Here is a 56,311-nt window from a genome sequence, read left to right as displayed (position 1 = left end):
ACCGGACAAATACCCGAACCGTGAAGGCTTTGCGCCGATCACCAGCTTTCATCACCGTCGCGATCTGGACAGCGTGCAGCGCGAATTGCGTGAATTCAAAGGGGTCTCGGTCATCATCTACGACCAGACCTGCGCCACAGAAAAGCGTCGCCGCCGCAAGCGCGGCACCATGCCCGATCTGGAGAAACGCGCGTTGATCAACTCGGCCGTGTGTGAAGGCTGCGGGGATTGCGGCGTCAAATCCGGCTGCCTGTCCGTGCTGCCCAAGGAGACTGCTCAAGGGCGCAAGCGGGAAATCGATCAGAGTGCCTGCAACAAGGATTTCAGCTGCGTCGAGGGTTTCTGCCCAAGCTTCGTCACTGTGCATGGTGGCAAATTGCGCAAGCCTGTGGTGCCGGAACAGGTCGACGCCTTCGCCCGTTTGCCAGAGCCTGTGCTTCCTTCATTGGAGCGGCCGTTCAACATTCTGCTGCCCGGTGTCGGCGGGACGGGTGTGACCACGGTCGGTGCAATGCTCGGTTATGCCGCCAATCTGGAAGGCAAAGGCTGCAGCGTGCTCGATCAGGCCGGGCTGGCGCAGAAATTCGGGCCAGTGGTCAGTCATATCCGCATCGCTGCGCGCCAGCAGGATCTGTTTGCAGTGCGCATTGCGGCCGGGGAGGCGCATCTGCTACTGGGTTGTGATTTGCTGGTGGCGGCCGGTCCGGACGCGATTGCCAAGCTCGACAGCAAGATTTCCCATGCGGTGGTCAACAGCCAGCAAACCCCCACGGCTGAATTCACCCGTAATCCGGATGCTGTGTTCCCGGCCGAAGCGATGAAACAGACCATTATTGACGCCGTGGGCGCTGACAAGACCCATTTCGTCGAAGCCACCTCACTGGCGACCCGCTTGATGGGCGACAGCATTGCCAGCAACCTGTTCATGCTGGGTTATGCCTTCCAGCTGGGACTGATCCCGCTGACCTCGGCGGCCATCGAAAAGGCTATCGAGCTCAATGGAGTCGCCGTGAACCTCAATCAACAGGCGTTTCTGTGGGGGCGTCGTGCTGCGCATGATCCTGCCGCTGTCGAAGCGTTCGTCAATCCACAGCAGCAGGTCAGCGAGCCGCAACAATCGAGTCTGGAGCAGCGCATTCACGATAACGTCATTGCCTTGCAGCGCTATCAGAACAGCGCGTATGCCGAGCGTTATCTGGGGCTGGTGCAGCGAGTGCGCGAAGCGGAATCGCAAGCGTTCCCCGGTCAGGAATTGGCGTTGACCGAAGCGGTAGCCTTCAACTACTTCAAGCTGCTGGCCTACAAGGATGAATACGAAGTCGCGCGGCTGTACAGCAATGGCGACTTTACCCGGCAACTGGAGGCGCAATTCGAAGGCGACTATCGACTGGAGTTTCACCTGGCCCCTTCGTGGCTGGCCAAGCGCGATCCGCACAACGGCCAGCCGCGCAAACGCAGCTTCGGCCCGTGGATGCTGCGTGCGTTCGATGTGCTGGCAAGATTCAAATTCCTGCGCGGCACGGCACTCGACCCTTTTGGTCGCAGCCTCGAGCGCAGGCAGGAGAGGGAGCTGATCGACCGCTACGTCAGCGATATCGAACTGATCCTGCAACATCTTCAGGCCCACAACCGCCACACAGCGTTGAGCCTGGCGCGTCTGCCGGAAAAGATCCGCGGTTATGGCTACATCAAGGAAAATGCCATGAAAGCTGCGGCCTTGCAGGCAGATATCCTGCGCAAAAGCCTGGAAAGCGGCGAAAGGGTCGCGCCGAAGCTGTATGAGGTGGCTGCTTGATGAGGTGAGCTTCCTGCTACTGGTTGATTTCGCGACAATGCTCAAGTGTTGGCATGCCGTTCTGGACGCTCCGTGGGAATGCTTTCCCGTTCCCACGCTCGTCGCTGTTCGCGAAGACATTGTTTCAGACGACGCATTTCCGACTCTCATACCGGCCCTTTCGCGAACAGGTTCGCTCCTACGGCCTACGGCCAGAATCAAAAGCGTACTTGTGTATAACGCCGAGCGGCACGAGAGTCATCTGCTATTCAGGCCTGAACAAATGCGCATGCCCGGCCCGATACAACGACGACTCACTGAAATGATCGGCAGCAAGCACGCGGCCGACCAGAATCAGCGCGGTACGCCGAAAACCTTTGGCCTGCACTTTCTCCTGAATGTCCGCCAGCGTACCGAGCGCCCAGTCCTGATCCGGCCAGCTGGCGCGGTGTACCACGGCTATCGGGCAGTCGGCACCGTAATGCGGGGTCAACTCTTCGACGATCCGCTGCAGGTTTTTCACCCCCAGATGAATCGCCATGGTCGCCTGGTGGCTGGCCAGGCTCGCCAGCGCTTCGCCACTTGGCATCGAGGTCTTGTCGGCGTAACGGGTCAGAATAACGCTCTGGGAAACATCCGGCAGCGTCAGTTCAACGCCCAGTAGCGCAGCACAGGCCGCAGTCGCGGTTACGCCGGGGATGATTTGGTAGGCAATGCCCAATTCCCGTAAATGACGAATCTGCTCGCCAATGGCGCCGTACAGGCTCGGGTCGCCGGAATGTACGCGGGCCACGTCCTGGCCCTGCGCGTCAGCCGTCTTTATCAGATCAATGATCTGCTCCAGATGCAGCTCGGCGCTGTTGGTCACCTGTACCGCCTGATTGCCTTCCAGCACCGCCAGCGGCACCAGCGAGCCCGCGTAGATAATCACCGGGCAGGTGCGAATCAAACGCTGGCCCTTGACGGTGATCAGTTCGGGATCGCCAGGGCCTGCGCCAATGAAATAGACGGTCAATGAATTCTCCGAAAATGAATACGCGAGTGCTGCAATTATCCGCCTGCAACGGGGCAGGTTGCCAAGGCAAATGTCACCTGAGTGCTTTTCTGCCGCTCGATGACCAGTCGCGCGGTGCCGTCGCCCAACTGCGCGGCCAGTGCCAGTGCCGATCCTTCGGCAACCCCATGGCAGCCGGTGGTCTGCAAGACCTGTGCAGAACGGTGCGTCAGATGCAGCTCCCACGCCACCAGCTGCGCAGCGTTGAAAAACACCAGCGGCACCGCCAGTTGCCCGGCCAGTTCCAGCAGACCGGGTTCCTGATCCTTTAGATCAATGGACGCCAGCGCCGTGACGCTGCCGATCTCCAGATCAACCGTGCGAAGGCTGCTCTCGATCAGCTCACGCAAGGTCTCCGCCGAACAGCCGCGCCGACAGCCCAGCCCGACCACCAGAGGCGTGCCGGGTTGAACGATCGGTGGATCAGGCCTGATGCCGGTCGGCATTGTTTAGTGCGCCGTGTGGCGGTGAGCATCGCTTCGGCGGAACAGCCAGGCGCTGATCAGGCCCATGGCAATCCAGAACAGCGCGTTGGTCAGCAGCGAGGCGATCATGAACTGTGATTCCAGCGCTTCAGGTGCCAGGCTTTCATGAACCAGCGGCTGCGGCGCGCCAATCACATGCGGCACGACCAGAATCGCCAGCCCCAGCGCTTTCAGCAGCCAGTTTTGACCAAACACCAGCAAGGCCAGCCCGGCGGCAGTAGACGCAGCAGTGCCGATCCACCACAACTGGCGCTGACTCAGTTCAGCGGCAGCGGTGCCCGGCAGCTCGGGTGGCAGGCCCAGTGTGGGTGCCAGGACGAACACCGCAAAACCCGCCAGCCCCCACCAGGCGCCCTGAGCCGTTCGGCCCGGTGCGCGCAGCGTATAAAGCCCGGCAAGCATCAGTGCGAAACCCACTGCGACCACCAGGTTGCCACCCGTGGTGGACAGCACGCGCTGCCAGCCGTTTTCCGGCTCCCAGGCCGCTGCTTCATGCACATGGCTGTGTTCCGCCGATGCGCCATCAGCATGCTCGTGCACCTGTTCGGCGGAGGCATTTTCGTAAGTTTCGGCCTGCTGGATCAGCGGTACGACCCAGAAACTTTGCAGCAAGGTCAGCAGCAGGGCTGCCAGCAGGCCGGTTAAGCCTGCCGTTTGCGCGATTCGCTTGAACATTGTCGAGTCCTCAATGGCAAGGGAAGGCGGCGCTGTGACGGGTGTCGTGCGCGGCGTTGTGTACCGCGGCGATGTGCGAGAACCCGGCAAAATAGACCAGGCACGCCCCCAGCAGGGCAGCGCTGATTGCAGCGGTCAGGCGTTGGGTTTGGGTTGAGCTGGTCGCAGCCGTCTGGCTGCTGCTGATGGTGGTCATGGCGATCCCTCTTGAGTGTCGGCAAGTGGGCCATGCGCACGCGAACCCACTGGCGAGCGCCAGAGGTTTCAACTGCGCCCGCCCACCGCGGGTGTGTCATCGAAAAAATATCGGGCCGGTCTCCGGGCTCGCGAGGGGCTAGAAGCGCAATGCGTTCAGACCTTCAAGGTCACCTTCCCATGCCGGGGCACAGTGGATCAGACCTTCTCTCGCTTACCGTTGCGGGGGCAGCACCGGACTTGCTCGACAGCGTGAGCGCACCGGTTTCCCGTTTCACCCCGTGAGGGGCACCCGAAACAAGGCGCACAGGAGAGCATGGGCGGCAGGGCAACGTCAATCTGAACGATTGACCTGCCTGCGGTCACTGCGTAGCCTTGCCGGCTCGAGGTTCTCCATTCGTACTGCGTGACGCAATGGAGCTAAGACGGGAATGCGGTCGATGCCGCAGCTGCCCCCGCAACTGTAAACGGTTACGTTCATTGCACAGCCACTGCTACGGCGGGAAGGCGCAATGAATGCGTGTCGCCAGGGTCTTCGATGATCAGCGACAGGCAGCCGTGAGCCAGGAGACCTGCCTCGAACCGGGCTGACTGAAAAGCCTGCGAATTCTCACTACAACCGGGCGGGGTGATCCGGTGGCGATCCGAACCTTGTGCCTGCACGCGGTTCTCGTCCTGTTTGCCCGCCGCATTGCCAAAGGGCACCTGATGAAAACACTGGCCAAGCTTCCCGTCACCATCGTCACCGGCTTTCTCGGCTCGGGCAAGACCACCCTGTTGCGACACATGCTCGACAACGCCGAAGGGCGACGCATTGCGGTAATCGTCAACGAATTCGGCGAGTTGGGCATCGACGGTGAAATCCTCAAGCAATGCACCATCGGCTGTAGCGAAGAAGAAGCCAACGGCCGCGTCTACGAGCTGGCCAACGGTTGCCTGTGCTGCACGGTGCAGGAAGAATTCTTCCCGGTGATGCGTGAACTGGTCGCCCGTCGCGGCGATCTGGACCACATCCTCATCGAGACCTCGGGGCTGGCGCTGCCCAAGCCACTGGTACAGGCCTTCCAGTGGCCGGAAATCCGCAACGCCTGCACCGTCGACGCCGTGATTACAGTAGTCGACAGCCCGGCCGTGCTGGCCGGTACGTTCGCCGCATTCCCTGATCAGGTGGATGCACAGCGCAAACTGGACCCCAATCTGGACCACGAATCGCCGTTGCACGAGCTGTTCGCCGATCAACTGGCCAGCGCCGATCTGGTGATCCTCAATAAAGCCGACATGATCGACGCCGAGGGTCTGGCCGCGGTGCGCGCTGAAGTCGCCGAAGAGCTGCCGCCAGCCGTCAAGGTGGTCGAGGCCAGCAGTGGCCGCCTGCCGATCAGCGTGCTGCTGGGCGTCGGCGCCGAATCCGAGCTGCACATCGACGGTCGCAAGACCCACCACGATCATCACGAAGGTGACGATGATGATGACCACGATCACGACGCATTCGATTCTATTTCCCTGAAACTGCCGCAGGCCGATGAAAAAGTGCTGCTCGATGCGCTGAATCAACTGGTCGTGCAACACGGTATTCTGCGCGTGAAAGGCTTCGCTGCGATCCCCGGCAAACCGATGCGCCTGCTGATCCAGGGCGTGGGCACGCGCTTCGACAAGCACTTCGACCGCGCCTGGCGCGCCGATGAAGAGCGCGCCACGCACCTGGTGCTGATCGGCCAGGAGCTTGACGCCGTCGCACTGCAAACTCAGCTCAACGCTGCGATTGCCGGCTGACCCATGCATTTACTGAGAACCCAGCCCGGCGGTTTTGTACCGAACGACAACATTGCCGATCTGGGGCAGACGCCAGCCGAGCTGGTGATTCTCTGCAGTGGCGATTCCAGCCTGGCGCTGCTGGCCGAGGCCGCCCAGCACCTGCCTGAGGATTACCCCAGCCTGCGTCTGGCCAACCCGATGCAGGTGCAGAATCACGCCTCGGTCGACCTGTATGTCGACGAGGTATTGCGCCACGCCAAGGTCATTCTGATTTCCCTGCACGGCGGCATCGGCTACTGGCGCTATGGCGTCGAGCGCCTGATGGAGCTGGCAGCGCGTGGCGTTCAGGTGATTCTGGTGCCGGGCGACGACCGCCCGGATCCTGAGCTGAGCGACCTGAGCACGGTGCCGGCCGCAGAGCGCGACCGCCTCTGGCAGTTTCTGCGTCAGGGCGGCTTGCCGAATGCGCTGGACCTTTATCGCTGCATGGCCAGTCAGTGGCTGGATCGTGATTATCCGTGGGCCGAGCCTCAGCCGTTGCCGCGCACGGCGGTTTATCATCCGAAACGGGCAACTGCCGGTTTACAGGATTGGCAGGCCGACTGGCACGCGGAACAGCCTGTAGTCGCGCTGTTGTTCTATCGCTCGCACCTGCAGGCTGCCAACACCGGCTTCATCGATGAATTCTGCACCCGCTTGCAGGCGCAAGGCATCAATCCGCTGCCCATCGCGGTCGCCAGCCTCAAGGAGCCGGGCTGCTTTGTTCAGGTGGAAAACTGGCTGGACGAAGCCGAAGTCGAGCTGATTCTCAACACCACCGGCTTTGCCCAGTCGAGCCCTGAAGCGCCGCATCTGCGCCCGTTTCGGCGCAACGTCCCGGTGATTCAGGCGATCTGTGCCCAGGACAATGAACCCGCCTGGGAGGCCAGCGAGCAGGGCCTCGGCGCCCGTGATCTGGCGATGCACATCGCCTTGCCGGAACTGGACGGACGTATTATCAGCCGGCCGATCAGCTTCAAAGACCTGGCCTGGCGCAGCGAGCGCAGCCAGTCAGATGTGGTCTGCTACCGTGCCCAGCCCGATCGCATGGACTTCGTCGCGCAACTGGCGCGGCGCTGGATCGAGCTGGCGCGCCTGCCCAATGCCGATAAACGTGTGGCGCTGATCCTCGCCAACTATCCGACCCGTGACGGGCGGATCGGCAATGGCGTGGGGCTCGACACACCTGCGGCGGCGCTGAATATCCTGCGTGCCATGCAGGCCGAGGGTTATCCAGTGGCAGCACTGCCGGAGAGCGGCACCGAGCTGATCCAGCAGCTGCTGGGTGGGGTGACCAACGATCTGGACAGCATCGATCAGCGCCCGTGCCAGCAAAGCATGGCGCTGGATGAATACCTGGCCGCGTTCAACGAACTGCCGCAGAGTAACCGTGATGCGGTCAATGCGCGCTGGGGCGCGCCGGATGCCGACCCGATGTTCCGCGCCGGGCGGATGATGATCGCCGGTCTGCGCTTGGGCCTGACCTTTGTCGGCATTCAGCCGGCGCGGGGTTATCAGGTCGATCCGAGCGCGGTCTACCACGATCCGGATCTGGTACCGCCGCACGGCTATCTGGCGTTCTACTTCTGGCTGCGCAAAGCCTATGGCGCGCATGCCGTGGTGCATGTCGGCAAGCACGGCAATCTGGAATGGCTGCCGGGCAAGGGCGTCGGGCTGTCGCGCACCTGCTGGCCGGATGCCGTGCTGGGGGCGATGCCCAATATCTATCCGTTCATCGTCAATGATCCGGGCGAGGGCGCACAGGCCAAGCGCCGCACGCAGGCGGTGATCATCGATCACCTGATGCCGCCACTGACCCGTGCCGAAACCTATGGCCCGCTGCGCAATCTGGAACTGCTGGCCGACGAGTTCTATGAGGCGCAACTGCTGGATCCGCGCCGCGCCCGCGAGCTGCAACGCGACATTCTCGAACTGGTCCGAGAGACGAATATCGATCGCGAGCTGGCGCTGGACGAGTCCACTGACAGCGATGCCGATGCGGCGGTCTGGCTGCCGCGTCTGGACACCTACCTGTGTGATTTGAAGGAATCGCAGATCCGCGACGGCCTGCACATTTTCGGCCAGTCGCCGGAAGGGCGTTTGCGCATCGACACTTTGCTGGCCCTGTTGCGTATTCCGCGCGGTGACGGGCGTGGGGCGCAATCCAGCCTGTTGCGGGCCCTGAGCAAGGCGTTCGAACTGGGCTTTGACCCGCTCGATTGCGAGCTGGCCGAGCCCTGGAGTGGCCCGCGTCCCGCTGCGTTGCTGGCCGTCAGCAGCGACCCATGGCGCAGTGCCGGTGATGCTCGCGAGCGACTGGAACTGTATGCCGCCGCCCTCATCGAACGCGTAACGCTGGGTGAAGCGCCGCACGATTTGCCGGCTCATGATGATCTGGCGCTGATTATCGACAGCTTGCGCGAAGTGGTCGCCCCTCGGCTGGATGCCTGTGGCCCTGGCGAAATGCAGGGCATGCTCGATGCCCTGAGTGGCCGCTTCGTGCCGGCCGGGCCCAGTGGTGCGCCAAGCAGGGGAAGGCTGGACGTGTTGCCGACCGGCCGCAACTTCTTCAGCGTGGACGTGCGCAACTTGCCGACCACCACGGCCTGGCGCATCGGTTTCCAGTCGGCGAACCTGCTGCTGGAGCGGCACCTTCAGGACCACGGCGACCATCTGCGTCAACTGGGCTTGTCAGTCTGGGGCACGGCGACCATGCGCACTGGCGGCGATGATATCGCGCAGGCCATGGCGTTGATGGGCGTACGTCCAGTCTGGGCGACCGGCAGCCAGCGGGTCGATGATTTCGAGATTCTGCCGGTCAGCCTGCTGGATCGTCCGCGGGTGGACGTCACCTTGCGGGTGTCCGGCTTTTTCCGCGATGCGTTCGCCAACCTGATCAAACTGTTCGACGCTGCCGTGCAGGCAGTGGCCGCGCTCGACGAGCCGGATGACCTGAACCCGCTGGCGGCCAGGGTACGCGAAGAGCGTCAGGGCTTTGTGGCTGAAGGGCTGAGCGAGGACGAAGCCGCGCGTCAGGCGGGCTGGCGAATTTTCGGTGCCAAACCCGGCGCCTACGGTGCGGGCGTGCAAGGTGCGATTGACGGCCGTCTATGGCAAAGCCGCGAGGACCTCGCTGAGGTCTATCTGAACTGGGGCGGTTACGCCTACGGTGCTGCGGATGAGGGCACGCCTGCCCGACAGCGTTTTGCCCAGCGTTTGTCCAAGGTCCAGGCAGTGTTGCAGAATCAGGACAACCGCGAGCATGACTTGCTGGACTCAAACGATTATTACCAGTTCCAGGGCGGCATGCTCGCGGCTTCGGAAAGCCTCAGCGGGCAAAAGACCGCCAGTTATCATGGCGATCACAGCCAGCCCGACCTGCCGAAAATCCGCACCCTCAAAGAAGAGCTGAACCGGGTAATACGCTCGCGTGCGGCTAACCCGAAGTGGATCGAAGGGGTCAAGCGTCATGGTTACAAAGGTGCGTTCGAAATGGCTGCGACCGTGGATTTCCTGTTCGCCTTCGACGCCACCACTGAATTGATCGACGATCATCAATACGCGCTGCTGGCCGACGCGTATCTGCTGGATCCGGCGACCCGCGACTTTATCGCGCAACACAACCCCGACGCCTTGCGCGACATGACCGAGCGCATGCTCGAAGCGCAACAGCGCGGGCTCTGGCAGGAACCTGGCGAGTATCAGCAAGCGCTGGAAGACCTGTTGTTGGACATAGAAGAGAACTGATGAACGTACTCGACTCAAGCACTCCGCATTTTCCACTGGCCGCCGTGGTCGGTGCTGATGATCTGAAACTGGCGCTGTGTCTGACGGCCATTGATCCGCGCATTGGTGGCGTGTTGATCGAGGGGCCGCGTGGCATGGCCAAGTCGACGCTGGCGCGCGGTCTGGCTGATCTGCTGGCCAGCGGTCAGTTCGTTACCTTGCCGCTGGGTGCGACCGAAGAGCGTCTGGTTGGCACACTGGACCTGGATGCTGCGCTGGCCGAGGGCCGTGCGCGTTTCTCGCCGGGTGTGCTGGCCAAGGCCGACGGTGGCGTGCTGTATGTCGATGAAGTCAACCTGCTGGCCGATCATCTGGTCGATCTGCTGCTGGATGTTGCCGCCAGCGGCGTCAATCTGGTCGAGCGCGACGGTATTTCCCATCGTCACGCTGCGCGTTTCGTACTGATTGGCACCATGAACCCGGAAGAAGGTGAGCTGCGCCCGCAGTTGCTGGATCGCTTTGGTTTGAATGTGGCACTGAGCGGTCAGACACAGCCTGTCGAGCGCAGCCAGATCATTCGTCGTCGCCTGGATTTCGATGCCGATCCTGTGGTTTTTTGCCAGCACTGGCAAGCGCAGCAGGACGCCTTGAAGCTTCGTTGTGAACAGGCGCGAGTACTGTTGCCAAGCATTGAGCTGGATGATCATTCGTTGGCCGCGATCACCGAGCGCTGTTTTGCGGCGGGCGTCGACGGCATGCGTGCCGATCTGGTCTGGCTGCGCGCTGCCCGTGCGCATGCGGCGTGGCGTGGTGGCAGCCAGATCGAAGAACAGGACATCGAGGCGGTCGCCGAGTTTGCCTTGCGCCACCGGCGTCGCGAACACACTCCGCCGTCGCAAAACCCGGAAGCACCACCGCCTGAATCGTCCCCAAAGCCCGACAAGCCCGAGAGCGGGCAGGGCAGTTGGGGCGAATTGCCCGCTCAGGCAGTGATCACCGGGTCACGCCGTGAAGTGCCGAGCTGGCCAAAAAAGCCTTAGGCATCCGCCCTCGTGCTGCACCGGGGGCGGATGCCATTCCCCGTCCCGGTCGACTGGCCTCCGGCAGGCAAGGTGCCGTTCGTGCCGGCGCTGACGGCATGGTGCAATGGCTGCCGACGCTATTGAAGGGGCGCCCGAAGAGCCGCAAGGATCTGGTACGCCAGCCACGCAGCGCTCGCCCGAGTGAACTGTTGCTGGTGATCGTCGATGCCTCGGCCTCTACACGCCGTCATCACGCCTTGAGTCAGGCCAAAGGCCTGCTGTCGCAGGTATTCGACGATGCCTATCGGCGGCGTGCGCGGCTGGCCTTGCTGACCGCGAGTGGCAATACGCCGCGCTGGCAGCATCAGGGCCTCAAGGCGTCAGCGGCATTGAATCCGTGGCTGGACGGGTTGGGCGCGGGGGGCGGTACGCCGCTCTCGGCAGCGCTCGAACAGGCCATGAGCTGGCTGGAACAACGCCAGCAACGCTACCCCTCTGAACAGCATCGGGTGTTGGTGCTGACCGATGGCAGAATCAAGCAACTGCCAGCGCTGCCGGCATTCTCTTGCGCAAGCCTGCTGATCGACATCGAAAAAGGCCCGATTCGCCTGGGGAGGGCAAAGGAACTTGCATCAAGCCTTGGCGCGGACTATCTGCATATTGATGAGCTGAAACGGGTTTGAGACGCTTACAGGCTGACGCTTTCTCGTTCCCACGCTCCGCGTGGTAATGCATTTCGTGACGCTCTGCGTCACATTGCAGCCATGGCGCAATACTCAACCTGGCTCAAGATACAGTTGGCACCAAAGCCTGAGAGTCTTTTGCGCTTGATACCGCGCCAGGCTGCAGAATTGTGACGCGGAGCGTCACCTACTGCATGCCAACGCAGAGCATTGGCACGACCCCCCCCCGATGAGCGCAGGGCGTGATCAGGCAGGCATGGTCCACGGCTCGAGGTCATACCCCTCGTTGCTGATTTCGGCGCGGGCCTGTTCAAGGACGCTGGCCAGTTGCTTCTTGTCCGAATAAGCGCTGCTCGGGATCTGCTTGCGACCGATACGGTTACTGGTGCGGTCGATGACTGTCAGGCTCAGTTCGCCATTACCGTCCTGTGGTGCCCAGGCAACACACTGGAAGGGTTCAAAAGCGTGTCCAGCGATCAGAAGTGCATCGTTGAAGCGCAGTGGGGCGTTCATGGTTGTTTCCTCAAGTGCCCATATCAATTCAGTCACGTCGGCGGGCTGACCGTCCGGCTGGTTACTTGTGTTGATGAACGACAGGGGGGCATGAGTCACACCCTTTGCCGGAAAAATCCTGAAAAATTTTTCATTCGTACGGTGTGAGAGCTGGCTCAGGGCTATTAATGGCGAAAAAATCGACGTAATGGCAGTTGGTCATGACGGTTAGACCCAAACGGTACAAGGAAGCGTCAAATAGTTGCTATTGTGATATTTGAGCCCGGCAACATGCTGTTTATAAAACAGTTTAAACATACCCATCCTGCGTCGGGCGCCAAGGAACCTACATGCATGAAACGGTCTGCGTACGACGTCTCCTGATGATTGATGCGGACAGCGATTACGATCACCTGACCCCGATCCTGCAAGCTGCCGGATGGACGGTCGAGAGATGCTCGCTGGATTCAGCACCCGTTGATGGCTGCGACGTCGGTTTGATCCACTTGAAACCTGCGTATTTCGAGCACCTCGATGCACTCGAAAAATTCGTCACCCGCGATGACGTTCACTGGATTGCTCTGCTGACAGCCAACGACCTGCGCCGCGAAAAAGTCGGTGATTTTGTCTGCCAGTGGTTTTTCGACTTTCATATCGTGCCATTTGACGTGAACCGTCTGCAGGTGACTCTTGAAAAGGCGTTGAACAGTGCGCTTTTACACAAGCAGAACAGGCGACTGGAACCACAGTCGGAACCTGAGATGCTCGGTGACAGCCGGCTGACCCGTGAATTGCGACGTCTGTTGAGCAAGCTGGCGCCTACTGAATCACCGGTACTGATACGCGGCGAACGTGGCACCGGCAAGGCGTTGATCGCTCGAATCCTACACGCCCAGTCGCGGCGTCGCGACAGGCCTTTCGTGACGGTCGATTGTGGCGCGGTTGCCAACCATCTGATCCACGCAGAACTGTTTGGTTATGAAGCGGGGGCTGTCGATGATGCGCCTGAGCGCAAGCCCGGACGAATCGAGGCCGCCAACGGCGGCACGTTACTGCTTGAAAATATTAGTGATCTGCCGCTGGAAACCCAGGCCTTTCTGTTGCGCTTTCTGGAAGACGGGCAGATTCAGCGCCTGGGCAGCAGCAAGCCGGTCAGCGTGGACGTCCGGGTATTGGCGGCCACCGAGTCAGACCTCGAAACGGCCATTCGTAAAAAGCGTTTTCGAGAGGATTTGTACTACCGGCTCAACGTGCTGCAGGTGGGCACCGCGCCACTGCGCGAACGGCATGGCGATCTGGCCATGCTGGCCAACCATTTTGCGCACCTCTACAGCCTGGATAGCGGCAGGCGCGCGCGCAGTTTCAGTCAGGGGGCACTCATCGCCCTTGGCAAGCACGACTGGCCAGGCAATGTCAGTGAACTGGCCAATCGGGTGCGGCGAGGGCTGGTGCTGTCGGAAGGCAGGCAGATCGAAGCCGCCAATCTGGGGTTGCCCGGCGACGATGACGTGATCGGCAGTATGAGCACACTGGACGAGTATAAATCCCGTGCCGAGCGTCAGGCGCTGTGTGACGTGCTGACTCGCCACAGTGACAACCTGAGCATGGCTGCCAAGGCGTTAGGCATCTCGCGACCGACGTTCTACCGCCTGCTGCACAAGCACCAGATCCGCTGACGCACCGAGCAGCGTTGTCACGGCAGCCATCGCCTGTTCGCGACGCTGCTGCCAGTCGCCGTCGAGCACCTGATAGGGTTTCTGATGCTTATTGAGCCATTTCCGGCCAGCGTCGAAGAACGCCTGGCGTTCGCCCAGATCCGGCTGGCAGCGTTGCCCATCGCTGATCCAGTCCACCCCCTTCGGTGACAGCAGCAGGTGCAGGTCGTAGGGCCTGCCCAGCAATTGCTCTTCGATCCACGCAGGGCAGTCGCCGAACAGGGTCCGGCTCCAGAGCATGTTGCTCAACAGGTGGGTATCGAGAATCAGCAACTCCGGAGCGCGGGCACGTGCAGCGTCCTCCCGGGCCAGTTGACCCTGGGCGATGGTCGGGATATCGCTGTAGAAGGTATCGCGGCCCTGCTGTTCGATGAACTCACGAACGTACTCGCCAACCATGACCCCGCCGAAACGCTTGTGTATTTCAGCCGACAGCCAGCTCTTGCCGCTGGACTCGGGGCCGGTCAGGACCAGAACCTTCATCGGGCCAGCACCAGGTCATTGCGCCATTCGCGCCAGCCCTGAACGGCCAGCAGGGTGAACAATGCGTAAAGGGCCGCCGTCAGGTACAGGTCTTTGTAGATGAACAGGCCGACAAAGATCACATCCAGAACAATCCACAGCGGCCAGCACTGCACGCGCTTTTGCGCCATCCACACCTGTGCCACCAGGCTGAAACCGGTCAGCGCGGCATCGAGCCAGGGTTGTGCGGCATCAGTGAAATGGGCCATGCCCGCGCCCAGTACCAGGCTGATCAGCACGCCGACCGCCAGCCCCATGAGTACCGAAGAACTGTTGAGCACGCTGACGGCCCTGACTGGCAGGCCATTGCCATGCCGGGTCCACTGCAGCCAGCCGTAGACCTGCAAACCGGCGTAGATCACCTGCAGCAGCATGTCCGAGTACAGCTTCACGTCGAAGAAGATCCAGATATAGATGACCACCATGACCAGCCCGATTGGCCAGCACCACGGGTTTTGCTTCACTGTCAGCCAGACTGCAAGCACACCGATGGCAGCGGCAAAAAGTTCAAGCCCGGACATGGCGGCACCTTGGTTGGAGTAGTGGTTACAGGGGCGGCGATTGTAATCGCTTCCGGGCAGGGCGGGGAGCCTCTGTTTTTACCGACAGCATGCCAGCAGGCGCTGTGCGCAAAGGTCTGCTAGCATTCCGCGCCTCGCAGGTGTGCAGGTTCAAGCTTTGTTCAGGCTGGTAACGGCATAGTGGCAACCATTTTTTACACAACAACATTAACAGCGAGCCAGAGGCATCGCTTCATGGGGGAATGATGGATCTTTGGACCGCTGCTCAGGCGTTGATATTGGGTATTGTCGAAGGGCTGACGGAGTTCTTGCCGATCTCCAGCACAGGGCATCAGATCGTTGTTGCCGATCTGATCGGCTTCGGGGGTGAGCGCGCCATGGCGTTCAACATCATTATCCAGCTGGGTGCGATTCTGGCGGTGGTCTGGGAATTTCGGCGCAAGATTCTCGACGTGGTCGTTGGCCTGCCAAAACAGCAGCAGGCTCAGCGCTTTACCCTCAACCTGCTGATCGCGTTCATGCCGGCGGTCGTGCTCGGGGTGATTTTTGCCGACATGATTCACCACTACCTGTTCAATGCCATCACTGTGGCCACAGCACTGGTCATCGGTGGCGTGATCATGCTCTGGGCCGAGCGCCGCGAGCATACGGTACGCACCGAAACCGTCGATGACATGAGATGGACCGATGCGCTTAAAGTCGGGCTGGTACAGTGTCTGGCGATGATTCCCGGTACGTCCCGTTCCGGCTCGACCATCATTGGCGGCCTGCTGTTCGGCCTGTCACGCAAGGCCGCTACCGAATTCTCGTTCTTCCTCGCCATGCCGACCATGGTGGGTGCCGCTGTGTATTCGGGCTACAAATACCGGGACATGTTCCGTCCGGACGACTTTGCGGTCTTCGCGATCGGCTTTATCACCTCGTTCATCTTCGCGATGATCGCGGTACGCGCGCTGCTCAAGTTCATTGCCACCCACAGTTACGCGGTGTTTGCCTGGTATCGCATAGCCTTCGGCCTGCTGATTCTGGCGACCTGGCAGTTTGGCTGGATCGACTGGGCGTCGGCCAAGGCATGACCAGCGCCCGACAACCTCAGCGACCGGCTGGCCGGGGCAGGGCGCCTGTCCGGCAACTGCCCCTCAAACTGGCGCTGTTTGTGCTGCTGTGCGCGTTGCCGGTGTACGGTTCGGCGTCGCTCTGGGTCCGGCAAGGGATGATGATCCCGGCGCTCGCCCTGACGGGGATGAGCCTGTTGGCGTTCGTGCTCTATCGACGCGACAAGCGCCAGGCCGGAATCGGCGGTCAGCGCACGCCCGAGAACGTGCTGCACACCCTGGAATTACTGGGCGGCTGGCCCGGAGCGCTATTGGCGCAACAGGTGTTCCGGCACAAGACCCGCAAGGTGTCTTTTCAGGTCGTGTTCTGGCTGATCGTGGCGGTGCATCAGGCGTTGTGGGTCGACTGGCTGTTTCTGGGCAAGCGCCTCTGGCAGATGGTGCCCGCGCAGGTTCATAGCCTTATAACATCAGCGCAATCTGCTGGCGTTTTGGCAGTTTGCTGACCACCAGTTGATGGGAGCGGGTCAGCAGATCCTGTATTTCCGCTCCGCTCAAGGCATTCAGTTGTGCCACGCTGATCCAGTGCGCCCTAGCCAGGTAGGGCGCAGGGCGGATGCCGGGGCGGTCGACGTAGCCCAGAAACAACTCTGCAGCAACCTTGAACGCCAGTTCCTCACCGGCCAGGTCCATGACCGCAAACATCTTCTTTTCGGCAATGGAAAACACCCGCACGCCGCCCCATTTGTAGTCTTCCCGCGCGCCCGGCAGGCTGAGACAGAATCTGGCGATGTCTTCTTTTTGCATCGGCGTTTGCGTCGGTTTTTGCATGGAGAAGCTCCTTTGTCTGATCTCGAACGGCAAGCTGTTCGATAGCCGCACGGATATTCGATCAGCGGATTGTATGCCGCCGTGACACTCATTAGTGTGCACGTTTGCCCTTTCTCTGGAGCCTCGTATGCCTGCTGTGCAACTCGCCGATGGTGAACTGAATTATTTGCTGGAGGGCCAGCCCGGCGCGCCAGTGCTGGTTTTTTCCAATTCGCTGGGCACCGACCTGCACATGTGGGACAACCAGGTGGCGGCGTTTACCCGGCATTTTCAGGTGTTGCGTTACGACACGCGCGGTCATGGAAAATCGCTGGTCAGCCAGGGCAGCTACAGCATCGAGCAGAACGGCCGCGACGTGCTGGCGTTGCTGGATGCGCTGCAGATCGAAAAGGTGTCCTTCTGCGGGCTGTCCATGGGCGGACTGATCGGTCAGTGGCTGGCGATCAATGCGCCCCAGCGTCTGCGCCGAGTGGTGCTGTGCAACACGGCGGCGAAGATCGGTAACCCCGATATCTGGAATCCGCGCATCGAAACCGTGCTGCGTGAGGGGCAGGCGGCCATGGTCGCGTTACGTGATGCCTCCATCTTGCGCTGGTTCACCCCGGCATTTGCGGCACAGGAGCTTGCCACGGTGGAGCGTATTGTCAGCATGCTGGCGCAGACCTCGCCACAGGGCTACGCGGCCAATTGTGCTGCCGTGCGCGACGCTGATTTTCGCGAGCAAGTGGCGGACATCAACTTGCCGACGCTGGTGGTCTGCGGCACCGGAGATGCGGTAACAACCCCCGCAGACGGACGCTTCATTGCAGAACGCATTCAGGGCGCACAGATCGTCGAGTTGCCTGCCGCCCATTTGTCCAGCGTCGAAGCGGGAGAGGCATTCACTGCGCCGGTGCTGGCGTTTCTGGCCGCTGAGTAACGAATCCGCGCCCTGCGTCGGACCTTGAGAGGCTTGCGGTAGCGCTGCATACTCGCCGCTCTAGACGCGAGGTGGCCGGTGTTTGATCTCAATGATCTGTATTATTTCGTTCAGGTGGTCGAATGCCGAGGCTTCGCGCCTGCCAGTCGCAAGCTGGGGATTCCCAAGTCCAAGCTCAGCCGGCGCATTGCCGGGCTTGAAGAGCGGCTCGGCGTCACGCTGATTCATCGCTCGACCCGCAAGTTTGCCGTGACCGAAAGCGGACGCGACTATTACGCTCATTGCGTGGCGATGCTGGTCGAGGCCGAAGCTGCCGAAGAGGTTATTCAGCGTTCCAAGTCCGAACCGCAGGGCAAGGTGGTGATCAGTTGTCCGCCTGCCATGGCCGCCATGGGCATCAACGAGGCGATTGCCGGTTTCATGGCGGCGCACCCTAAGGTGCAGGTGCACATCGAGAGCACCAACCGGCGTGTCGATCCGCTGATCGAGAACATCGATATCGCCTTGCGGGTACGTTTCCCACCGCTGGAAGATGACGGCCTGGTGGTGAAGACTCTTGGCCACAGTGCGCAACGGCTGGTGGCTCATCCCGATCTGGCGGCGCTTATCCCGGCTAACCCGTCATTTGACGAGCTAGGCAAATTGCCGAGCCTTGATGTGCCGTCTTCCGCACCCGAACATCGCTGGCTACTGGAAAACGGACCGGGTCATTATGTCGAAGTGCGACACGTACCGCGGTTGGTCAGCTCGGATCTGGACGTCATTCTGCAAGCGGTTCTGCAGGGTGTCGGCGTGGCGCAATTGCCAGAAATTCTGGTCAGGGAAGCGTTGCAGCAGGGCCGTATGGTGGAGTTGTTCGATGCGCACCGTCCCAAGTGCGGCATCCTCCACGCAGTGTTTGTCTCGCGACGCGGCCTGCTGCCAGCCGTCAGAGGCCTACTGGACGCATTCGAGAGCTCGTTCAAGGAGCTGACGCACAACCCTGAGTCGATCTATTGTTCCTTATATAGAACGAACAGTCGCATTCAGGGCGACTAATCATCTATTACGATCACCGATAGGATGCTCCCCACTGATCGCCCCTCGGCGATATTCACTTGGGAAGCCCGTTATGAAACTTCTGCACCTTGATTCCAGCATCCTCGGCGACCACTCTGCTTCGCGTCAGCTGACCCGTGATGTCGTTCAGGCCTGCCAGAGCGCGCACGCCGACGCTCAGGTGACCTACCGCGATCTGGCCAGCAATGCGCTTGGCCATTTCTCAGCCGCCAGCCTTGCCGCAGCCGGCACTCCTTTAGAAGCCCGCGACGCTGCCCAGCAGCATGAAGTGGTAGCCAACGAAGCCACCCTGCAACAGTTTCTCGATTCCGACGTCGTGGTCATCGGTGCGCCGATGTACAACTTCACCGTGCCGTCGCAATTGAAGGCGTGGATCGACCGCATCGCTGTTGCCGGTCGCACGTTCCGTTACTCCGAAGCCGGCCCTGAAGGCCTGTGCGGCGGCAAGAAAATCATCATCGTTTCCACCTCCGGTGGTCTGCACCAGGGCCTGCCGACTGGCGCGGGTCATGAAGAGCTGCTTAAGGCGCTGTTCGCGTTCATTGGCGTGACCGACCTGCAATTCGTGCGTGCGCACGGCCTGGCTTACGGCGAAGAGCCTCGTGCCAGCGCCATGACGGCGGCACAGCAGCAGATCAAGGATCTGTTCGCCGCCTGATCATCAGCAAACGCTTGATCCTGACTCCACCGCCTGCGCACTGATGCGCGCCGGGCCGTGGAGTTTTTTCTGGTGTGGGGAGACCGCTTGTAACCTTGACAGCTTCCTTACAGGTAAGCGGGCACATGGAGGACTAAACTGTTTCTTTGAGAACCTGTTTTCGACATGTTTTGCCGACTGGTTCGCACGTGCAAAAAAGAGTGGGCTGATGCTGGCTCGAGTTGTGCACTATTTCGGTTTCACAGACTCTCATTTGAGTGACACTTCAAGTGTGAGCGGCGCGCTGGAGCATGATGCTCGACACAAGCGCATGAACGGACTGTCCGGACAAGCGTCCGGAATGACAAAGGTTGGGCCTCGCCATGGTGCGTCTTTGTGCAGTGATGCTGGTTTGTCTGCTCGACAGCATGATTTCGGTGCATGCTCAGGCGGCTGAAGCCTGGAGCGCGGGCTATCACGAATTGACCTTCCCCGATCCTCTGGACTCACTGCCGATGCAGGCGATTGCCTTCTATCCGTCGACCGGCAGCGAGCAGTCCAGCACGATCCACGGTTACCGGGTCGAGGCCAGTGAAGACGCCCCCATTGCCATGGGCCGGTTCCCGTTATTGCTGTTGTCGCATGGCAACACCGGTACGCCGCTGGCGCTGCACGATCTGGCGACTTCGCTGGCGCGGCAGGGGTTTGTGGTGGTCGCCGTGATCCATCCCGGCGACAACGACCGCGATCACAGCCGCCTCGGCAGCCTGAGCAATCTCTACGGGCGTCCTTTACAGATATCCGAGGCTATCAGTTCAGCACTGCTCGACCCGATGCTTTCGCCTTACCTCAATGCGCGTCAGGTCGGTGTGATCGGCTATTCGGCGGGTGGTGAAACCGCGCTGATCCTTGCCGGCGCGCAACCGGATCTGAAGCGTCTGCGTCAGTATTGCCTGGAGCGCCCGAACGATCGGGATGCCTGCAAAACCCAGGGCGAGCTGGTTGCAGACCGCGACGATCTGCATGCCCAGGCCGACCCCCGGGTTGGCGCACTGATGCTGATGGCGCCGTTGAGCCTGATGTTCGGTCGCCATACGCTGGGTGATGTCCATGTGCCGGTGCTTATGTATGCCGGCGACGATGATCAACTGCTGGCCATCGACCGTAATGCCGAGGCGCTGGCGCGCAAGCTGCCACAGGCTCCGGATTACAAGCTGTTGGCGGGGGCAGGGCACTTCGTGTTCATGGCGCCGTGCAGTGACGAACAACGCGCAACCGCGCCGCTATTGTGCAATGACCCCGACGGGGTTGATCGTGAGGACATTCACCGCACCTTGAGTGCCGAAGCCGTGCGCTTCTTCACGACGGCGCTGAGTGCGGCTGATCCAGACCGTTCCGGCATGCAGACAGCGCATCATCAGTGATGGCCGGGTGGCCATTGAGCGAGCGCAGGTAATCGCCGAACCCGCCTCTGGCTTTTGAGTCAAGGCGGGTGCTGGTGGTCACTCTGGGACGACAGCTCCAGGCGATGCGTGCGCCGATCAACTCCAGTTGCTGCACCAGGTGCACGTCCTCATGGCAGGCCAGCGCGGGGAAACCACCCGCACTGACATAAGCAATCGAACTCACCCCCAGGTTGGCACCGTGTATGTGCCGGTGGCCGTCGCGGTGCTGGTAGTGGCTGAGATAAGCCGCCTGCGCAGCCGCCGAAATGTCCTCGTTCCAGTCGCCAGGCATCACAGTTCCGCACACCGCATCGGCATCCAGAGCCAGTTGCTCGCTCAACCAGTCGCTCGCCACGCTGCTGTCGCCATCGGTGCAGGCCAGCCAGCGCGCGCCCCTGTCGAGCAGGAAGGCTGCGCCTTTGGCACGCGCCTGGCCGACATTGCGGGCAGTCACTTCCAGAATCATCACGCCATGGGCACGAGCGATGTCTGCAGAACCGTCCGTGCAGCTGTCAAGCACCACCAATACTTCCACGACTTCCCCTTTGAGGTCCGGGTGGGCAGCGGCGTGCAGAACGGTCGTCAGGCAGGCATCCAGCAGCTGTTCTTCATTGTGCACCGGAATCAGAATGCCGATCATTCGAGAACTCCTGTTCTGCGACAGAGGTACCATCACGACTCCACAGGTCCAGCAGGAAATCCTGTTCGTGATGACTAAAAAGCCGGTGCATGGACAGTCTTTCAGCCAGCGTGTCGTGAACGCGTTGTGCATTCAGCGGACAGCCTTCGATGTCCGGGCGCCAGTGGCAGGCGAGCAATTGGCCGTCGGGCGATAACGCATCAAGCGCGCAGTCGATCAGGCGGTTCAGATCGTCGATGTCGAGGTAATAGCCCAGCTCGCTGAACACGATCAGGTCGAACTTCTCCGCCGGCCATTGTTGCGGCAGACGAGCTTGCAATACGCGGGCGTTGGGCATGTCAGCCAGGCGCTGGCGAGCCAGTTCGATTGCGCGGGTCGAGGTGTCGCAGCACAGCAGGGCGTCGCAACGTGTTGCCAGGTCGGCGCTGAGTTCGCCGTTGGCACAACCCGGCTCAAAGATCGCCCGGTAGTGCTCGCGGGGCAGGGCAGCCAGGGTCAGCGCGCGCTTGCGGCGTTCATACCAGCGTTTTTTGAACGCCCACGGATCGTTATCGTTGCTGAAGAGCTCGTCGAAGTAGCTGTCCGCAACACTCATGTGAACACCACTTCAAACGGCTGCATCAGCCGTTCCAGAACACTGGCAGGCAATACCGGAGAGAGCCCCACAGCCGGATCACCTTGCAACTGGCTGGTGAACGCCTGCGCGGCATGGCGTTTACGGGCGAGCGTCATCGGGTCGAGCAGCAGCTTGCGCGCACGTTCCCAAGGCAGGCGCGGGTCTTCGGGATCGGCCCAGTGCCAGGCCCAGATCGGCACTTCATGAAGTTGTGCGCCAGTGATGGCACAGGCCTTCGCACTGGCGCGGCCAACGGCCTCGTGGTCACCGTGGCCGTCACCCGACCACGTGGCAAACACCACATCGGTCGGCCCCAGGTGCTGTTCGAGAAATTCGACCAGCCGGTCTTCCTGTGCGCCGACGTCGCCATCCTGAAAGCCGCCACGCACCCATTCCAGGCGCTCTAAAGAGATGTCGAGACGGCTCAGCGCCTCAGCGCTTTCCTGGGGGCGGATATCGGACAGCCGCTCGACAGGCCAGAGCGCCGAACCCGGATGGCTGGCGGTGCCATCGGTGACCGAAATCAACAGCAGGTGGCGTTCCAGCTGAGCCAGTTGACTCATCAGGCCGCCACAGCCCAGTACTTCGTCATCCGGGTGCGGTGCAATAATCACCGCCCTGCAATTGGGCGGCACCAACAGGTCGGCAGTGATTGCCGGCAGGCCCCGCAACTTGCTAGAGGCATTCCAGGCAGCCAGGGGAGTGCCTTGGCCTGCTTCGTCTTCGCTCACTACAAAGGCTTCACTCATGTCGAATACGCTCTCATAGCGACCACGCCTGTGACGTTTCAAGCCGTTTGCCGGTCAACTGCCCCAGCGCGGCCAGATCCCGCTCGGCATGGCTCTGGCGCAGAAAAACAGGCAAATCGGCGATCAATCGGGCGAAATGTGCATCCTTGCAATAGGGGCCAGCGCCCACTGCGCGACCGACATGCTGAATGACCTGATCAGCTGCCTGCTCGATGAAGGCTCTGCAGCGCCGCGCAATCACTTCCGCATTCTCGGTGGGGGCGTTGTCCAGGTGCACGGCGGCGGCGCGGAGTACCTCGGCCGCGGCATACAGGGCAACGTCCACTGCGCCCAGATGAGCAAGCGCATGGGGTTCGTCGCGTTTGCCGGCCTGTTGCAGGAGGCGCTGCGCGATGGAGCGCGATGCGCCAAACCAGCAGGCGGCGATGCCGATGCCGCCTTGCCAGAAGCCCGGCCGATTCAGATAACCGTCCGGCTCGCCGACCCGCTCCGCGCTGGCCCGCTCGAAGATGACTTCGACGCTGCCGGTGGCGCCCATGCCAACCGCTCGCCAGCCATCATTGGTGATACGTACCCCCGGTTGATCGAGGCGTACGGCTACCAGTTGTTGACGCTGTTGCTCATCCCATACGGTGATCAGGGCGTGGCTCACTGCCGACGCGCCGGAACACCAGGCTTTGCGACCATCCAGGCGAAGCGAATCGCCGGTGCCGCTGAGCGTGACCCGTGCCTGTGGTGGCTCTGCCGCCCACATGCCCCAGGTACTGAATTGTTCGGGGGGCGGGGCACCCAGTTCCGCCATGATCGCCAAGGCGTCGGTGTGCCCCTCGTATAACTTGCACAACCCCAGGTCGTGGCCTGCGACGCAGGCCAGCGCCTGCCAGCGCTCAAGTGTCTGACCACCGGCAGGCAGGGGAAGCTGATCCAGTCCTTCAATCACCAGTGCCTGCAAGCACTCGCCCAGCGCACGCGTGTCGGCATAGCCCTGCCTGCGCCAGTCGAGAAACTCACTCAAGGCATCGGTCATCGCTGATCTTCACGCTTGAGTTCGAACAGCAACAGTGAGCGCGGGGTAACGGTGTATTCCGAACCGAATGCAAACTGCTCCTTGCTGCGCGCATCGTCCTGATTGGTATCGATCAGGCACTCGTAATGCGTGCCTTCAGGCACTTCCGGCAGCGTGAAGTTGACGCCGTCGTGATGAGCGTTGACCACCAGCAGCAAGGTGGCGTCTGCACCAGGACGGCGGATACCGGTTTCCTGTGCGCGACCATCCATCAGCATGCCCAGGCAACGGCCATTGGCATCGTGCCATTGCTCGACACTCATTTCTTCGCCGTTCGGCGCAAGCCAGGTGACGTCCTTCACGCCGATTTCTTCGTTGTAATCGCCCACCAGGAAGCGACTGCGACGCAGAATCGGGTAGGTCTGACGCAGCTTGATCACGCGGGTCACGAACTTGAGCAGCGCCTCGCCGTCTTCGTCCAGATCCCAGTTGATCCAGCCAATCTCGCTGTCCTGGCAATAGGCGTTGTTGTTACCGTGCTGAGTGCGGGCGAACTCGTCACCGGCCACGATCATCGGTGTGCCTTGTGCCAGCAGCAGCGTGGCGAAGAAGTTGCGCATCTGGCGCAGACGCAGGGTATTGATTTCCGGATCTTCGGTCGGACCTTCAACGCCGTGGTTCCAGGACAGGTTGTTGTTGCTGCCGTCCTGATTGTTTTCGTCGTTCGCTTCGTTGTGCTTGTCGTTGTACGACACAAGGTCGTGCAGCGTGAAGCCATCGTGCGCAGTGATAAAATTCACCGAAGCCTGAGGGCGACGACCGCGCTGGTTGAACATGTTGCCGGACGCCGTCATGCGCGCAGCGAAGTCGGCCAGTTGGCCTTCGTCGCCTTTCCAGAAGGCCCGCACGGTGTCGCGGAACTTGTCGTTCCATTCCATCCAGCCCGGTGGGAAGCCACCGACCTGATAGCCACCCGGACCGCAGTCCCAAGGCTCGGCAACCAGCTTGACCTGACGCAGAATCGGGTCCTGACGGCAGGCGACCAGGAAGCTGTGACGCTCGTCGAAACCGTCATGGTAGCGACCGAGGATGGTTGCCAGGTCAAAGCGGAAACCGTCGACGTGCATTTCCGAGGCCCAGTAGCGCAGCGAATCGGTGACCATCTGCAGAACGCACGGATGGCTCAGGTCGAGGGTGTTGCCTGTGCCGGAGTCGTTGATGTAGTAACGCTTGTCGTCGGGCATCAGCCTGTAATAGGAGGCGTTGTCGATACCCCGCATGGACAGGGTAGGGCCCAGCTCGTTGCCTTCGGCGGTGTGGTTGTAGACCACATCGAGAATGACCTCCAGCCCGGCATGGTGCAGGTGCGCGACCATTTCCTTGAACTCGGCAATCTTGCCGCTGGCCAGGTAACGCGGGTCCGGGGCGAAGAACGCAATACTGTTGTAGCCCCAGTAGTTGGTCATGCCTTTTTGCAGCAGGTGCTGGTCGTTGACGAACGCATGGATCGGCAACAGCTCGACCGAGGTCACGCCCAGTTTGCGGATGTGCTCGACGACCGGCGCTGATCCCAGACCGGCAAATGTGCCGCGCAGCTCTTCAGCAACCTCGGGGTGGCGCATGGTAATGCCGCGCACGTGGGTCTCGTAGAAAATGGTCTTGTCCCAAGGCGTACCCACGCGCTGGTCGCGGCCCCAAGTGTAGGCCTCATCGATCACTTTGCTTTTCGGTACGAACGGAGCGCTGTCGCGTTCGTCGAAGCTAAGGTCGCCATCAGCGTGGCCAATCGTGTAACCGAACAGGGCTTCCGACCATTTCAGTTCGCCGACCAATTGCTTGGCGTACGGGTCGATCAGCAGCTTGTTGTGGTTGAAACGGTGGCCGTTCTTCGGATCGTACGGGCCGTACACACGGTAGCCGTAGATCAGGCCGGGATGCGCGTCGGGCAGATAGCCGTGGTAGATCTCGTCGGTGTATTCCGGAAGCTCGATGCGCTCCAGTTCCACTTCGCCGGTCGAGTCGAACAGGCACAGTTCCACCTTGGTGGCGTTCGCCGAAAACAGCGCGAAGTTGACGCCCAGGCCATCCCAGCTGGCACCGAGTGGAAAGGGAAGTCCTTCGCGAATGCGTGTCGGGGTACTGGCAGGGTTATCATGCGTGGCCGAACTTTCTTCCGCCGCTGGTGTGGACTTCGTATTCATGGTGCCTTCCTGACGTCTGATGATTTTCTGAGCGGCCAAGACCGCTACCGAAGCCCGGAGGCTTCGATATTGACGATAGAGTGTGGGTGTGACGCAAGCCTGACATCAATGTTCCGAGCAGGCCTGCACCAATGGACTGGCGTATCGTGCGAAGAGTTTCAATCAGCCGATGGCTTGCGTGGTTTCTTCGCGGCAGGCTTGGCAGGAGCGTCAGCGGGCGCCGAACCTGCTGCGGCCTTGGGCTTGGGAGCTGGCTTGGCTGCCGGTTTTGCGGCCGCTGGCTTTGGCTTCGCGGCGGCAGGCTTGGGCGCAGGAGCGGCCTTCGCTTCCGATTTGGCAGCACCCTTGGCCGGAGCCTTGGCGCTGTCTACTTCAGGCAGCTTGGGTTTGGTCGACTTGCGCACGTTGGCCTTGTTCGGAGCCAGCGCCTCGGCTTCTGCCAGCTTGCGTGCCATCTCCCAATGACGCTCGTCGTGACCGGAAGGCTTGCCTTCCGATTCCCAGATTTGATAAGCAAAATCGCGAATTCGTTTTTCGTCGGCACTCATCTCGACACTCCCAGGTATTACGTAGTTTGAATAAGCATATTGACGGAAAATTTCTCAAGCACGGTGCTGAGGGGAAGTTCCCGGTCATTTATAACGACAACGTCAGAAAAGAGGCCTTTCCAGTCTGAACCAGAATCGGCAAAAGGCACGATAATCTGCGTGTCGCCCCAATTGGCAGCGTTAATCAATGGAGTTTGTGCAGTGCCCAATAGTTCACTGCTTATGCGTGGGACTACGATGATCGCGCGCACTCCTTGCGTGACCCGGGCAAAGGCCATTACCTGTCCGGCATGACTGCCCTTTATTTCCAGCGGGATATATTCCCCTTCGCTGAACAGCTCGGGATGTGTCGCCCGCAGGTTCAACACCTTGGCAATCAGCGCCTGTTTGATTCGGCCGTCCTGCCAGCGGCTTAACAGATCGTCAACGCTGGTTTCTTCTGCCAGCGACTTCTGACGGGCTGCGTAATCCACTGGCCGGCGGTTGTCCGGATCCACCAGACTGAAATCCCAGAACTCGGTGCCCTGATACAGATCAGGGACACCGGGCACAGTCAAGCGTAGCAAGGTTTGCGCCAGGCTGTTGAGCGCGCCTGCGGTGGCGATACGGTTGGCAGTAGCGCTAAGGGACTGGCGCAGCGCCAGCGCCTCCGGAGCCATCAACAGACGTTGCAGGAATTCGCGGCAGGCCGTTTCGTAAGGCTGATTGGGCGCGCTCCAGCTGCTTTGCAACTTGGCCTCGCGCAGGGCCTTTTCCTGCCACTGGACCATGCGTTTGGCATACGCTTCATGGGCCTCTTCACCTTCGAGATTCAAAGGCCAGCTGCCCAGCAAGGCCTGATAGAGCATCAGTTCGTCACCGGCGCTGATGGCCGATTCCTCGCCCTTCAACGGTATCGCCAATTGCCGCCAGCGTTCCACCTGTTCGGCATACCACGGCGCGCATTCGCTGAGTACAGCAAGACGCGTGCGCGTGTCTTCGCCACGCTTGTGGTCGTGAGTCGCAGTGGTCAGCAGGTTGTCAGGAAACTTTTCCAGACGTTGCAGGCAGACCTGATGAAAGTCTTCGACCGGCGCACTGAAATGCTGCGGGTGAAAGCCCACGTCATTGCGCGACAGCAGCACTGCGGAGCGATAGAACGAGGTGTCTTCGACCGACTTGGCGGCGACCGGGGAGGTCAATTGCTGGAAGCGCACGCAGGCGTTCTTGTACAGCTTGCGCAGGTGTCCGCGCGGCAGTTGACGCCACGTTTCGCCACCCAGCCAGCGGGCCAGATAATCCAGCACCGGCCAGTCGCCTTCACTCAGCGTGGTACGCGCCCCTTCCATGGCCTGCTGAAAGTAACGATCGTCCTGCGCCGATCGGCCGCACACCGAAATGTAGGTACGGTAGATCGGGAAATTCACCACCAGCGCCAACAATGCGCGGCGGATAGCACCCAGTGTCAGGTCGCGGCTCATCAAGTCACTGCGCGCCACTTGCAGCAAGGACTGCGCAACATTTTCGAAATCGCCCGCCAGGGTACCGTGCAGGACCAGATCACGAGCGATCAGCACTTCCTGGTCGAAGTCGGCGGTCCGCTCACTCAGGCGACTCCACAGCTCACCCAGTGGCTCTTTGCCTTTGGGGTCATGTTGCAGGAGCGACACCTGATTCATGAATTCGTAGCCGGTGGTGCCGTCCACGCTCCAGTCTTCGCGCAGTGGCTCATCAGGACCAAGAATCTTCTCGACGAAGATCGGCAGGTGTTCGATTTGCGCGTCGGCAGGGCGCAGCCGGAGCAGGCTCATGACCCGGCGGTGCAGCTTGCGACCATAGCCGCGCGGGTCTGCCAGGCCATCGATGTGGTCGATGCGCAGACCGTCCACCAGGCCATCTGCAACCAACTGGAAAATCTTGCCGTGAGTGGCTTCGAACACGTGTGGCAGCTCGACACGCAAGCCGCCCAGTTCATTGATGTCGAAAAAGCGCCGCCAGTTGATGTCATCCCCTGCGGTACGCCAGCTGGCCAGACGGTAGTGCTGGCGCTCGAGCAACTGGTGCAGACGCTGAAAGCCTTCCGCGTCGCTGGAGTCGAACTGCGCAAGCAACTGGTCGATGGCCTTGCGGGCCTGTGAGTCTTTCGCCAGCTCGGCCAGTTCAGCCTTGGCCTGACGCGCGCGTTCGTAGGCTTGCGGGTAGTCGGCCAAGGCCTTGAAACGCTGCGCCAGCTCTTTCAACTGCGCGTCATCGGTCGACTGCAACAGCGTGCCGTAGGTCAGGGGGCAGATCGGAAAATGATGCTGATAGTGCTCGATGTAGAACGAGCCCTGATCAGCATTGAAGCGCAGCGGGATCTCTCCAGCCTGCAAGACCGTGCCGTAATCGCTGCTCAGAAACGGCAGCAACAGTTGACCTTCCAGCAGCGGATCGGGCGAATTCCACTGGATATCGAAGAAGTCGGCGTAAGGACTGCGACGACCCCACTCCAGCAGGTCCAGCCACCACGGGTTGTCCGCGCCACCCACCGCCATGTGATTGGACACGATGTCCAGAATCAGGCCCATGCCGTGTTCGCGCAGGGTCGCAACCAGGCGCAGCAGGGCAGGTTCACCGCCCAGCTCGGGGTTGATGACGGTCGGGTCCACTACATCGTAGCCGTGCATGGAGCCCGCACGTGCCTTCAGCAACGGCGATGCGTAGATATGGCTGATACCCAGGCTGGCGAAGTAGGGCACCAGGGGTACAGCGTCGTCCAGCGTGAAGTCTTTATGAAATTGCAGGCGCTGGGTAGCGCGCAAAGGTTGTAATGGACGGCTCATCGGTCACGCTCCGCAGCTTGCAGCCGGGATTGGGAGAGCAATTCCAGTCGTCGAGCAGCATGTGGGTTATCAAGCAAGGTGGCAGCCTCACCGGGCAGGCGTCTGCGCCAGTTCGGGTGGCTGTCTATGGTGCCGGGCAGGTTGGCCTGCTCCTCGACACCCAGCGCATCTTCGATGGGCAGCAATACCAGCGGCGCGCGAGTCAGGCCGAGGTAACGGACGCTGGCGTCGATGATCTGCTCCGGGTCTTCGCTGTCGGCAGGCAGGTCTTCGATATTCTGGCTCAGGGCGCGTCGCAGGCTGTGATACTCGCGCACGCGCTCTTCACGCCACTGCGCTTCGCGTTGTTCGTCGATGTGATCCAGACGGGCGTTCCATTCGATGTCCAGCTCGCTGATCCAGCCAGCCAGTGTCGGCAGATCGTGCGTGCTGGTAGTCGCCAGCGCCTGATCGGACCAGTCAAGGATCGGTTTGAACTGACCGTTGTTCTGTTCGAACAACAGAACGCGCATGCCAAGAATCGCGCGTGCGCTGAGCTTGTCGCTCAGGCCCTCAGGCACGGTACCGAGGTCTTCACCCAATACGATGGCCTTGTGTCGCCATGATTCAAGGCTGAGCAGGCGCAGCATGTCTTCCACAGGGAAATTCAGGTAAGCGCCTTCGCTTGGCGGCGATCCCACCGGGATCACCCACAGGCGTTGCAGGCCCATGACGTGGTCGATACGCAGACCGCCGGCGTGGGCAAAGTTGGCCCGCAGCATCTCGATGAAGGCGCGAAAACCATTACGCTTGAGCCCGTCCGGCGAAAAAGCCGAAATGCCCCAGCTTTGTCCGGCCCGGTTGAGGATATCCGGCGGCGCGCCGACGGTCAGGGCTGACAACAGCTCGTCCTGACGACTCCACGCCTGACTGCCAGCGCCGTCGGCACCGACGGCCAGATCGGCGATCAGGCCAATGCGCATGCCACTGCTGCGGGCGGCATCCTGGGCACGTTTAAGGCTGCGGTCGATCAACCACTGAGCGAACGCATGGAAGCTGATCTGCTCGCTGTGACTGGCGGCAAAATCGACGACAGCCTTGCCACGCGGATCCTTGAATTCATCTGGCCATTCGTGCCAGTTATCGCCGATGCCAAGCTCGGTGGACTCGGCGCGCAGGGCCTCGAAGCGGCAGTGATTCTCCAGCGCTTCGCCACCGCTGTGGCGGAAACTGTTGAAGTCTTCGTGCAACGGATGAGCCGCTTTGCTGAATGCTTCGTAAAGTGCGTGCAGCGCTTTCCACTTCGCGTTGGCAGCCGCTGGCCAGTCAATCAGCTGCAGCGTTTCCAGGCGTTTCATTTCGGCGCCGACACCGGCCTGTTCGATGGCGTCACGCCAGGCCCGCTCACCCAGAATGGCACCGGGCGAAGCGTACAGGCTGTTCAGAAACAGACGGCTGGACGGCGAGTAGGGGCTGTAGCGGTGTGGGTCATTAGCGAACATCGCGTGGATGGGGCTAATGCCGAGCGCGTCAGCGCCACGCTCTCCGGCAGAGCGCACCAGCGTCTCAAGTGCTTCGGTATCGCCAAAGCCTCCATCACCGTTACGGCGCAGGCTGTACAACTGGGCAGTCAGGCCCCAGCCACGCGGTACCTCAGCATCAGTAGCCATGGCCATGCTGAAACAGGTTTTCGGAGCCACCGCGATGGTCAGGTGCTGCCCGGCGATTTCGAGCTGTTGATACCCGGGCGGCGCGAGTGCAGGAAGTTCGCCTGCTGCGGTCATCCTGGCATCCAGCGATGAGCCGTCTTCAAGGTGCAGCGTGAAGGGTGTTTCCGGCGCAAACCATGCCGACAGATCAAGGTTGCTGTCCAGCTCGACAGTCAGCAGCGGCGGGGCGCTGGCGGCATGCCGTTCAACTTGCAGGCGTTGCAGGCTGGCGTCTATCGCCTCACCATTTTCAGCAGAAAAACCCAGTGCCTCCAGAACCTTGCGCAACACGTCAGGGCTGACGGTCTGCGGGCGAGCGTTGGCGTCGACCCAATGCACCGACAAGCCAGCTGCGGTCGCAAGCCTCTCCAATTGCTCATTGTTCATCCTGTTCCTCCAGAACATCACTTGCTGTCAGGCTGACAATGGCCGTGTATGGATTGAGGATGCCCTGACGTGAAAGTTCGGACGATTTTTCAGGGCTGGAAAAAATCAGCCGTGCCTGCTGCTGAGGCTGCGTATCGACCGCCTGTTCGCTGAGGTTCAGATCGATGCGCAGCACAGCACCGTCGCCCAGCGTCCAGCGTGCGCTGACCGCCTTGTCACCGAGAATGTCGGTCTTCAGGAACCGTGCGCCCTGCAGGCGAGGTACGATTTCCTTGTGACGCAAAGTCAGCAGGCGCGTGTAGAAATCGAGCCAGTTGCGATGGTCTGCGCCCTTGTCGGTATCCAGGTCAACCGCCGCGAACGCAGGACGTGACGCTTCGAATGTCTTGATGTCGTTCGGGTCGGGGATGTGCTCGCGTTTTTCCGGGTCGGCGAACGCTGCAAAGTCGGCAAATTCCTTGCGGCGACCTTCACGTACCGCATCGGCCAGTTCGCCGTGGTGACTGGTGAAGAACAGAAACGGCTCGCTGGCCGCCCATTCATCACCCATGAACATCAGGGGAATCATCGGCGACAGCAGCAGCAGTGCAGTTGCAGCCTTCAGCGCGTCCGGAGAGCACAGCAGCGGCAAACGCTCGCCCAGGGCACGGTTGCCGATCTGGTCATGGTTTTGCAGGAACAACACGAACGCGCTGGGTGACAGATGACCGCTCGGCTCGCCTCGGGTGTGGCCATGGCGAGTCGGTTCACCCTGATAGACAAAACCCTCACTGAGCAGACGTGCGAGCTTTTGCGTAGGTTCTTTGGCGAAGTCCGAATAGTAGGCGTCGGTCTCACCGGTCAATAGCACATGAAGCGTGTTATGGCCGTCGTCGTCCCACTGCGCATCGAAGCCCTTGTCGAGCAGGCTGGCCTGATTGAACTCGTTTTCGAGGTTCAGCCAGACGTGCCGGGATGGCTCGATCTGCGCACGCACCCGTTCCGCGAATTCCGGGAGGAATGTCTCGTCACGAATCGCGTGTACGGCGTCCATGCGCAGCCCGTCGAAGCGGTATTCGAGCAGCCACATAAGCGCATTGTCGACGAAGTAGTCACGCACCTGCGGACGGCGAAAATCGATGGCGTCGCCCCAGGGTGTATGCAGGTCGCTGCGGAAAAATTCTTTGGCGTAACTGCCGAGGTAATTGCCGTCCGGACCGAAGTGGTTGTACACCACGTCCAGAATCACCATCAAGCCGTGCGCGTGGGCTGCGTCGATCAGGTGCTTGAGCTGCTCGGGTGTGCCATAGGAAGACTGCGGAGCGTATGGCAATACGCCGTCATACCCCCAGTTGCGATCGCCCGGGAACTGCGCCAGTGGCATCAGTTCGATTGCCGTGATGCCGAGGGCTGCCAGACGTGGCAGGTGCTTTTCAACCCCTGCATAGCCACCCAGGGCACCGACGTGCAGTTCATAGATGACTGCCTCGTGCCATGGGCGACCTTTCCATTCGGGGTTTTGCCATGCATAAGCAGGGTCAACCACGACGCTTTGCGAATGTACGTCATCGACCTGCGCGCGTGACGCGGGGTCGGGTACTTCCAGCTCGTGATTGATCTTGAATCGATATCGGGTGCCTGCCTTGCAGCTTGCGTCGAGAACAAACCAGCCTTCAGGCTGCGGCAGCATGGCCAGAGACTGGCCATCCTGCAGTTCGACACTGACGTATTCGGCATCCGGCGCCCAGAGGGCAAAGCGGGTGTTATCAGAATCCAGCAATACGGCGCCGTGGCGCCAGTTATCTTCTGTACGCAGTGGCATCCATCGATCCTTTTCCTAGTAGTGAGTTGAAACGCCCACGTTTTTCTTCAGCAAGTCGCGGTAGAGATCTGCGTATGGCTCCACCGCCTGGTGCCAATTGAACGGGGCGGCCATGGCGCGGCAACGCATGGCGTTAAGTAATTCCGGGTGGGAGAACACGTTGAAAGCCCGATTAAGCGCTTCCATGTAGCTTTCAACCGTAGATTCGTTGAACAGGAAACCGGTCACGCCATCTTCGATGGTGTCAGCCAGACCACCGGTGTTGCGGGCAACCGGCAGCGAGCCGAAACGCTGTGCGTACATCTGGCTCAAGCCGCAAGGCTCATAGCGGGACGGCATCAGCAGGAAATCACTGCCAGCGAACATGCGGCGCGCATCGGTTTCGTTAAAGCCGACCCGAACGCCGATGCGGCCCGGAAAGCGTGCAGCCAGCTCGCGCATGGCCTCTTCTTCCTCGGGTTCACCCCGGCCGATGATCGCGATCTGTCCGCCGTTGTTGACGATGTGCTCGGCAACGCCAATGGTCAGGTCCAGACCCTTCTGATAAACCAGGCGTGAAACCACGGCGAACAGCGGGCCGGTGGACTCATCCAGCTCGAACAGTTCACGGACGTGATCGGCGTTGATCTCTTTGCGCGTCCACTCATTGGGCGCGAAATGGCAGATCAGGTGTTCGTCGGTGGCTGCGTCCCAGCTTTCGTCGATGCCGTTGGGGATGCCGCTGAGCTGGCCCTTTTTCGCCTTGCTCTGCAGAAAGCCTTCAAGCCCGCAGCCGAATTCCGGGGTCGTGATTTCCCGGGCGTAAGTGGCGCTGACGGTCGTGATGTGGCTTGCGTAGGCCATGCCCGCCTTGATGAACGACAACTGGCCGTAGAATTCCATACCTTCCGGGTGGATGGCTTCATCCGGAATACCCAGCTCGCGACTCGACGCGGTACTGACCGTGCCCTGATAAGCGAGGTTGTGAATGGTGAAGATGCTCGGCGTGGACTGTCCGCGCCAGCGCATGTAAGCGGGCGCCAGACCGGCTGGCCAGTCATGGGCATGAACCAGTTCGGGGCACCACTGACTTTTTACTTCGCCTGCGGCAAATTCTGCGGCGGCCAGGCCCAGACGGGCAAAGCGGATATGGTTATCGGACCAGTCACGACCTTCGGTGTCCGCGTAGGGCGTGCCTTCGCGCTCATACAGCTCGGGGCAGATCAGGACATAAATCACCAGGCCGTCTTTCATGTCCATACGGCCCACCTTGCACGGCGGAAGCGCGGCATGGCCACCCAGCTGACTGATGATATGAATCGGATTGCCACTGTTGATGACTTGCGGATAACCGGGAATCAGCACCCGAACGTCGTGCAGGTGGCGCATGGCACGCGGCAGTGCGGCAGACACATCGCCAAGACCGCCGGTTTTCACCAGGTCGGCCAGCTCGGAGGTCACGAACAACACCTTGCGTCGGTTGACCTGAGACATGGTCTGCTGGGTCGGTGCAGTGGGTATGTGCAGCACAGGTAAATTAGTAGTCGCAAAAACCGGTAGATGAGTCAGCTCGCCGACCGGCTGGTTAAAACTCTCTCCCTTCTGGGTTTTGACAGCGGCGCTAATCATCGTTTTTCCCCTTAAACCAGTATTGGTGCATCACTTGATTGTTATTGGCCATTTCCTATGGCCGGGTACACATACGTGCACTACGCAAGATCGATACCCGTTCGGACCATGCACAGTGACAAAGCGGCGTGATGTCGCCATTACCGGATGTCAGCCAATAGCATAGATGCTCTATTCAGCTGACCCGGCTGTTTTTGAGAAGTTTCCACTTTTTTATGCGCAAATGTCTGGCGCGCGGGGTTGCGCCTCTCTGGCTGTCAGCTACAGCCGCCTGTCATTAGGCTGTTGCGCGTTTAAAGGGCGAAATATTGCACAGTCTCAGCGCATGACCGGCCGTCGGATCGTTCGACAATCCTTTTTTGCAGGCCTGCTCCGAGGGTGCGCCAGGCCTTGTTCGGGTGCCGCTCGAACCCAATCAGTGCATTGCGCCTTTTCCGGGTGCATTTGACGCGCTATCTATGTGCACCATGGGAAATTTCCTGCATCTGTGCTGGAACAATTCGAAGCGAGGCAGGATAGAATCGACCCGTGATATTCGGGAGATAGGGCTGGCCTCTCGGAAGCACACTGATTTGAACACGCTGTTTTGAATTGTTGACGAGGACGGAAATGGAAGCCCCTGAGGTGCTGGTACTGCAAGCGAGCTACACAAATCCTGTGCATGCCGATGCCATTGGATTTGTCCTGAACGAATACTCCCTGGACGTCATGGGCACGGGTAGGCCCCTTTCAGCCGATACTCGCCAGCAACTGGCCATCGAACTGGCCAAGCGCCCACATGCGTTCAGTGTGCTGGCCTTCGTCTCCGGCGAGCCCGTAGGGCTGATCAACTGTTTCGAGGGCTTTTCCACCTTTGCCTGCCGTCCGCTGGTCAATATTCATGACGTCGCGGTCATAGCGCAGTACCGGGGGCAGGGCATCAGCCAGAGGATGCTGGCCAAAGTCGAAGAAATCGCGCGTCAGCGCGGCTGCTGCAAGCTGACGCTGGAGGTGCTTGAGGGCAATGACGTCGCTCAGGGCGCCTACAGAAAGATGGGTTTTGACAATTATCAGCTGAACCCGGAAATGGGTCGCGCCATGTTCTGGCAGAAATCGCTCTGATAGCCGACGCGCATCGCGTCAAGGCGTACATCCATGGAGGGTATGAAGCGTGAGAGCGCGTGAAGGCAGGGAGGATGAATGAGGGGGCGGGATCAAGCGGGCAAGCCGGCATATCGGGCTTGCCACGGTGCGGTCTGAAACGTTGTAGATTCTACTGTCAGGCGTGAAGCATTGCGCCTGGCGCAGACAGCTGGGTTTGCTGCAGCATTACGCTCAAATGAGCAACCTTTCGCTGCAACTGCTCACGTTCTTCTTTCAAGGCACGCAGTTCGTCGCGGCGGATCGTGACATACAGGGTTTGTGGTGCAACCGGTGGTAGTACAGTGCCCATTGCTCACCTCGCAAATGGCGGATTCAACCTCAGAAAGGTCCTGAGCAATGACTTTCAATCCCTGAGTGCCGCTGCTTACCTCTCTATCGGCTCCGATTCTGAATTCTTTTGCGCTTTTTTGGAACTTTTTTATTTTTAATGGTCGCGAGCAGCCGCCGATCACGACAAAATGCACCGACTGAGGGCGTTCTCGCCGTCACTTCTCTTATGCGACTGTCCTTGTAAGGGAACCGACGTTCTGCCTCGCTTGACTAACCTGCATGCTCACATCCTGTTGAAGCGCTGTACGGCAGGTGAGGCACCTTTTTACGATTTAAGGAGCACCTTCATGCAACTTGGGATTATTGGACTGGGCCGCATGGGCGGCAACATCGCACGACGTTTGATGCTGGATGGTCACACTACTGTGGTGTACGACCGTGATGAAGCATCACGCAGCGCCCTGGCCAATGACGGGGCCACCGCCGTTGCCGATCTGACGGAAATGGTTGCCGCGCTGGCGAAGCCTCGTGCCATCTGGGTCATGCTCCCGGCCGGCGCTCCGACCGAAGACACCATCCAGATGCTCAGTCAGTTGCTTGAAGCCGATGACGTGATCATCGACGGCGGCAACACCTTCTACAAGGATGACATGCGTCGTGCTCAGGAGCTGACTGCAAAAGGTCTGCACTACGTTGACGTGGGTACGTCCGGCGGCGTGTGGGGGCTGGAGCGCGGTTACTGCATGATGATTGGCGGTGAAGACGCCATCGTGCGTCGTCTGGACCCGCTGTTCGCAACGCTGGCACCCGGCCTGGGCTCCATCGAACGCACCAAGGAACGCGTCTCCGACGACGATCGCGCCGAGCGTGGCTATATCCACTCCGGCCCTGCGGGCTCCGGCCATTTCGTGAAGATGATTCACAACGGCATCGAATACGGGATGATGCAGGCGTTCGCCGAGGGCTTCGACCTTCTCAAGCAGAAGAACTCCGAGCACCTGCCTGCCGAGCAGCGCTTTGACCTGAACACTGCCGACATTGCCGAAGTCTGGCGCCGTGGCAGCGTGGTCTCCTCCTGGCTGCTGGATCTGACTGCTGATGCACTGGCCACCGATCCACAACTGGATGCGTTCTCCGGCTCGGTTGCCGACAGCGGTGAAGGGCGCTGGACCATCGAGGCTGCCATCGAGCAGGCTGTGCCGGTTCCGGTACTCTCCAGTGCGCTGTTTGCGCGCTTCCGTTCACGTCAGACCAGCTCGTATGCAGACAAGATGCTGTCCGCCATGCGCTTTGGATTTGGTGGCCACAAGGAACCGAAGTAATGGGCCTGTCGCGTGGCACCGCCAATCAGAAACCGGAGGTGGCGCCAGCCACGACCCTGTTTCTGTTCGGGGCTCATGGCGATCTGGTCAAGCGTCTGCTGATGCCGGCGCTTTATAACCTGTCACGCGACGGTCTGGTGGACGAAGGTCTGCACATTGTCGGCGTCGATCACAATGCGATCAGCGACGCCGACTTCGCGAAGAAGCTGGAAAACTTCATTCGTGAAGAGGCCGCTGGCAAGGTTGCCGGCGGTGGCAAGGAGCCGCTTGACCCTGCGCTCTGGAGCAAGCTGGCCGAGCGGATCAGTTACGTGCAGGGCGACTTTCTCGACGATTCGACCTACCGTGACATCGACAGCAAGATCAAGAGCACCGGCGCGGCCAACGCGGTGTTCTACCTCGCGACAGCTCCACGCTTTTTCAGCGAGGTCGCCCAGCGGCTTGGTTCATCCGGCTTGCTGAACGAGACCGATGACGGGTTTCGGCGCGTGGTGATCGAAAAGCCGTTCGGCTCCGATCTGGCCAGTGCTGTGGAGCTCAACCAGTGCCTGCTCAAGGTGATGAGCGAGAAGCAGATCTACCGCATCGATCATTATCTGGGCAAGGAGACGGTGCAGAACATCCTGGTCAGCCGTTTCTCCAACGGCTTGTTCGAGTCCTTCTGGAACAATCATTACATCGACCATGTGCAGATCACTGCGGCGGAAACCGTGGGTGTTGAAACACGTGGCAGCTTTTATGAACACACCGGCGCACTGCGCGACATGGTCCCCAATCACCTGTTTCAGCTGTTGGCGATGGTCGCGATGGAACCGCCAGCGGCGTTCGGAGCAGATGCCGTGCGCGGCGAAAAAGCCAAGGTAATCGGGGCGATTCGCCCGTGGAGCGAAGAGGAAGCGTTAGCCAATTCGGTGCGCGGCCAGTATGCAGAAGGGGTGACCGGAGACAGAAAAGTCGTCGGCTATCGCGAGGAAGACCGGGTAGAGGCCGACAGCACCACCGAGACCTATGTTGCGCTCAAGGTGATGGTCGACAACTGGCGCTGGGTGGGTGTGCCGTTCTACTTGCGTACCGGCAAGCGCATGAGCGCTCGCAGCACCGAGATCGCCATTTGTTTCAAGCCCGCGCCTTACGCGCAGTTTCGCGACACCGAGGTCGACCGGCTCAAGCCCAACTACCTGCGCATTCAGATTCAGCCCAACGAAGGCATGTGGTTCGATCTGTTTGCCAAACGCCCGGGCCCGACGCTGGACATGGAAGACATCGCCCTGGGCTTCGCCTACAAGGACTTCTTCGAAATGCAGCCCTCGACCGGCTATGAAACGCTGATCTACGATTGCCTGACAGGCGACCAGACCCTGTTTCAGCGTGCCGACAATATCGAAAACGGCTGGCGTGCCGTTCAACCGTTTCTCGATACATGGGCCAGGCAGCCGGAGGTGCAGCTGTACGACGCAGGTCAGGACGGGCCTGCTGCCGGTGAGGAACTGTTGAGCCGAGACGGCCGCGAATGGAGAGAACTGAATGTCTGAAGCATCTTCGTTGCCCGTGCAGTTTGTGATGTCCGATATCGACGGCACGCTACTGCGGCGCGATCACAGCCTGAGTCAGGCCAATATCGACGCCATCGCGCGTCTGCGGGCGGCGGGCATACATTTCACAGTGGCCAGCAGCCGTCCGCCGAGAGCCATGCGTCAGGTGATCGAGGCGCTGGGCATCGATCTGCCGACCGTCGCGTTCAATGGCGGCACCATCACGCACGCCGACGGCAGCCTGCTTGCCGCTCACCGCATCGATCAGACAGCAGTGCGTACCTGTCTTGATCTGTTTGCTGGCGAGAAGGTTGCTATCTGGGTGTTTGCCGATGATCAGTGGCTGTTGCTCGACCCGGCAGGGGACTACGTCGATCACGAGCGTGATGCACTGGGTTACGAGTATGTCCAGGTCGAGAGCTTCGAACCCTATCTCGACCGGGTCGACAAGATCGTTGCGGCAAGTGCCGACTTCGAACTGCTCAAGACCCTCGAAACCCGGCTCAATCCGCTGATCGACGGGCTTGCGCTGGCCGCTCGTTCGCAAAAGTACTACCTGGACGTCACTGCACTGGACGCCAACAAAGGTTCGGCCCTGGCGACGCTTGCGGAGTACCTGGGAGTCGAGCTTTCACGCACGGCCGCTATCGGCGATGGTGGCAACGACGTGGCAATGTTCCGCAAGGCCGGGGTATCGATTGCGATGGGGCAGGGCGAGCCGACAGTTCAGGGACAGGCTGACCATGTTACATATAGCAACGAGCAGGACGGTGTGGCTCGCGCTATCGAGCGCTATATCCTGCCAGTCTGAGCCGCCCTGGCGCGGGGAGGTTCGCCGAACCGCAACGAATCATCTACATGACGGGCATTTCTGAATGGCTGGATTGATCGAAGACTATGCGTTGCTGGGCAACTGTCAGACTGCGGCGCTGGTCGCCCGTGATGGTTCGCTGGACTGGCTGTGTTTCCCCCGCTTTGACTCCACCGCGTGCTTTGCGGCGCTGCTGGGCAGCAGCGATCACGGGCGCTGGAAGATCGCGCCGACGGCGGAGGTCCTTTCGACCGAGCGCCGTTATCGAGAAGGCACGCTGGTTCTCGAAACCGTCTTTGAAACCCGCGACGGTCGCGCGATGCTGATCGATTTCATGCCCATGAACACCAGCGGCCATGTGGTACGCATTGTTGTCGGGCTGGAGGGGCAGGTTGAATTCACGGTCGACCTCGCGATTCGTTTCGATTACGGCAGCAGCGTGCCTTGGGTCGAGAAAAAGGACGCGCACACACTGACTGCGGTGGCAGGTCCGGAAATGCTGGTCCTGCGCAGCCCCGTGCAGCTGCATCCTCAAGATCATCACACTGCCAGTCATTTTCAGGTGGGCGAAGGCGAGCGCAAAGTCTTTACGCTGGCTTATCAGGCTTCTTACGAGCCGTTACTGGCGAATATCGATGTTGAGCAAACGCTTCAGACCACGGTCAGCTACTGGCGTGAGTTTTCTGACCGTTGCCCTGACGTCGGCCCCTGGACGGAACAGGTCAAGCGCTCGCTGATTACCCTCAAGGCTATGACCTATGCGCCTACCGGCGGCATCGTCGCCGCAGTGACCACTTCATTGCCGGAACAGCTGGGTGGTGAACGTAACTGGGATTATCGATACTGCTGGTTGCGTGACGCAACGATGACGCTACTGGCCTTCATGAATCTCGGCTATTTCGAGGAAGCAACAGCCTGGCGGGACTGGCTGTTGCGTTCGGTGGCCGGTAACCCGGAGCAGATTCAGATCATGTATGGCGTCGGCGGTGAGCGGCGCTTGCAGGAATATGAATTGCCCTGGCTGAGCGGCTATGAGCACTCGCAACCGGTACGGGTTGGCAACGGCGCGGCGACTCAGGTCCAACTCGACGTGTATGGCGAGGTCGCCGATGCCATGATTCAAGCGCTTCGCGGAGGCATGCCAGCGCACCCGCGCAGTGTGGCGATTTCCAAGGTGGTGATGCCCTACCTGGAAACCATCTGGCACTTGCCGGACGCCGGGATCTGGGAGATTCGCTCCGAACCGCGTCATTTCACGCATTCGAAAGTCATGGCCTGGGTAGCATTCGATCGCAACGCTACCCAAATTGCACAAGCTGCCGAGAATGACGAAGATCGCGCGTTGGCCGAGCACTACCGGCGGGTCGCGGATGAAATTCATGCCGACGTGTGTCGCAACGGTTTTGACGCCCAACTGAATAGTTTTGTGCAGACTTACGGCGCTACCGAGGTCGACGCCAGCCTGTTGCAGATTATTCTGACCGGCTTCCTTGCGCCTGATGACCCTCGCGTCATCGGCACCGTCGCCAGGATCGAGCGCACGTTGATGCAGGATGGTCTGCTGCTGCGTTATGACAACGAGCGCAGCGACGATGGCGTAGCGGGGCGGGAGGGCACATTTCTGGTCTGCTCGTTCTGGCTGGCCGACGCCTACGTGCTGCTCGGGCGTGCTGATGACGCATCCAGGCTATTCGAACGGCTGTGTGGCCTGTGCAATGACGTGGGCTTGCTGGCCGAGCAATATGATCCGAAAGATGGCCGTATGCTGGGCAACTTCCCGCAGGCGTTCAGCCACATCGGCATTATCAATACCGCATTGAACCTGCACCGGGTGGTATGTCCGGCGCTGACGCGAACGTCCGGCGAGCTTGCTGCCAGTTGATCAGTCGTGTCGACCGGCTTTGCGAAAGGTCAGGTTGATACGCTGCTCGCCGAGCACAGGATGCTCGGCCTGTTTGACCGGCAGAATGCCGTGGAAGCGCAGCCGGTCTTCACCGCCCCAGACCACGACATCGCCGTGAAACAGTGAGATGCGCTGCGTCTTGTCGCTGCGCAGCATGCCGCCGAACTGGAAAATCGCCGGGATACCGAGCGACACCGAGACCACGGGCCATTGATGGTCGTGCTCGTTGCGGTCCTGATGCAGTGACATCTTCGCACCCGGAATGTAGCGATTGATCAGGCAGGCATCCGGCACGAAGTCACGATAATCGGCAGCCAGCGCGGCGCGTTGCGCCAGTTGCATGAAAACCTGTGGCATGGCGGGCCAGGGCTTGCCGGTTTGCGGATCTACTCCGCTGTAACGGTAGCCATGGCGATCAGTGATCCAGCCCAGTTGCCCGCAACTGCTGAGCGCGGCCGACATGTCAAGGCCGCTGGGCGTCTGCATAAGGCGAAACGGCGACTGGGCCACGGTTGCTTCCAGAGCAGCCAGCAACGTTTCCATTGCATCCAGCGCAAAGCCTCTGAACAGCCATGACCCCGGCCCTATCTGCTCGTCGCGCCGGGGTTGCGGCGCAGGGTCGGCAAACAGATCGAGGTTGGCGGGTGTTTCACCTTTACGCTGCATGATCGGATCAGGCACCTGGGAGGGGTCTTTAAAGCGCTTTGCTGACTTTGACGTCGGTAATCTGATCGTCACTCTGATCGTGCATTTTTTTCAAGGCGGCTTCGGCTTCTTCGACAGAAGCGGATTGCAACTGCGCGAATTCGAAGCGGCGCTCGCCGTTCAGCTTATAGCTGACAGCGTATTTGGTGGTGCGTGTGGCGGGATTGTTCACAATGACTCCTTGCATCATCTCAGCTGAGAGGTCGAGCGGCGGACGATCTTGATGGCGTGGGTAAACGGCGGCTTGCGTCCGGCGTTGGTGTCCACCTTGCGCCCGGCGGTATCAATGGTAATGTTCCAGAAACCGGTGCTTGGCGCGGCGATCTTGGCAGGGAAGGTATCAAACGCACCGCCATGATAAGTATGACGGCCACCGTTCTTGAAGCTGCGGAAGTTCGCATCGTTCATCAGGCGAATATTGCAGGTCTGCGAGCATGTGATGACGACCAGATCGTCTTCGTTCAAATGCTCGCGCTGGTGTACGAATTTCATGACCGGGGCTCCGAAGCAGGGCTTTTTCTGAAAAATCAAAACGATAGCATGCTGTGCCCTTGATTTGACGCTGCCCCTCATTAATTTGCATTCTTTCTGGCAAAAATCGCCCGAGTGGGGATTTAATTGCCGCCTGTCTTGTCGTAGCACCTTTATTCTGGAGACTTAGTATGAAACTGGCTGTAGTAGTCCTGGCTCTGGCGATGACCGGCTGTGCGACGGTAAACGATATCGAACATACGCCCCCTACCATGAATGTCATGTCGGGGAAGAACCCCAAGGAATACACTGACTGTTTCGTCGGCAAGATCAGCAGCAGCCGCAAGCCGCCCCTGATTGAGTCCCGTCACGATGGCCTGCGCATTATCGTGGCACAAAAGCTCAGCAAGTCGCCTGCGGCAGTGGTCGACGTCGAGAGCCGATCAGGCGGCAGTACGATCAAGGTCTATGAGCGTCTTTCCAACGTGCCGATCCGCTTCAGGGATGTGCAGAACGCCGCTGATGCCTGTATCTCCGGCTGACAGATAAAGGCTTGTCCAGAGCGCCCGACCGCATGGGGTCGGGCGGCGAATCTTCTACCGCAGGATGCGCAATTACTTGCAGACCACCAGCACGCTGCGGCTCTTGTAGTTGCCGACGTCCACGCCCAGCGTCTTTTCGCTTTCCGCAGGTTGCGGTGTGCCGTCGGTGCCGACAATCTCATAGCCTGTGCCCGCGCAGGATGCATCGGCCTTCTCATAGCAGCTTGCCCACGACATCGCCTCGCCAGAGCAATCGATGCTCAGGCCCTGTTTGCCGTTTTTCAGGTAGGTATTGGAGGCGGTTGCGCAGCCAGTGAGGCCCAGCACAGCAATAATGGACAGGATTCTGATCATGTTTTTCGCTTCGAGAAGGTGTAGGTAAGGCCGGGAAATCAGCAATTGCAGGGTTGGACTGATATGGCGTGCCATCGTTCCGCCATGTTTTACATTCCTGTTCGCTGTTTTGTAGTACTAATGTAAGCGACAGGATGCCGTGCGGGCGCAGGATTTTGTGTGTATGAGCCGCGCCGGGTTGGTCGCAATATCTACAATGGTGCGGAACTATCTGCCGTCTGATTCCTCTATGAAGGCATCGGACGGCCAAAGGCGGGGCATTGTAACGTGACCGCCGCCTGATTAGACTGCGCCGTTAACACCAACAGCCCTTACCAAGGACTTTTATGATCAAGAAATGCTTGTTCCCAGCAGCCGGTTACGGCACTCGCTTTTTGCCAGCGACCAAGGCCATGCCCAAGGAAATGCTGCCGGTGGTCAACAAGCCGCTGATCCAATACGGTGTTGAAGAAGCACTCGCGGCTGGCCTGACTGAAATCTCCATCGTGACCGGCCGCGGCAAGCGCTCGCTCGAAGATCACTTTGACATCAGCTACGAGCTGGAGCACCAGATCAAGGGTACCGACAAAGAGAAATACCTGGTCGGCATCCGTAAGCTGATTGATGAGTGCAGCTTTTCCTACACTCGTCAGACCGAAATGAAAGGCTTGGGCCACGCCATCCTCAGCGGTCGTCCGCTGATTGGCAACGAAGCGTTCGCCGTGGTTCTGGCGGATGACTTGTGCGTCAACCTCGAAGGCGACGGCGTGCTGGCGCAGATGGTCAAGCTGCATAAGCACTACGGTTGCTCGATCATTGCCATTCAGGAAGTTGACCCGTCGGAAACCAACAAGTACGGCGTGATCGCGGGTGAAGAGATCAAGCCTGGCCTGTTCCGCGTGACCGACATGGTTGAAAAGCCAAAGCCTGAAGATGCGCCGTCCAACCTGGCGATCATCGGCCGCTACATTCTGACGCCGGACATTTTCGAGAAAATCGAACAGACCGAGCCAGGCAAGGGTGGTGAGATCCAGATTACCGACGCCCTGATGAAGCAGGCTGCAGAAGGTAACGTGCTTGCCTACAAATTCAAGGGCACGCGTTTCGACTGCGGTGGCGCTGAAGGCTATATCGAGGCAACCAACTTCTGCTTCGAGCATTTCTACAAAGCCGGCAAAGCTCATTGATTTTTGAATGACGCTGCTGTGAAAACGCCACCTTCGGGTGGCTTTTTCATTTCTGAATGACCGTCAGGCGGTTATGCTGTGACCCTGCTCAGGAGATATCGATGGCTTTTGATTTTGATCTGTTTGTAATCGGCGCCGGTTCAGGCGGCGTTCGGGCGGCACGTTTTGCTGCCGGTTTTGGTGCGCGGGTGGCTGTGGCCGAGAGTCGCTACCTGGGTGGTACCTGCGTCAACGTAGGCTGCGTTCCCAAGAAGCTGCTGGTATACGGTGCGCATTTCTCCGAAGACTTCGATCATGCCAAGGGTTTTGGCTGGTCGCTGGGCGAGGCTGAATTCGACTGGTCGACGCTGATCGCCAACAAGGATCGCGAAATCAATCGCCTCAATGGCATCTATCGCAAGTTGCTGGTCGACAGCGGCGTGACGCTGCTCGAGGGACATGCACGGCTCACCGGCCCGCAGCAGGTCGAGATCAACGGTCAGACGTACAGTGCCGAGCGCATTCTGATTGCCACCGGCGGCTGGCCGCAGGTGCCTGACGTGCCTGGGCGCGAGCATGCGATTACGTCCAACGAGGCGTTCTATCTCAAGACGCTGCCCAAGCGCATTGTCGTTGTGGGTGGCGGCTACATTGCCGTGGAATTTGCATCGATTTTCAACGGGCTGGGTGCTGACACCACGCTGGTTTATCGCGGTGAGCTGTTCTTGCGCGGCTTCGATGGCAGTGTGCGTACCCATCTGCATGAAGAACTGCTCAAGCGCCACATGACGATCCGCTTCAACAGCGACATCGCGCGTATCGACAAACAGCCCGACGGCAGCCTGCTGTTGACAATGAAAGACAGCAGCACGCTGGAAACCGATTGCGTGTTCTACGCCACGGGTCGTCGCCCAATGCTCGACAACCTCGGTCTCGACAGCGTCGACGTCAAGCTCGACGAGCACGGCTACATCAAGGTCGATGAGCATTACCAGAGCAGCGAGCCGTCCATTCTGGCTATCGGCGACGTCATCGGCGGTGTGCAACTGACCCCGGTTGCGCTGGCTGAAGGCATGGCCTTGGCGCGACGGCTCTTCAAGCCGGAGCAATACCGTCCGGTGGACTACAATCACATCCCGACAGCGGTTTTCAGTCTGCCGAACATCGGTACGGTCGGCCTGACCGAAGAAGATGCCATCAAGGCGGGTCATGATGTGCAGGTGTTCGAAAGCCGTTTCCGGCCCATGAAGCTGACCCTGACGGACGATCAGGAGCGCACCTTGATGAAGCTGGTGGTGGATGCCAAAACCGACCGTGTGCTTGGCTGCCACATGGTAGGGCCGGATGCTGGCGAAATTGTGCAAAGCCTGGCGATTGCCATCAAGGCTGGTGCGACCAAGCAGGTGTTTGACGATACGATTGGCGTGCACCCGACTGCCGCGGAAGAATTCGTCACCATGCGCACCCCGGTGCAGCGGTAAGTCGCGACGCCCGGAGGTCAGGACGATTTCCGGTGTAAAAGCTTGAAGAGGATGGACCCCCTGTGAACAGAGAGAAACCGTCGATCCGCATGCCGCTGCATTTGCCAGCGCAGGATATCGAAGCCCGGCAGCACCTCGACGTGTTGCGTGAGAGCGAGGAGCAGTTCAGGGCGCTGGCCGACAACATGAGTCAGCTTGCCTGGACTGCCGACCCGCGGGGTCAGGTCAATTGGTACAACCAGCGCTGGTATTCCTACACCGGCGCTTCCTTTGAAGCCATGAAGGCGCTTGGCTGGCGCTCCGTCCTGCACCCCGAGCATCGGGAGCGGGTGGTGGCCAGACTGCAATATTGCTTTGCCACCGGGTCTATCTGGGAGGACACCTTTCCGCTGCGTGGCAAGGACGGCGCTTTCAACTGGTTTCTGTCACGTGCGCAGCCCATTCGGGACGTTCAGGGCCACATCACCCATTGGCTGGGTACCCACACCGACATCACCGCTCAGGTCAAAGCTGAAGAGGCGCTGCGTGATCTCAATGAAAGTCTGGAGATGCGCGTCGAACAGCGGACTCGCGAGCTGGCCGAAGCCTACGAGTTGCTACAGGTTGAGATTGCCGAGCGCGCCCAGGCGGAAGAGGTGCTGCGCCATGCGCAGAAGATGGACGCTATTGGCCAGCTGACCGGAGGTATCGCCCACGATTTCAACAATATGCTGTCCGGTGTGCTGGGTGCGCTGGACCTTATCAAGTGTCGCCTGGCGGCCGGTCGGGTTGATGAGGTCGAGCACTATATAGATGCGGCGGCAGCTTCGGCCAATCGCGCGTCGGTGCTGACCCAGCGGCTGCTGACCTTTGCGCGGCGTCAGTCGCTGGATGTCAGTGCGGTGGACATCAATCGCATGGTGCGGTCGATGGAGGAGCTGTTGCGCGGTACGCTAGGCAGTCGCGCGGTGCTGCACATTGAGCTCGAAGAGGGGTTGGGTGTGATTCAGACCGACGAGCATCAGCTGGAAAACGCCTTGTTGAATCTGGTGATAAACGCCCGCGATGCCGTGCCAGCGAGAGGGCGGGTGTGGGTGCGCAGCCGGTCTGTAACGCTTGCGGCGCAGCAAGCCAACGTGCCTGCGGGCGACTACGTCCGGCTCAGTGTCGAGGACACGGGGTGCGGAATCGCTCAAAGCGTCATTGATCGGGTATTCGATCCGTTTTTCACCACCAAGCCGGTCGGTCAAGGCACGGGGCTGGGGCTGTCCATGGTCTACGGTTTTATCAAGCAGGCCGACGGGCATGTGCAGATCAAGAGTGTCGAAGGTCGGGGTACCGAGGTTCATCTGTACTTGCCTTGCCATGCCGCATAACGGGGGCTTCTCAGGTCCTGGCTGGTTTCTTGGTGCTGGCTTTGGGCTTTTCAGGCTGACTCGTCTGGCGTTGCAGATTTTCCAGAGCAATTTCCTTCTTGGTCAGTAGCAGTTCCAGAACCCTGTTTTGCTGGTGAGCGTCTGTCAGGCTCTGCCTGAGTCCGGCTGCTTCTTCTTGCAGGCTTCTTAGCCTTTCCTCCAGCAGCGCGCATTGCGTGCGCACCTGTTGCTGCTGTTCGGCAGAGGCGGTTGCCTGAATGGCCGCTTTACCCAGCAAGTCTTGCTGGCTGTGCAATTCACGCTGGGCGTTGCGGTTTTCGGCCAGCAACCTTTCGTTGTCGCGATTCAATTGCGTGATGTCTTCTTGGCGCATGGCCAGACTTTGCTGGGCTTGCCTCAATTCCATCTGCAACTGCTGTACCTGGCCTTCATGGCGTTGTTGCTCATGTTCGCGCTGATCCTTGATCGAATTGCGATAGTGCTCGAGCGCTTCGCGAGCGTGCTGATGTTTCTCTTCCAGCGAGCTGATCTGTCCATCCTTGTCTTGCAGGCGCGCCTCCAGATCCAGCTTTACCTGAAGCAGTCTGGTCTGTTCGGTCTGCGTGTTCTGCAGCGTCTGCTGAGTGTGGAGCAGGGCGGCGGCCTGTTGCTCCAGCATCTCATCCCGTTGCTGCAGCTGCTTTTGCAGGTCGCTGATCTGCTGTTGAGTTGATGAGAGCTGCAGTTGCAGGCTGTTGCAGCTGGTTTCGTACTTGTCGCGTGCCTGATCGATACGTTCCTGAGCCTGCTCATCAAGCCGTTGCGCAAGGCGGGCCACCAGCTCAGTGAGTTCTTCATTGATGTCGGGTGCTGGCGAGTGCGCTGTATCCAGCTCCTTGAGGTAGCGATGGATAGTGGTTTTCGAGCCGGTGTTGCCCATTTCAATGCGTACCGCATCAATGCTGGGGTTCTCACCTCTGGCCAGCAGGGCGACCCTTGCTTTCTGCACCAATGCCTTGTTGACGCCGCCGCGAGCCATGTTTACTCCTACGATTTCGTACTGTGGTATGTACCCTGTAATTACATACTATATCAGGATTTAAAATTCGTCATTTTTTGAATTAAATAACACGGGATATTGGCGTATTATCCCGTATCAGGCGCTTATCGAAGCGTTTTCAGCGTCCAGCCCGGTACAGTCAGCAGGCTTGAGTCATGAATGACATTGATCGCTACATCGACGCCGCCACCCGCGATAACACCCGGCGCAGCTACCGGGCGGCTGTCGAGCATTTCGAAGTGTCGTGGGGCGGGTTTCTGCCAGCGACCAGTGAAAGCGTTGCGCGCTATCTGGCCACTTACGCGGGGACGCTGTCGGTCAATACCCTGAAGCTGCGGCTTTCTGCGTTGGCGCAATGGCATGTCAGTCAGGGTTTCGTCGACCCGACCAAGGCGCCGATGGTGCGCAAAGTGCTCAAGGGCATACGCGCCTTGCATCCGGCGCAGGAGAAGCAGGCCGAGCCGTTGCAGTTACAGGACCTGGAGACGGTCATCGCCTGGCTGGACACGGACGCTCGCGATGCCAGCGCTCAGAACGATCAGCCTCGGCTGTTGCGCTGCCGTCGCGACACGGCGCTGATATTGCTGGGTTTCTGGCGCGGCTTTCGCAGTGACGAGCTGTGTCGCTTGCAGGTGCAGGACGTCAAGGCCATGGCCGGATCAGGCATTACGCTGTACCTGCCGCGCAGCAAGGGTGATCGCGAGAATATCGGCAGGACTTACCAGACCCCCGCATTGCAGCGGCTGTGCCCGGTACAGGCTTATATCGAATGGATCAATTGCGCCGCACTGGTGCGCGGTCCGGTGTTTCGAGCGGTCGACCGCTGGGGCAATCTGAGTGAAGAGGGGTTGCATGCCAATAGCGTTATCCCGTTGCTGCGTCAGGCTTTCGAGCGTGCGGGTATCGATGCGGTGCAGTACACCAGCCACTCCTTGCGCCGCGGCTTTGCAAGCTGGGCGCACAGCAACGGTTGGGACCTCAAGTCACTGATGGCCTATGTTGGCTGGAGGGACATCAAGTCTGCGATGCGTTACATTGACGCCGCGCCGTTCCCGGGCAACCCAGGAGTGGGGAGCGGGCTGAAGGTTTCTTCTATTGATAAGCTGCCTTCATAGCGAAAAGCAATCGGTGACATCAGGTTTGCCAATGAGCGATTGTCATCGATGATGCGTAAGCTTCACTCCATCGAATTCACAACCCATCCAACCCATCAGGAGATATACCGATGCCTATCATCAACAGCCAAGTAAAACCGTTCAAGGCTACCGCATTCAAGAACGGCGCTTTCGTTGACGTCTCGGACGCTGACTTCAAAGGCAAGTGGTCTGTCGTATTCTTCTACCCGGCTGACTTCACCTTCGTATGCCCGACCGAGCTGGAAGACCTGGCTGACAACTACGAAGAGTTCAAGAAGCTGGACGTTGAAATCTACAGCGTCTCGACAGACACCCACTTTGCTCACGCTGCCTGGCACAACACTTCGCCAGCCATCGGCAAGATCCAGTACACCATGATCGGTGACCCGACGCTGACCCTGTCGCGCAACTTCGACGTGCTGATCGAAGAAGCCGGTCTGGCGGACCGCGGTACGTTCGTGATCAACCCTGAAGGCCAGATCAAGATCGTTGAACTGAACGACGGCGGTGTTGGCCGTGACGCTTCCGAGCTGCTGCGCAAAATCAAGGCTGCTCAGTACGTTGCTGCTCACCCAGGCGAAGTCTGCCCAGCCAAGTGGAAAGAAGGCGAGGCTACTCTGGCCCCGTCTCTGGACCTGGTTGGCAAGATCTGATTCGTATGAATCGGCTAGGGGCGTTGAGCTCTTGAGCAAGTAAACCGCATCGCCCCAAAAAACGCCCGGGCGGTAATCGCCTGGGCGTTGTTATTTCTACCCTTCGTAAAAACAGGAAGTCGCCACATGTTGGACGCCAATCTTAAAGCCCAGTTGAAATCCTACCTGGAGCGGGTCACTCGCCCCATCGAGATCGTCGCGTCCCTTGATGACGGCGCGAAGTCTCAGGAAATGCTCGCACTGCTCAACGACGTGATCAGCGTTTCCAAAGACGTCACCCTGAACGACAGCGGCACCGACGCGCGTACTCCGTCGTTTTCGCTGAGCAGCCCTGGGCACGATATCAGCCTGCGTTTCGCCGGTATCCCCATGGGTCACGAATTCACCTCGCTGGTCCTGGCGCTGCTGCAAGTTGGCGGCTACCCACCCAAGGTCAGTGCGGAAACCATCGAACAGGTTCGCGCCCTTCAAGGCGAGTTCCACTTCGAAACCTATTTCTCCCAGTCCTGCCAGAACTGCCCTGACGTTGTTCAGGCGCTGAATCTGATGGCAGTGCTGAACCCTGGCATCAAGCACGTCGCTATCGATGGCGCGCTGTTCCAGGATGAAGTCACCGATCGCAAGATCATGTCGGTGCCCAGCATCTATCTGAATGGCGAGCTGTTCGGCCAGGGCCGTATGGGCCTGGAAGAGATTCTGGCCAAGATCGATACGGGTGCCGGTGCGCGTCAGGCCGAAAAACTCAATGCCAAGGACGCGTTTGACGTGCTGGTAGTTGGCGGCGGTCCTGCTGGTTCAGCGGCTGCCGTGTATGCAGCTCGCAAAGGTATTCGTACCGGTGTGGCGGCTGAGCGCTTTGGCGGTCAGGTGCTGGACACCATGGCCATCGAAAACTTCATCTCGGTGCAGCATACCGAAGGGCCGAAACTGGCCGTGGCGCTTGAAGAACACGTCAAGCAGTACGAAGTCGACATCATGAACCTGCAACGCGCCGACAAGCTGATTCCTGGTGCAGCCGGTCAATTGCATGAAGTGAAATTTGCCAGCGGCGCGAGCCTCAAGGCCAAGACTGTCATCCTTGCCACCGGCGCACGCTGGAGGGAGATGAACGTTCCCGGCGAGCAGCAATACCGCAACAAGGGCGTGGCGTACTGCCCGCATTGTGACGGTCCGTTGTTCAAGGGCAAGCGCGTTGCCGTGATTGGTGGCGGTAACTCTGGTGTCGAGGCCGCCATCGACCTGGCGGGGATCGTGTCTCACGTCACGCTGCTGGAATTCGACGTCCAACTGCGCGCCGATGCGGTCCTGCAGCGCAAACTGCACAGCCTGCCTAACGTCACCGTGATCACCAGTGCGCAAACCACTGAAGTGACCGGCGACGAGCAGAAGGTCAACGGCCTGCGCTACAAGAACCGCACTACGGGCGAAGAAATCACCGTTCCGCTGGAAGGTATCTTCGTCCAGATCGGCCTGCTGCCAAACAGCGAATGGCTCAGAGGCGCTATCGAGCTATCGCCACGTGGCGAGATCGTGGTGGATTCGCGCGGCGAAACATCAGTACCTGGCATCTTCGCAGCCGGCGACGTCACGGTTGCACCGTACAAGCAGATCATCATCGCCCTGGGCGAGGGTGCCAAGGCCTCCCTGAGCGCCTTCGACCACCTGATCCGCACTTCCGCACCAGCCTGATAAGCAGGGCCGCGGAACAACAAAAAGCCCCGTGAGCGATCACGGGGCTTTTTTGTAGCTGATCTGCTGGCAGATCCACAACCGTCAATGACTCTGGTGCCAAGGCTCTGGCAAGCAGCTCGTACCGCTCGGCGTCACTGGGCGGCTACGACCTCAGAGTGGCGTAGGCTGGATGATTTCCACCCAGTAACCGTCCGGGTCCTTGATGAAGGCCAGGCTGTTCATGCGGCCGTCGGACAGGCGCTTCTGGAAGTCCACGCCCAGCGCCTCGAAGCGCTCGCAGGCCACTTTGACGTCAGGTACGGACACACAGATGTGACCGAAGCCGCGCGGGTCGCTGTTGCCATTGTGATAAGACGCTGTCGCATCGCTTTCGGTGCCGTGGTTGTGGGTCAGTTCCAGAATGCCCGGAATCGATTTCATCCACTCATCGCGCGCAGCGTCATCCTGCGGGATCTGCGCCTTGTCGACGAGGGCGAGAAAGTACAGGCTGAATTCAGCCTCCTTGAAGTCGCGCTTTGCAACCAGGCTGAAACCCAGCACGCGGGTGTAGAAGTCCAGCGACCGGGTGATGTCCTTGACGCGCAGCATGGTGTGGTTAAACACAAATTGCCGGGTAGCCGCTTCAGGCTCGGCAGTCACGCCTGGAAGTGTGTTGAGTTCGTGCAAGCTCATCGATGTTCTCCAACCAATGTACAAATTAGTGCCAAATGATACGGGGCAGGGCAGTCAGCGCCAAATCATGGGGAGCGGATAACTGCTTCGCCCTTGCTCGTCAGCGGCAACAGGCTCAGAATTTGCGGTCAACCGTACTGGCGACCCCATCATGATGCTTTCGCAATACCGACGCTGCTTGCCAGGCCTGGGCCTTTTTCTGCTGCTGTGTGCTGCACAGGCTCATGCCGCCGACGCAATGATCATCTGGCCTGCGGGTTGGGAGGTCGAGGCACTGCCGACTGAATCGGACGCGCCCGCTCAGCCCTCCGTGCAGGTCAGACAGCGCGCCGTCAAAAACGATCAGAATGGAAATCCGCTGATGGTCATGGAGCTGACGCAGACGCGTCTGACCCCGGGGCATGAGGTGAATGTATCCGGTGTGTTGCTTGAAATGCGCAAATCCATTCAGGTCAACTTTGCCCGCAGCGGTTTGCAGAGCGTGTGTACGCATGTGCGTGAAAGTCGACTCAGTGAGGTGCCGGCACTGGAGACAACCTGCACCATCACCCAGAATGGCGTGCATGTGCTGACCCAGACGCTGGTCGCCGCGGCCAGCAAGGAGATGGCCTGGTCGTTATCGTATGCGGGATCGGCGGAGGGGTATGCCGCCAACAAGGACGAAGCGCTACAGATTCGCGAAAGCCTGCGCCTGGATACGGTGCAGTGAGGCGTACTTTTCTGCAGACAAAAAGAAGCCCGCCGAGGCGGGCATGGGGCGCTATTCCTTTAGCGGTCTTCATCATCTTAGAATCCATGTGAAAAAAGTGTGAAGCCCTGATCACCTGCTTCCACGGCAGCAAAAATCTGACCAACCGACAGTAAAAATTATTTAATAGTGTGTAACAACAGACAAACTGAATAATTACTCTACGGTAGTCAGCAAGTGTTCAGGTGTCTGGCTGTGAACTGAATCGCTTAACCGGAAAATGTTTATTGGCGTCATTATTTTTGCGGCGCTAATAGCACTGTGACCGAAAGTTACATGTACCAGGCAGTTCATTTGCTCTGTCACATGATTTTCCAAGGTGTATCGTGCTGAAATGTAAGCTCACTATCGGTCATGCCGTGCCGCTTCGCTGCAACACACTATCCCGGGCCTCAAGCAAAAAAGCCCTGCAAGTGCAGGGCTTCAGGTGACGTAGTTGGGTCAGGCGCGAAGCCACGAATCAACAGTGTCTACACCGTATTGTTCTTTCCAGGCTTTGAGTCCGCGATGATTGCCGCCTTTGGTCTCGATCAGTTCGCCCGTGTGCGGGTTCTGATAAACCTTGATAACGCGCGCGCGGCGACGTTTAGGGCCCGCAGGTGCAACCAGCGAAGTGGCGCCTGCCGGGTCCATGATTGCGATGATGTCACGCAGGCTTTTGCCATAGGTGCCCATCAGGTCCTTGAGCTTTTGCTCGAATTCGATCTCCTTTTTCAATCCGGCGTCATTCTTCAACGATTCCAGCTGTGCAAGCTGTTCCTGAAGGGCTTTCTCTGCAGCTCGAAACTCGGCAAGTCTGGACAAGTAAATACACTCCAACAATGTAATGGCTGTTGTCAGCCCAATAAAGCGATGAGACAAAACTGTCTGGCCGATTTGCTCATTCGGTTCTGACCTCTACCTGCGGCGTCAATGATAAAACTTAGCCTTCCCGGCGGGGGATGTGCAGATACAGGGTATTTATAACTCACTAGCCCGCAAATGATGCACCTTTTTTTTCAGTTAGAAAACAGTCTTCTTCAAAATCATTAAATGAGGCAAGGCGCAGCTGTTGGATATACAGGACATTTCTTGTGTTATCGGGCGGGGTCTCTTGTAAGTTATTTCCGATATTCACCCATGATGAGAAACGTGTCACGTCGGGTAGCGCCATGCAGAGTCAGAAACATCTGACAGACATAAAGGCTGTCAGATATCGCGATATCAGAAATGTCTGAGGACCGCTCGCCGAACGGCCTGCAGCCAACAGAAGGGATAGCATCTGGCCAGTTTTTGGCGAGTTCCCTGGGGCTAGTCTGCCCCTACAATCCTTGCTGCAAGGCCGGATCGTCAGGGTTCTGCTGCTCCAGCTCAGCCAGCAGGACCTGGACATTCTGCAGCTGGCCGGTTTCTTTCCAATACTGGATCAGCAGCACCCTTGCCTTGCGGTTCGCGGGGTCATTCTGAACGATTTGAGTCAGCTGCTTTTGCGCGGCTTCCAGCTCATTCAGCGAATGCAAGGCAACAGCCAGCTCATAACGGTAGTCGTTGTTTTCAGGTGCAAGCTCGATTGCCTTCGCCAGGCTGAGCACGGCGAATTCGGCCTGCCCGTGATTCAGCAGCCAGACGCCCAAAGCATGCTGGATCATGGATGAACCGGGATTGTGCTCCACCAGCCGGGCGAAGAGGGCTCTCGCTTGCTCGGCCTGGCCTTTGCGGTCCAGCAGTTCAATGTGCGCCAGCGCCGCTTCAGTGTTACCCGGGTCAAGCGCCGTGGCCTGTTGCAGGGCCGTCAGGGCGGGTTCGAGATCACCGGTCTGTAGATAAAGCTTCGCCAGTTGCAGTTGGTTTTGTGCGCTTGGGGGCTGACTTTTCAGCGCCTCTTGATAAACCTCGGCGCTTTGCTGGAGAACGGCAAAGTACAGACCCAGTTCATCTGGTGACAGCCCAAGCAAAGCGCTGGTGGCGTGAAACCTGACGGATTGTTCGGCGTCGTCCAGTAACGGGCCGAGCAACAGGCTTCGCTGGCTGTTGGAAACCAGTTTGACGCTGACGTCGATGGCGGCTTCGCGTATGCGGGGTGACGAGTTACCAAGACCGGCATCAAGCAGCTTGAGGGCCTGGGGGCTCGGGTAGTCGCTCAACTCTGCAAGCAGGTTGATGCGCTGCGCCTCGGACAGATCGGTGCGGGCCAGCTGTTGATACAGCACGCGGGCGGCGCCGGGCTTGCCGTCGTGGGCCTGTTCCAGCGCCTGCTCGTAGGTATGGCTCAGCCTGGCCGGGGCGCTTTGTACCGGCGTGCGCCACCACCAGAATGCCAGCGAAAGCGCCAGCAGTGATGCAGCCGCGCTGCCGATCAGCCAGCGACGTCGAGTAACAGGTTGAGGCGATAACCCCTTGAATGGCAGTCTGGGCATATCGGATTCCAATACATGACGGGGTGCAGCTTCGGATAGAGGGTGGCAGCTGTCAAACGCCAATCGTGCGGCCAGCGGATTAACGACAAAAAAGCCCCGCGTCCGGAAGGGAGCGCGGGGCTGTATTAAACATGATCGTTCAGATCAGGCTTGCGGCTGCCAACCGCCGCCCAACGCTTTGTAGATCGCCACGATGCCACGATACAGCTCGATTTCCGCCTGAGCCTGGGAATCTTCTGCCGCCAGACGTTCGCGTTCGGCATCGAGCAGCACCAGAAAATCGGCGGTGCCC

At 59.8% G+C, this 56,311-nt stretch carries 53 protein-coding genes and 2 riboswitches (2 of these 55 cut by a window edge); of the genes, 25 read left to right on the top strand and 28 right to left on the bottom strand.

What is annotated here, in order from left to right:
• Positions 1-1,795: the 3' portion of an indolepyruvate ferredoxin oxidoreductase family protein gene (locus I9H07_RS13100; RefSeq protein ID WP_236423762.1), read on the top strand. Its footprint begins 1,688 nt before the window's first position; only the last 1,795 of its 3,483 coding nucleotides appear in the window; its start codon lies beyond the left edge, outside the window; the stop codon is at positions 1,793-1,795.
• A 244-nt stretch (positions 1,796-2,039) separates the two neighbouring features.
• Here I9H07_RS13100 and cobM read toward each other — a convergent pair whose 3' ends face one another.
• Genes cobM through I9H07_RS13080 form a run of 4 tightly spaced genes read right to left on the bottom strand, consistent with a single transcriptional unit; the run spans position 2,040 to position 4,184 of the window.
• Complete coding sequence (gene cobM / locus I9H07_RS13095; protein ID WP_058392129.1) at positions 2,040-2,789, bottom strand: precorrin-4 C(11)-methyltransferase; 750 nt, start codon at positions 2,787-2,789, stop codon at positions 2,040-2,042.
• Between the two features lie 35 nt (positions 2,790-2,824).
• Complete coding sequence (locus I9H07_RS13090; protein ID WP_236423761.1) at positions 2,825-3,274, bottom strand: cobalamin biosynthesis protein; 450 nt, start codon at positions 3,272-3,274, stop codon at positions 2,825-2,827.
• A 3-nt stretch (positions 3,275-3,277) separates the two neighbouring features.
• A complete protein-coding gene (locus tag I9H07_RS13085) occupies positions 3,278-3,988 on the bottom strand; it encodes a CbtA family protein (RefSeq protein ID WP_236423759.1) in 711 nt (236 codons plus the stop codon).
• Positions 3,989-3,998: 10 nt separating this feature from the next.
• Positions 3,999-4,184, bottom strand: coding sequence for a CbtB domain-containing protein (locus I9H07_RS13080; RefSeq protein ID WP_024645327.1), 186 nt, complete (start codon positions 4,182-4,184; stop codon positions 3,999-4,001).
• 96 nt (positions 4,185-4,280) lie between these two features.
• Positions 4,281-4,494, bottom strand: a riboswitch (cobalamin riboswitch).
• A gap of 58 nt (positions 4,495-4,552) precedes the next feature.
• Positions 4,553-4,777, top strand: a riboswitch (cobalamin riboswitch).
• Positions 4,778-4,891: 114 nt separating this feature from the next.
• Here I9H07_RS13080 and cobW point away from each other — a divergent pair.
• Genes cobW through I9H07_RS13060 form a run of 4 tightly spaced genes read left to right on the top strand, consistent with a single transcriptional unit; the run spans position 4,892 to position 11,408 of the window.
• Complete coding sequence (gene cobW / locus I9H07_RS13075; RefSeq protein ID WP_024673055.1) at positions 4,892-5,956, top strand: cobalamin biosynthesis protein CobW; 1,065 nt, start codon at positions 4,892-4,894, stop codon at positions 5,954-5,956.
• A gap of 3 nt (positions 5,957-5,959) precedes the next feature.
• Positions 5,960-9,724: a cobaltochelatase subunit CobN gene (cobN, locus tag I9H07_RS13070; RefSeq protein WP_236423758.1), complete on the top strand. Its 3,765-nt coding sequence runs from the start codon at positions 5,960-5,962 to the stop codon at positions 9,722-9,724.
• Positions 9,724-10,743, top strand: coding sequence for an ATP-binding protein (locus tag I9H07_RS13065; RefSeq protein ID WP_236423756.1), 1,020 nt, complete (start codon positions 9,724-9,726; stop codon positions 10,741-10,743). The genes cobN and I9H07_RS13065 overlap by 1 nt, the downstream gene beginning before the upstream one ends.
• A gap of 53 nt (positions 10,744-10,796) precedes the next feature.
• On the top strand, positions 10,797-11,408 hold the full coding sequence (locus I9H07_RS13060) for a vWA domain-containing protein (RefSeq protein WP_236423825.1): 612 nt from the start codon (positions 10,797-10,799) through the stop codon (positions 11,406-11,408).
• 246 nt (positions 11,409-11,654) lie between these two features.
• Here I9H07_RS13060 and I9H07_RS13055 read toward each other — a convergent pair whose 3' ends face one another.
• Positions 11,655-11,921 carry a hypothetical protein gene (locus I9H07_RS13055; protein ID WP_024646044.1) on the bottom strand — a complete coding sequence of 89 codons (267 nt, stop codon included), beginning with the start codon at positions 11,919-11,921 and terminating at the stop codon, positions 11,655-11,657.
• Positions 11,922-12,250: 329 nt separating this feature from the next.
• On the opposite strand from I9H07_RS13055, the gene I9H07_RS13050 reads away from it, so the two are divergent.
• The gene (locus tag I9H07_RS13050; RefSeq protein WP_236423755.1) at positions 12,251-13,576 is read left to right on the top strand and encodes a sigma-54-dependent transcriptional regulator; all 1,326 of its coding nucleotides are present in this window, start codon (positions 12,251-12,253) and stop codon (positions 13,574-13,576) included.
• Here the strand turns inward: I9H07_RS13050 and I9H07_RS13045 are convergent.
• Together I9H07_RS13045 and pnuC are read right to left on the bottom strand one after the other, a co-directional pair.
• Complete coding sequence (locus I9H07_RS13045; protein WP_236423753.1) at positions 13,520-14,098, bottom strand: AAA family ATPase; 579 nt, start codon at positions 14,096-14,098, stop codon at positions 13,520-13,522. The genes I9H07_RS13050 and I9H07_RS13045 overlap by 57 nt on opposite strands.
• Complete coding sequence (gene pnuC, locus I9H07_RS13040; RefSeq protein WP_058392137.1) at positions 14,095-14,658, bottom strand: nicotinamide riboside transporter PnuC; 564 nt, start codon at positions 14,656-14,658, stop codon at positions 14,095-14,097. The genes I9H07_RS13045 and pnuC overlap by 4 nt, the downstream gene beginning before the upstream one ends.
• A gap of 245 nt (positions 14,659-14,903) precedes the next feature.
• On the opposite strand from pnuC, the gene I9H07_RS13035 reads away from it, so the two are divergent.
• Together I9H07_RS13035 and I9H07_RS13030 are read left to right on the top strand one after the other, a co-directional pair.
• Positions 14,904-15,734: an undecaprenyl-diphosphate phosphatase gene (locus tag I9H07_RS13035; RefSeq protein WP_236423578.1), complete on the top strand. Its 831-nt coding sequence runs from the start codon at positions 14,904-14,906 to the stop codon at positions 15,732-15,734.
• Positions 15,731-16,219 (top strand): DUF1294 domain-containing protein, encoded by a 489-nt coding sequence (locus I9H07_RS13030; RefSeq protein ID WP_236423576.1) that lies wholly within the window; start codon positions 15,731-15,733, stop codon positions 16,217-16,219. The genes I9H07_RS13035 and I9H07_RS13030 overlap by 4 nt, the downstream gene beginning before the upstream one ends.
• Here I9H07_RS13030 and I9H07_RS13025 read toward each other — a convergent pair.
• Positions 16,176-16,520 (bottom strand): MmcQ/YjbR family DNA-binding protein, encoded by a 345-nt coding sequence (locus I9H07_RS13025; RefSeq protein WP_236423581.1) that lies wholly within the window; start codon positions 16,518-16,520, stop codon positions 16,176-16,178. The two genes, I9H07_RS13030 and I9H07_RS13025, sit on opposite strands and share 44 nt — an antisense overlap.
• A 151-nt stretch (positions 16,521-16,671) precedes the next feature.
• Here I9H07_RS13025 and pcaD point away from each other — a divergent pair, with 151 nt between their 5' ends.
• The 4 genes from pcaD (at position 16,672) to I9H07_RS13005 (ending at position 20,583) form a co-directional block, all read left to right on the top strand.
• A complete protein-coding gene (gene pcaD / locus I9H07_RS13020) occupies positions 16,672-17,463 on the top strand; it encodes a 3-oxoadipate enol-lactonase (RefSeq protein ID WP_236423574.1) in 792 nt (263 codons plus the stop codon).
• 78 nt (positions 17,464-17,541) lie between these two features.
• Positions 17,542-18,501, top strand: a complete 960-nt coding sequence (locus I9H07_RS13015) for a LysR family transcriptional regulator (RefSeq protein ID WP_058823559.1) — start codon at positions 17,542-17,544, stop codon at positions 18,499-18,501.
• Positions 18,502-18,574: 73 nt separating this feature from the next.
• Complete coding sequence (locus tag I9H07_RS13010; RefSeq protein WP_236423573.1) at positions 18,575-19,180, top strand: FMN-dependent NADH-azoreductase; 606 nt, start codon at positions 18,575-18,577, stop codon at positions 19,178-19,180.
• Between the two features lie 362 nt (positions 19,181-19,542).
• On the top strand, positions 19,543-20,583 hold the full coding sequence (locus I9H07_RS13005) for an alpha/beta hydrolase family protein (protein WP_058392142.1): 1,041 nt from the start codon (positions 19,543-19,545) through the stop codon (positions 20,581-20,583).
• Here I9H07_RS13005 and I9H07_RS13000 read toward each other — a convergent pair.
• The 10 genes from I9H07_RS13000 to glgA form a co-directional block, all read right to left on the bottom strand.
• Positions 20,519-21,244 carry a glycosyltransferase gene (locus I9H07_RS13000; protein ID WP_024673783.1) on the bottom strand — a complete coding sequence of 242 codons (726 nt, stop codon included), beginning with the start codon at positions 21,242-21,244 and terminating at the stop codon, positions 20,519-20,521. The genes I9H07_RS13005 and I9H07_RS13000 overlap by 65 nt on opposite strands.
• Entirely contained in the window at positions 21,213-21,839 is a 627-nt protein-coding gene (locus I9H07_RS12995) for a class I SAM-dependent methyltransferase (protein ID WP_024673784.1), read from the bottom strand. Before I9H07_RS12995 ends, I9H07_RS13000 begins: the two co-directional genes overlap by 32 nt.
• Positions 21,836-22,609: a PIG-L deacetylase family protein gene (locus I9H07_RS12990; protein ID WP_058823557.1), complete on the bottom strand. Its 774-nt coding sequence runs from the start codon at positions 22,607-22,609 to the stop codon at positions 21,836-21,838. Before I9H07_RS12990 ends, I9H07_RS12995 begins: the two co-directional genes overlap by 4 nt.
• A gap of 13 nt (positions 22,610-22,622) precedes the next feature.
• On the bottom strand, positions 22,623-23,636 hold the full coding sequence (locus I9H07_RS12985; RefSeq protein ID WP_236423571.1) for an acyl-CoA dehydrogenase: 1,014 nt from the start codon (positions 23,634-23,636) through the stop codon (positions 22,623-22,625).
• A complete protein-coding gene (gene glgX, locus I9H07_RS12980) occupies positions 23,633-25,816 on the bottom strand; it encodes a glycogen debranching protein GlgX (RefSeq protein ID WP_058823555.1) in 2,184 nt (727 codons plus the stop codon). The genes I9H07_RS12985 and glgX overlap by 4 nt, the downstream gene beginning before the upstream one ends.
• Before the next feature lie 158 nt (positions 25,817-25,974).
• On the bottom strand, positions 25,975-26,364 hold the full coding sequence (locus I9H07_RS12975; protein WP_058392144.1) for a DUF2934 domain-containing protein: 390 nt from the start codon (positions 26,362-26,364) through the stop codon (positions 25,975-25,977).
• A gap of 17 nt (positions 26,365-26,381) precedes the next feature.
• The gene (locus tag I9H07_RS12970; protein WP_236423570.1) at positions 26,382-29,165 is read right to left on the bottom strand and encodes a malto-oligosyltrehalose synthase; all 2,784 of its coding nucleotides are present in this window, start codon (positions 29,163-29,165) and stop codon (positions 26,382-26,384) included.
• Positions 29,162-31,240, bottom strand: coding sequence for a 4-alpha-glucanotransferase (malQ, locus tag I9H07_RS12965; RefSeq protein WP_058823553.1), 2,079 nt, complete (start codon positions 31,238-31,240; stop codon positions 29,162-29,164). The genes I9H07_RS12970 and malQ overlap by 4 nt, the downstream gene beginning before the upstream one ends.
• Positions 31,230-33,041 (bottom strand): malto-oligosyltrehalose trehalohydrolase, encoded by a 1,812-nt coding sequence (gene treZ / locus I9H07_RS12960; RefSeq protein WP_236423568.1) that lies wholly within the window; start codon positions 33,039-33,041, stop codon positions 31,230-31,232. The genes malQ and treZ overlap by 11 nt, the downstream gene beginning before the upstream one ends.
• A gap of 15 nt (positions 33,042-33,056) precedes the next feature.
• Complete coding sequence (gene glgA, locus I9H07_RS12955) at positions 33,057-34,649, bottom strand: glycogen synthase GlgA (protein WP_236423566.1); 1,593 nt, start codon at positions 34,647-34,649, stop codon at positions 33,057-33,059.
• A gap of 609 nt (positions 34,650-35,258) precedes the next feature.
• Between glgA and I9H07_RS12950 the strand changes: the two genes are divergently transcribed.
• Complete coding sequence (locus I9H07_RS12950) at positions 35,259-35,750, top strand: GNAT family N-acetyltransferase (RefSeq protein ID WP_024673793.1); 492 nt, start codon at positions 35,259-35,261, stop codon at positions 35,748-35,750.
• 157 nt (positions 35,751-35,907) lie between these two features.
• On the opposite strand, the gene I9H07_RS12945 is transcribed toward I9H07_RS12950, so the two are convergent.
• A complete protein-coding gene (locus tag I9H07_RS12945) occupies positions 35,908-36,081 on the bottom strand; it encodes a DUF6026 family protein (RefSeq protein WP_058392147.1) in 174 nt (57 codons plus the stop codon).
• Between the two features lie 328 nt (positions 36,082-36,409).
• Between I9H07_RS12945 and gnd the strand changes: the two genes are divergently transcribed.
• From gnd to I9H07_RS12925, 4 genes are all read left to right on the top strand, one after another.
• The gene (gene gnd / locus I9H07_RS12940; protein ID WP_024673794.1) at positions 36,410-37,384 is read left to right on the top strand and encodes a phosphogluconate dehydrogenase (NAD(+)-dependent, decarboxylating); all 975 of its coding nucleotides are present in this window, start codon (positions 36,410-36,412) and stop codon (positions 37,382-37,384) included.
• The gene (gene zwf, locus I9H07_RS12935; RefSeq protein WP_236423564.1) at positions 37,384-38,916 is read left to right on the top strand and encodes a glucose-6-phosphate dehydrogenase; all 1,533 of its coding nucleotides are present in this window, start codon (positions 37,384-37,386) and stop codon (positions 38,914-38,916) included. Before gnd ends, zwf begins: the two co-directional genes overlap by 1 nt.
• Complete coding sequence (locus I9H07_RS12930) at positions 38,909-39,727, top strand: HAD family hydrolase (protein ID WP_236423562.1); 819 nt, start codon at positions 38,909-38,911, stop codon at positions 39,725-39,727. The genes zwf and I9H07_RS12930 overlap by 8 nt, the downstream gene beginning before the upstream one ends.
• 64 nt (positions 39,728-39,791) lie before the next feature.
• Positions 39,792-41,609, top strand: a complete 1,818-nt coding sequence (locus I9H07_RS12925) for a glycoside hydrolase family 15 protein (protein WP_236423561.1) — start codon at positions 39,792-39,794, stop codon at positions 41,607-41,609.
• Here the strand turns inward: I9H07_RS12925 and alkB are convergent, their stop codons facing one another.
• The 3 genes from alkB to I9H07_RS12910 are packed head-to-tail and all read right to left on the bottom strand — an operon-like array spanning position 41,610 to position 42,827.
• Complete coding sequence (gene alkB, locus I9H07_RS12920; RefSeq protein WP_236423559.1) at positions 41,610-42,296, bottom strand: DNA oxidative demethylase AlkB; 687 nt, start codon at positions 42,294-42,296, stop codon at positions 41,610-41,612.
• A gap of 28 nt (positions 42,297-42,324) precedes the next feature.
• On the bottom strand, positions 42,325-42,507 hold the full coding sequence (locus I9H07_RS12915; protein WP_024673799.1) for a hypothetical protein: 183 nt from the start codon (positions 42,505-42,507) through the stop codon (positions 42,325-42,327).
• A 14-nt stretch (positions 42,508-42,521) separates the two neighbouring features.
• Complete coding sequence (locus I9H07_RS12910; protein ID WP_007249367.1) at positions 42,522-42,827, bottom strand: DUF1883 domain-containing protein; 306 nt, start codon at positions 42,825-42,827, stop codon at positions 42,522-42,524.
• Between the two features lie 170 nt (positions 42,828-42,997).
• Here I9H07_RS12910 and I9H07_RS12905 point away from each other — a divergent pair, with 170 nt between their 5' ends.
• The gene (locus tag I9H07_RS12905; protein ID WP_024673800.1) at positions 42,998-43,348 is read left to right on the top strand and encodes a hypothetical protein; all 351 of its coding nucleotides are present in this window, start codon (positions 42,998-43,000) and stop codon (positions 43,346-43,348) included.
• A gap of 72 nt (positions 43,349-43,420) precedes the next feature.
• Here I9H07_RS12905 and I9H07_RS12900 read toward each other — a convergent pair whose 3' ends face one another.
• Positions 43,421-43,702, bottom strand: a complete 282-nt coding sequence (locus I9H07_RS12900; protein WP_024673801.1) for a hypothetical protein — start codon at positions 43,700-43,702, stop codon at positions 43,421-43,423.
• 326 nt (positions 43,703-44,028) lie between these two features.
• On the opposite strand from I9H07_RS12900, the gene galU reads away from it, so the two are divergent.
• The 3 genes from galU to I9H07_RS12885 all read left to right on the top strand — a co-directional run bounded on the left by galU (position 44,029) and on the right by I9H07_RS12885 (position 47,683).
• Positions 44,029-44,868, top strand: coding sequence for a UTP--glucose-1-phosphate uridylyltransferase GalU (gene galU / locus I9H07_RS12895; RefSeq protein ID WP_003315315.1), 840 nt, complete (start codon positions 44,029-44,031; stop codon positions 44,866-44,868).
• Positions 44,869-44,969: 101 nt separating this feature from the next.
• On the top strand, positions 44,970-46,328 hold the full coding sequence (gene gorA, locus I9H07_RS12890; RefSeq protein WP_058823546.1) for a glutathione-disulfide reductase: 1,359 nt from the start codon (positions 44,970-44,972) through the stop codon (positions 46,326-46,328).
• 62 nt (positions 46,329-46,390) lie between these two features.
• On the top strand, positions 46,391-47,683 hold the full coding sequence (locus I9H07_RS12885) for a hybrid sensor histidine kinase/response regulator (RefSeq protein ID WP_236423557.1): 1,293 nt from the start codon (positions 46,391-46,393) through the stop codon (positions 47,681-47,683).
• Between the two features lie 10 nt (positions 47,684-47,693).
• Here I9H07_RS12885 and I9H07_RS12880 read toward each other — a convergent pair whose 3' ends face one another.
• Positions 47,694-48,701, bottom strand: coding sequence for a DNA-binding protein (locus tag I9H07_RS12880; RefSeq protein ID WP_236423555.1), 1,008 nt, complete (start codon positions 48,699-48,701; stop codon positions 47,694-47,696).
• Positions 48,702-48,877: 176 nt separating this feature from the next.
• On the opposite strand from I9H07_RS12880, the gene I9H07_RS12875 reads away from it, so the two are divergent.
• From I9H07_RS12875 to ahpF, 3 genes are all read left to right on the top strand, one after another.
• Entirely contained in the window at positions 48,878-49,837 is a 960-nt protein-coding gene (locus I9H07_RS12875) for a site-specific integrase (protein WP_024673805.1), read from the top strand.
• Between the two features lie 110 nt (positions 49,838-49,947).
• Positions 49,948-50,511: an alkyl hydroperoxide reductase subunit C gene (gene ahpC, locus I9H07_RS12870; RefSeq protein WP_024673806.1), complete on the top strand. Its 564-nt coding sequence runs from the start codon at positions 49,948-49,950 to the stop codon at positions 50,509-50,511.
• A 126-nt stretch (positions 50,512-50,637) separates the two neighbouring features.
• Positions 50,638-52,200: an alkyl hydroperoxide reductase subunit F gene (ahpF, locus tag I9H07_RS12865; protein WP_024673807.1), complete on the top strand. Its 1,563-nt coding sequence runs from the start codon at positions 50,638-50,640 to the stop codon at positions 52,198-52,200.
• A 153-nt stretch (positions 52,201-52,353) separates the two neighbouring features.
• Here ahpF and gloA read toward each other — a convergent pair whose 3' ends face one another.
• Positions 52,354-52,875, bottom strand: coding sequence for a lactoylglutathione lyase (gloA, locus tag I9H07_RS12860; RefSeq protein WP_024673808.1), 522 nt, complete (start codon positions 52,873-52,875; stop codon positions 52,354-52,356).
• A gap of 151 nt (positions 52,876-53,026) precedes the next feature.
• On the opposite strand from gloA, the gene I9H07_RS12855 reads away from it, so the two are divergent.
• Entirely contained in the window at positions 53,027-53,584 is a 558-nt protein-coding gene (locus I9H07_RS12855) for a DUF4946 domain-containing protein (RefSeq protein WP_024673809.1), read from the top strand.
• Positions 53,585-54,064: 480 nt separating this feature from the next.
• Here I9H07_RS12855 and I9H07_RS12850 read toward each other — a convergent pair whose 3' ends face one another.
• The 3 genes from I9H07_RS12850 to I9H07_RS12840 all read right to left on the bottom strand — a co-directional run.
• Positions 54,065-54,427, bottom strand: coding sequence for a histone-like nucleoid-structuring protein, MvaT/MvaU family (locus I9H07_RS12850; protein ID WP_024646890.1), 363 nt, complete (start codon positions 54,425-54,427; stop codon positions 54,065-54,067).
• A gap of 497 nt (positions 54,428-54,924) precedes the next feature.
• Positions 54,925-56,019, bottom strand: a complete 1,095-nt coding sequence (locus I9H07_RS12845) for a HEAT repeat domain-containing protein (protein WP_058391979.1) — start codon at positions 56,017-56,019, stop codon at positions 54,925-54,927.
• Positions 56,020-56,163: 144 nt separating this feature from the next.
• Positions 56,164-56,311, bottom strand: the 3' end of a protein-coding gene (locus tag I9H07_RS12840) for an efflux transporter outer membrane subunit (RefSeq protein WP_024673811.1). 1,250 nt of this gene lie beyond the right edge of the window; only the last 148 of its 1,398 coding nucleotides appear in the window; its start codon lies off the right edge, out of view; it ends in the stop codon at positions 56,164-56,166.

The sequence above is a fragment of the Pseudomonas syringae genome, assembly GCF_023278085.1.
Classification (GTDB): Bacteria; Pseudomonadota; Gammaproteobacteria; order Pseudomonadales; family Pseudomonadaceae; genus Aquipseudomonas; species Aquipseudomonas syringae_Q.
The sequence above is the reverse complement of the archived record's forward strand: the minus strand, read 5'-3'. Positions and strand labels throughout refer to the sequence as shown.

Excerpts from the sequence above, each read along its gene's own strand:
- I9H07_RS13090 (WP_236423761.1), bottom strand. The coding sequence starts at position 3,274 with ATGCCGACCGGCATCAGGCCTGATCCACCGATCGTTCAACCCGGCACG.
- I9H07_RS13085 (WP_236423759.1), bottom strand. The coding sequence starts at position 3,988 with ATGTTCAAGCGAATCGCGCAAACGGCAGGCTTAACCGGCCTGCTGGCA.
- I9H07_RS13080 (WP_024645327.1), bottom strand. The coding sequence starts at position 4,184 with ATGACCACCATCAGCAGCAGCCAGACGGCTGCGACCAGCTCAACCCAA.
- cobW (WP_024673055.1), top strand. The coding sequence starts at position 4,892 with ATGAAAACACTGGCCAAGCTTCCCGTCACCATCGTCACCGGCTTTCTC.
- cobN (WP_236423758.1), top strand. The coding sequence starts at position 5,960 with ATGCATTTACTGAGAACCCAGCCCGGCGGTTTTGTACCGAACGACAAC.
- I9H07_RS13065 (WP_236423756.1), top strand. The coding sequence starts at position 9,724 with ATGAACGTACTCGACTCAAGCACTCCGCATTTTCCACTGGCCGCCGTG.
- I9H07_RS13055 (WP_024646044.1), bottom strand. The coding sequence starts at position 11,921 with ATGAACGCCCCACTGCGCTTCAACGATGCACTTCTGATCGCTGGACAC.
- I9H07_RS13050 (WP_236423755.1), top strand. The coding sequence starts at position 12,251 with ATGCATGAAACGGTCTGCGTACGACGTCTCCTGATGATTGATGCGGAC.
- I9H07_RS13045 (WP_236423753.1), bottom strand. The coding sequence starts at position 14,098 with ATGAAGGTTCTGGTCCTGACCGGCCCCGAGTCCAGCGGCAAGAGCTGG.
- pnuC (WP_058392137.1), bottom strand. The coding sequence starts at position 14,658 with ATGTCCGGGCTTGAACTTTTTGCCGCTGCCATCGGTGTGCTTGCAGTC.
- I9H07_RS13035 (WP_236423578.1), top strand. The coding sequence starts at position 14,904 with ATGGATCTTTGGACCGCTGCTCAGGCGTTGATATTGGGTATTGTCGAA.
- I9H07_RS13030 (WP_236423576.1), top strand. The coding sequence starts at position 15,731 with ATGACCAGCGCCCGACAACCTCAGCGACCGGCTGGCCGGGGCAGGGCG.
- I9H07_RS13025 (WP_236423581.1), bottom strand. The coding sequence starts at position 16,520 with ATGCAAAAAGAAGACATCGCCAGATTCTGTCTCAGCCTGCCGGGCGCG.
- pcaD (WP_236423574.1), top strand. The coding sequence starts at position 16,672 with ATGCCTGCTGTGCAACTCGCCGATGGTGAACTGAATTATTTGCTGGAG.
- I9H07_RS13010 (WP_236423573.1), top strand. The coding sequence starts at position 18,575 with ATGAAACTTCTGCACCTTGATTCCAGCATCCTCGGCGACCACTCTGCT.
- I9H07_RS13005 (WP_058392142.1), top strand. The coding sequence starts at position 19,543 with ATGGTGCGTCTTTGTGCAGTGATGCTGGTTTGTCTGCTCGACAGCATG.
- I9H07_RS13000 (WP_024673783.1), bottom strand. The coding sequence starts at position 21,244 with ATGATCGGCATTCTGATTCCGGTGCACAATGAAGAACAGCTGCTGGAT.
- I9H07_RS12995 (WP_024673784.1), bottom strand. The coding sequence starts at position 21,839 with ATGAGTGTTGCGGACAGCTACTTCGACGAGCTCTTCAGCAACGATAAC.
- I9H07_RS12990 (WP_058823557.1), bottom strand. The coding sequence starts at position 22,609 with ATGAGTGAAGCCTTTGTAGTGAGCGAAGACGAAGCAGGCCAAGGCACT.
- I9H07_RS12985 (WP_236423571.1), bottom strand. The coding sequence starts at position 23,636 with ATGACCGATGCCTTGAGTGAGTTTCTCGACTGGCGCAGGCAGGGCTAT.
- glgX (WP_058823555.1), bottom strand. The coding sequence starts at position 25,816 with ATGAATACGAAGTCCACACCAGCGGCGGAAGAAAGTTCGGCCACGCAT.
- I9H07_RS12975 (WP_058392144.1), bottom strand. The coding sequence starts at position 26,364 with ATGAGTGCCGACGAAAAACGAATTCGCGATTTTGCTTATCAAATCTGG.
- I9H07_RS12970 (WP_236423570.1), bottom strand. The coding sequence starts at position 29,165 with ATGAGCCGTCCATTACAACCTTTGCGCGCTACCCAGCGCCTGCAATTT.
- malQ (WP_058823553.1), bottom strand. The coding sequence starts at position 31,240 with ATGAACAATGAGCAATTGGAGAGGCTTGCGACCGCAGCTGGCTTGTCG.
- treZ (WP_236423568.1), bottom strand. The coding sequence starts at position 33,041 with ATGCCACTGCGTACAGAAGATAACTGGCGCCACGGCGCCGTATTGCTG.
- glgA (WP_236423566.1), bottom strand. The coding sequence starts at position 34,649 with ATGATTAGCGCCGCTGTCAAAACCCAGAAGGGAGAGAGTTTTAACCAG.
- I9H07_RS12950 (WP_024673793.1), top strand. The coding sequence starts at position 35,259 with ATGGAAGCCCCTGAGGTGCTGGTACTGCAAGCGAGCTACACAAATCCT.
- I9H07_RS12945 (WP_058392147.1), bottom strand. The coding sequence starts at position 36,081 with ATGGGCACTGTACTACCACCGGTTGCACCACAAACCCTGTATGTCACG.
- gnd (WP_024673794.1), top strand. The coding sequence starts at position 36,410 with ATGCAACTTGGGATTATTGGACTGGGCCGCATGGGCGGCAACATCGCA.
- zwf (WP_236423564.1), top strand. The coding sequence starts at position 37,384 with ATGGGCCTGTCGCGTGGCACCGCCAATCAGAAACCGGAGGTGGCGCCA.
- I9H07_RS12930 (WP_236423562.1), top strand. The coding sequence starts at position 38,909 with ATGTCTGAAGCATCTTCGTTGCCCGTGCAGTTTGTGATGTCCGATATC.
- I9H07_RS12925 (WP_236423561.1), top strand. The coding sequence starts at position 39,792 with ATGGCTGGATTGATCGAAGACTATGCGTTGCTGGGCAACTGTCAGACT.
- alkB (WP_236423559.1), bottom strand. The coding sequence starts at position 42,296 with ATGCAGCGTAAAGGTGAAACACCCGCCAACCTCGATCTGTTTGCCGAC.
- I9H07_RS12910 (WP_007249367.1), bottom strand. The coding sequence starts at position 42,827 with ATGAAATTCGTACACCAGCGCGAGCATTTGAACGAAGACGATCTGGTC.
- I9H07_RS12905 (WP_024673800.1), top strand. The coding sequence starts at position 42,998 with ATGAAACTGGCTGTAGTAGTCCTGGCTCTGGCGATGACCGGCTGTGCG.
- I9H07_RS12900 (WP_024673801.1), bottom strand. The coding sequence starts at position 43,702 with ATGATCAGAATCCTGTCCATTATTGCTGTGCTGGGCCTCACTGGCTGC.
- galU (WP_003315315.1), top strand. The coding sequence starts at position 44,029 with ATGATCAAGAAATGCTTGTTCCCAGCAGCCGGTTACGGCACTCGCTTT.
- gorA (WP_058823546.1), top strand. The coding sequence starts at position 44,970 with ATGGCTTTTGATTTTGATCTGTTTGTAATCGGCGCCGGTTCAGGCGGC.
- I9H07_RS12880 (WP_236423555.1), bottom strand. The coding sequence starts at position 48,701 with ATGGCTCGCGGCGGCGTCAACAAGGCATTGGTGCAGAAAGCAAGGGTC.
- I9H07_RS12875 (WP_024673805.1), top strand. The coding sequence starts at position 48,878 with ATGAATGACATTGATCGCTACATCGACGCCGCCACCCGCGATAACACC.
- ahpC (WP_024673806.1), top strand. The coding sequence starts at position 49,948 with ATGCCTATCATCAACAGCCAAGTAAAACCGTTCAAGGCTACCGCATTC.
- ahpF (WP_024673807.1), top strand. The coding sequence starts at position 50,638 with ATGTTGGACGCCAATCTTAAAGCCCAGTTGAAATCCTACCTGGAGCGG.
- gloA (WP_024673808.1), bottom strand. The coding sequence starts at position 52,875 with ATGAGCTTGCACGAACTCAACACACTTCCAGGCGTGACTGCCGAGCCT.
- I9H07_RS12855 (WP_024673809.1), top strand. The coding sequence starts at position 53,027 with ATGATGCTTTCGCAATACCGACGCTGCTTGCCAGGCCTGGGCCTTTTT.
- I9H07_RS12845 (WP_058391979.1), bottom strand. The coding sequence starts at position 56,019 with ATGCCCAGACTGCCATTCAAGGGGTTATCGCCTCAACCTGTTACTCGA.